Annotated in this window: 43 protein-coding genes and 19 pseudogenes (1 of these 62 running past the window's edge); 34 read left to right on the forward strand and 28 right to left on the reverse strand. The window is 68.5% G+C overall.

Annotated features, from left to right (window positions below; translation table 11 throughout):
* Nucleotides 1–312: 312 nt before the first annotated feature.
* The 4 genes from ACF1FZ_RS29715 to ACF1FZ_RS29730 form a co-directional block, all read right to left on the reverse strand.
* Entirely contained in the window at nt 313–522 is a 210-nt protein-coding gene (locus tag ACF1FZ_RS29715; RefSeq protein ID WP_391776494.1) for a hypothetical protein, read from the reverse strand.
* Nucleotides 523–748: 226 nt separating this feature from the next.
* On the reverse strand, nt 749–1456 hold the full coding sequence (locus ACF1FZ_RS29720) for a restriction endonuclease (RefSeq protein ID WP_391776495.1): 708 nt from the start codon (nt 1454–1456) through the stop codon (nt 749–751).
* Nucleotides 1457–2252: 796 nt separating this feature from the next.
* Nucleotides 2253–3061, reverse strand: a protein-coding gene (locus ACF1FZ_RS29725; protein ID WP_391776496.1) for an IS5 family transposase whose coding sequence is annotated in 2 segments (ribosomal slippage) — nt 2253–2714 and nt 2717–3061 — 807 coding nt in all. Because the reading frame shifts where the segments join, the coding sequence is not laid out codon by codon here.
* 96 nt (nt 3062–3157) lie between these two features.
* Entirely contained in the window at nt 3158–4072 is a 915-nt protein-coding gene (locus tag ACF1FZ_RS29730; protein WP_391776575.1) for a transposase family protein, read from the reverse strand.
* Nucleotides 4073–4181: 109 nt separating this feature from the next.
* Here ACF1FZ_RS29730 and ACF1FZ_RS29735 point away from each other — a divergent pair.
* Nucleotides 4182–4997: pseudogene (locus ACF1FZ_RS29735) on the forward strand (IS5 family transposase).
* A gap of 232 nt (nt 4998–5229) precedes the next feature.
* On the opposite strand, the gene ACF1FZ_RS29740 reads toward ACF1FZ_RS29735, so the two are convergent.
* Complete coding sequence (locus ACF1FZ_RS29740; protein ID WP_391776497.1) at nt 5230–5520, reverse strand: hypothetical protein; 291 nt, start codon at nt 5518–5520, stop codon at nt 5230–5232.
* Between the two features lie 202 nt (nt 5521–5722).
* Between ACF1FZ_RS29740 and ACF1FZ_RS29745 the strand changes: the two genes are divergently transcribed.
* From ACF1FZ_RS29745 to ACF1FZ_RS29755, 3 genes and pseudogenes are all read left to right on the forward strand, one after another.
* Nucleotides 5723–6091, forward strand: a complete 369-nt coding sequence (locus tag ACF1FZ_RS29745; protein WP_391776498.1) for an amidohydrolase family protein — start codon at nt 5723–5725, stop codon at nt 6089–6091.
* 227 nt (nt 6092–6318) lie between these two features.
* Complete coding sequence (locus tag ACF1FZ_RS29750) at nt 6319–7254, forward strand: NAD(P)H-binding protein (protein WP_391776499.1); 936 nt, start codon at nt 6319–6321, stop codon at nt 7252–7254.
* Nucleotides 7255–7297: 43 nt separating this feature from the next.
* A pseudogene (locus ACF1FZ_RS29755) lies at nt 7298–8055 on the forward strand (IS6 family transposase).
* A gap of 414 nt (nt 8056–8469) precedes the next feature.
* On the opposite strand, the gene ACF1FZ_RS29760 reads toward ACF1FZ_RS29755, so the two are convergent.
* Together ACF1FZ_RS29760 and ACF1FZ_RS29765 are read right to left on the reverse strand one after the other, a co-directional pair.
* Entirely contained in the window at nt 8470–9939 is a 1470-nt protein-coding gene (locus ACF1FZ_RS29760) for a SulP family inorganic anion transporter (protein ID WP_391776500.1), read from the reverse strand.
* An 8-nt stretch (nt 9940–9947) separates the two neighbouring features.
* Entirely contained in the window at nt 9948–10529 is a 582-nt protein-coding gene (locus ACF1FZ_RS29765; protein ID WP_391776501.1) for a carbonic anhydrase, read from the reverse strand.
* 43 nt (nt 10530–10572) lie between these two features.
* Here ACF1FZ_RS29765 and ACF1FZ_RS29770 point away from each other — a divergent pair, with 43 nt between their 5' ends.
* From ACF1FZ_RS29770 to ACF1FZ_RS29795, 6 genes are all read left to right on the forward strand, one after another.
* Nucleotides 10573–10740, forward strand: coding sequence for a hypothetical protein (locus tag ACF1FZ_RS29770; protein WP_391776502.1), 168 nt, complete (start codon nt 10573–10575; stop codon nt 10738–10740).
* 899 nt (nt 10741–11639) lie between these two features.
* The gene (locus ACF1FZ_RS29775) at nt 11640–11792 is read left to right on the forward strand and encodes a hypothetical protein (RefSeq protein WP_391776503.1); all 153 of its coding nucleotides are present in this window, start codon (nt 11640–11642) and stop codon (nt 11790–11792) included.
* 92 nt (nt 11793–11884) lie between these two features.
* Nucleotides 11885–13111 (forward strand): hypothetical protein, encoded by a 1227-nt coding sequence (locus tag ACF1FZ_RS29780; protein ID WP_391776504.1) that lies wholly within the window; start codon nt 11885–11887, stop codon nt 13109–13111.
* 96 nt (nt 13112–13207) lie between these two features.
* The gene (locus ACF1FZ_RS29785) at nt 13208–13783 is read left to right on the forward strand and encodes a hypothetical protein (protein ID WP_391776505.1); all 576 of its coding nucleotides are present in this window, start codon (nt 13208–13210) and stop codon (nt 13781–13783) included.
* Nucleotides 13780–15000 carry an MFS transporter gene (locus ACF1FZ_RS29790; RefSeq protein WP_391776506.1) on the forward strand — a complete coding sequence of 407 codons (1221 nt, stop codon included), beginning with the start codon at nt 13780–13782 and terminating at the stop codon, nt 14998–15000. Before ACF1FZ_RS29785 ends, ACF1FZ_RS29790 begins: the two co-directional genes overlap by 4 nt.
* Nucleotides 15001–15107: 107 nt before the next feature.
* Nucleotides 15108–16811: a flavin-containing monooxygenase gene (locus ACF1FZ_RS29795; protein ID WP_391776507.1), complete on the forward strand. Its 1704-nt coding sequence runs from the start codon at nt 15108–15110 to the stop codon at nt 16809–16811.
* Nucleotides 16812–16894: 83 nt separating this feature from the next.
* On the opposite strand, the pseudogene ACF1FZ_RS29800 reads toward ACF1FZ_RS29795, so the two are convergent.
* Nucleotides 16895–17793, reverse strand: a pseudogene (locus ACF1FZ_RS29800) (IS3 family transposase); the annotation flags it as partial.
* 317 nt (nt 17794–18110) lie between these two features.
* Here ACF1FZ_RS29800 and ACF1FZ_RS29805 point away from each other — a divergent pair.
* Together ACF1FZ_RS29805 and ACF1FZ_RS29810 are read left to right on the forward strand one after the other, a co-directional pair.
* Nucleotides 18111–19340 (forward strand): hypothetical protein, encoded by a 1230-nt coding sequence (locus ACF1FZ_RS29805; protein ID WP_391776508.1) that lies wholly within the window; start codon nt 18111–18113, stop codon nt 19338–19340.
* A gap of 687 nt (nt 19341–20027) precedes the next feature.
* A complete protein-coding gene (locus ACF1FZ_RS29810) occupies nt 20028–23144 on the forward strand; it encodes a fibronectin type III domain-containing protein (RefSeq protein ID WP_391776509.1) in 3117 nt (1038 codons plus the stop codon).
* A 122-nt stretch (nt 23145–23266) separates the two neighbouring features.
* Here ACF1FZ_RS29810 and ACF1FZ_RS29815 read toward each other — a convergent pair.
* The 3 pseudogenes from ACF1FZ_RS29815 to ACF1FZ_RS29825 all read right to left on the reverse strand — a co-directional run.
* Nucleotides 23267–23449: pseudogene (locus ACF1FZ_RS29815) on the reverse strand (polysaccharide deacetylase family protein); the annotation flags it as partial.
* Nucleotides 23446–24048, reverse strand: a pseudogene (locus ACF1FZ_RS29820) (Tn3 family transposase); the annotation flags it as partial. The pseudogenes ACF1FZ_RS29815 and ACF1FZ_RS29820, both read right to left, overlap by 4 nt.
* 53 nt (nt 24049–24101) lie before the next feature.
* A pseudogene (locus ACF1FZ_RS29825) lies at nt 24102–25019 on the reverse strand (transposase family protein).
* A 180-nt stretch (nt 25020–25199) separates the two neighbouring features.
* On the opposite strand from ACF1FZ_RS29825, the gene ACF1FZ_RS29830 reads away from it, so the two are divergent.
* The gene (locus tag ACF1FZ_RS29830; protein WP_391776510.1) at nt 25200–25733 is read left to right on the forward strand and encodes a GNAT family N-acetyltransferase; all 534 of its coding nucleotides are present in this window, start codon (nt 25200–25202) and stop codon (nt 25731–25733) included.
* Between the two features lie 226 nt (nt 25734–25959).
* Here the strand turns inward: ACF1FZ_RS29830 and ACF1FZ_RS29835 are convergent.
* A pseudogene (locus ACF1FZ_RS29835) lies at nt 25960–26226 on the reverse strand (hypothetical protein); the annotation flags it as partial.
* Nucleotides 26227–26327: 101 nt separating this feature from the next.
* Here ACF1FZ_RS29835 and ACF1FZ_RS29840 point away from each other — a divergent pair.
* Together ACF1FZ_RS29840 and ACF1FZ_RS29845 are read left to right on the forward strand one after the other, a co-directional pair.
* Nucleotides 26328–26708, forward strand: coding sequence for a transposase (locus ACF1FZ_RS29840; protein WP_391776511.1), 381 nt, complete (start codon nt 26328–26330; stop codon nt 26706–26708).
* Complete coding sequence (locus ACF1FZ_RS29845; RefSeq protein WP_391776512.1) at nt 26705–27439, forward strand: IS3 family transposase; 735 nt, start codon at nt 26705–26707, stop codon at nt 27437–27439. Before ACF1FZ_RS29840 ends, ACF1FZ_RS29845 begins: the two co-directional genes overlap by 4 nt.
* Before the next feature lie 107 nt (nt 27440–27546).
* Here ACF1FZ_RS29845 and ACF1FZ_RS29850 read toward each other — a convergent pair whose 3' ends face one another.
* From ACF1FZ_RS29850 to ACF1FZ_RS29860, 3 genes and pseudogenes are all read right to left on the reverse strand, one after another.
* Nucleotides 27547–29223 (reverse strand): hypothetical protein, encoded by a 1677-nt coding sequence (locus tag ACF1FZ_RS29850; RefSeq protein ID WP_391776513.1) that lies wholly within the window; start codon nt 29221–29223, stop codon nt 27547–27549.
* 266 nt (nt 29224–29489) lie between these two features.
* Nucleotides 29490–29885 (reverse strand): hypothetical protein, encoded by a 396-nt coding sequence (locus ACF1FZ_RS29855; protein WP_391776579.1) that lies wholly within the window; start codon nt 29883–29885, stop codon nt 29490–29492.
* Nucleotides 29886–30079: 194 nt separating this feature from the next.
* Nucleotides 30080–30301: pseudogene (locus tag ACF1FZ_RS29860) on the reverse strand (transposase family protein); the annotation flags it as partial.
* Between the two features lie 109 nt (nt 30302–30410).
* On the opposite strand from ACF1FZ_RS29860, the gene ACF1FZ_RS29865 reads away from it, so the two are divergent.
* The 4 genes and pseudogenes from ACF1FZ_RS29865 to ACF1FZ_RS29880 all read left to right on the forward strand — a co-directional run.
* Entirely contained in the window at nt 30411–30608 is a 198-nt protein-coding gene (locus ACF1FZ_RS29865; RefSeq protein WP_250291662.1) for a hypothetical protein, read from the forward strand.
* A gap of 62 nt (nt 30609–30670) precedes the next feature.
* A pseudogene (locus ACF1FZ_RS29870) lies at nt 30671–30925 on the forward strand (transposase family protein); the annotation flags it as partial.
* A 196-nt stretch (nt 30926–31121) separates the two neighbouring features.
* A complete protein-coding gene (locus ACF1FZ_RS29875) occupies nt 31122–31523 on the forward strand; it encodes a hypothetical protein (RefSeq protein ID WP_391776514.1) in 402 nt (133 codons plus the stop codon).
* A gap of 342 nt (nt 31524–31865) precedes the next feature.
* A pseudogene (locus ACF1FZ_RS29880) lies at nt 31866–32015 on the forward strand (IS3 family transposase); the annotation flags it as partial.
* Between the two features lie 87 nt (nt 32016–32102).
* Here ACF1FZ_RS29880 and ACF1FZ_RS29885 read toward each other — a convergent pair.
* Entirely contained in the window at nt 32103–32492 is a 390-nt protein-coding gene (locus ACF1FZ_RS29885) for an IS30 family transposase (RefSeq protein WP_391776576.1), read from the reverse strand.
* Between the two features lie 14 nt (nt 32493–32506).
* Between ACF1FZ_RS29885 and ACF1FZ_RS29890 the strand changes: the two are divergent.
* Nucleotides 32507–32692, forward strand: a pseudogene (locus ACF1FZ_RS29890) (hypothetical protein); the annotation flags it as partial.
* Between the two features lie 171 nt (nt 32693–32863).
* Here ACF1FZ_RS29890 and ACF1FZ_RS29895 read toward each other — a convergent pair.
* The 4 genes from ACF1FZ_RS29895 to kdpF are packed head-to-tail and all read right to left on the reverse strand — an operon-like array spanning nt 32864 to nt 37444.
* Nucleotides 32864–33538: a potassium-transporting ATPase subunit C gene (locus ACF1FZ_RS29895; protein WP_391776515.1), complete on the reverse strand. Its 675-nt coding sequence runs from the start codon at nt 33536–33538 to the stop codon at nt 32864–32866.
* A gap of 6 nt (nt 33539–33544) precedes the next feature.
* Entirely contained in the window at nt 33545–35686 is a 2142-nt protein-coding gene (kdpB, locus tag ACF1FZ_RS29900; RefSeq protein ID WP_391776516.1) for a potassium-transporting ATPase subunit KdpB, read from the reverse strand.
* A complete protein-coding gene (gene kdpA, locus ACF1FZ_RS29905; protein ID WP_391776517.1) occupies nt 35683–37347 on the reverse strand; it encodes a potassium-transporting ATPase subunit KdpA in 1665 nt (554 codons plus the stop codon). Before kdpA ends, kdpB begins: the two co-directional genes overlap by 4 nt.
* 7 nt (nt 37348–37354) lie before the next feature.
* Nucleotides 37355–37444 carry a K(+)-transporting ATPase subunit F gene (kdpF, locus tag ACF1FZ_RS29910; RefSeq protein ID WP_391776518.1) on the reverse strand — a complete coding sequence of 30 codons (90 nt, stop codon included), beginning with the start codon at nt 37442–37444 and terminating at the stop codon, nt 37355–37357.
* Between the two features lie 330 nt (nt 37445–37774).
* On the opposite strand from kdpF, the pseudogene ACF1FZ_RS29915 reads away from it, so the two are divergent.
* Nucleotides 37775–38159: pseudogene (locus ACF1FZ_RS29915) on the forward strand (transposase); the annotation flags it as partial.
* Nucleotides 38160–38204: 45 nt separating this feature from the next.
* Here ACF1FZ_RS29915 and ACF1FZ_RS29920 read toward each other — a convergent pair.
* On the reverse strand, nt 38205–40184 hold the full coding sequence (locus tag ACF1FZ_RS29920; RefSeq protein ID WP_391776519.1) for an RICIN domain-containing protein: 1980 nt from the start codon (nt 40182–40184) through the stop codon (nt 38205–38207).
* A 222-nt stretch (nt 40185–40406) separates the two neighbouring features.
* Nucleotides 40407–41411, reverse strand: a complete 1005-nt coding sequence (locus tag ACF1FZ_RS29925; RefSeq protein WP_391776520.1) for a LacI family DNA-binding transcriptional regulator — start codon at nt 41409–41411, stop codon at nt 40407–40409.
* Between the two features lie 308 nt (nt 41412–41719).
* Between ACF1FZ_RS29925 and ACF1FZ_RS29930 the strand changes: the two genes are divergently transcribed.
* On the forward strand, nt 41720–43633 hold the full coding sequence (locus ACF1FZ_RS29930) for a beta-galactosidase family protein (protein ID WP_391776521.1): 1914 nt from the start codon (nt 41720–41722) through the stop codon (nt 43631–43633).
* Nucleotides 43634–43651: 18 nt separating this feature from the next.
* The gene (locus tag ACF1FZ_RS29935) at nt 43652–47701 is read left to right on the forward strand and encodes an endo-alpha-N-acetylgalactosaminidase family protein (RefSeq protein WP_391776522.1); all 4050 of its coding nucleotides are present in this window, start codon (nt 43652–43654) and stop codon (nt 47699–47701) included.
* A 145-nt stretch (nt 47702–47846) separates the two neighbouring features.
* Here ACF1FZ_RS29935 and ACF1FZ_RS29940 read toward each other — a convergent pair whose 3' ends face one another.
* Both ACF1FZ_RS29940 and ACF1FZ_RS29945 read right to left on the reverse strand, forming a co-directional pair.
* Entirely contained in the window at nt 47847–48005 is a 159-nt protein-coding gene (locus tag ACF1FZ_RS29940; protein WP_391776523.1) for a hypothetical protein, read from the reverse strand.
* A 146-nt stretch (nt 48006–48151) separates the two neighbouring features.
* A pseudogene (locus ACF1FZ_RS29945) lies at nt 48152–48349 on the reverse strand (TetR family transcriptional regulator); the annotation flags it as partial.
* Between ACF1FZ_RS29945 and ACF1FZ_RS29950 the strand changes: the two are divergent.
* From ACF1FZ_RS29950 to ACF1FZ_RS29990, 9 genes and pseudogenes are all read left to right on the forward strand, one after another.
* A pseudogene (locus tag ACF1FZ_RS29950) lies at nt 48277–48852 on the forward strand (beta-galactosidase domain 3-containing protein); the annotation flags it as partial. The pseudogenes ACF1FZ_RS29945 and ACF1FZ_RS29950 overlap by 73 nt on opposite strands.
* Nucleotides 48853–48883: 31 nt before the next feature.
* Nucleotides 48884–49009, forward strand: a pseudogene (locus ACF1FZ_RS29955) (ribonuclease BN); the annotation flags it as partial.
* 39 nt (nt 49010–49048) lie between these two features.
* On the forward strand, nt 49049–49597 hold the full coding sequence (locus ACF1FZ_RS29960) for a phosphatase PAP2 family protein (protein WP_391776524.1): 549 nt from the start codon (nt 49049–49051) through the stop codon (nt 49595–49597).
* A gap of 351 nt (nt 49598–49948) precedes the next feature.
* Nucleotides 49949–50264, forward strand: a pseudogene (locus ACF1FZ_RS29965) (phage holin family protein).
* On the forward strand, nt 50261–50713 hold the full coding sequence (locus ACF1FZ_RS29970) for a DUF3618 domain-containing protein (protein WP_391776525.1): 453 nt from the start codon (nt 50261–50263) through the stop codon (nt 50711–50713). Before ACF1FZ_RS29965 ends, ACF1FZ_RS29970 begins: the two are co-directional and overlap by 4 nt.
* Nucleotides 50710–50940, forward strand: coding sequence for a DUF4235 domain-containing protein (locus ACF1FZ_RS29975; protein WP_391776526.1), 231 nt, complete (start codon nt 50710–50712; stop codon nt 50938–50940). Before ACF1FZ_RS29970 ends, ACF1FZ_RS29975 begins: the two co-directional genes overlap by 4 nt.
* 425 nt (nt 50941–51365) lie before the next feature.
* Entirely contained in the window at nt 51366–51869 is a 504-nt protein-coding gene (locus ACF1FZ_RS29980; RefSeq protein WP_391776527.1) for a hypothetical protein, read from the forward strand.
* A gap of 720 nt (nt 51870–52589) precedes the next feature.
* Nucleotides 52590–53738, forward strand: a complete 1149-nt coding sequence (locus ACF1FZ_RS29985) for a cytochrome P450 (protein WP_391776528.1) — start codon at nt 52590–52592, stop codon at nt 53736–53738.
* Between the two features lie 431 nt (nt 53739–54169).
* Nucleotides 54170–54718 (forward strand): GNAT family N-acetyltransferase, encoded by a 549-nt coding sequence (locus tag ACF1FZ_RS29990; protein WP_391776529.1) that lies wholly within the window; start codon nt 54170–54172, stop codon nt 54716–54718.
* Nucleotides 54719–54819: 101 nt separating this feature from the next.
* Here ACF1FZ_RS29990 and ACF1FZ_RS29995 read toward each other — a convergent pair.
* Nucleotides 54820–54936, reverse strand: a pseudogene (locus tag ACF1FZ_RS29995) (cupin); the annotation flags it as partial.
* Here ACF1FZ_RS29995 and ACF1FZ_RS30000 point away from each other — a divergent pair.
* Nucleotides 54925–55059: pseudogene (locus tag ACF1FZ_RS30000) on the forward strand (AraC family transcriptional regulator); the annotation flags it as partial. The pseudogenes ACF1FZ_RS29995 and ACF1FZ_RS30000 overlap by 12 nt on opposite strands.
* A 36-nt stretch (nt 55060–55095) precedes the next feature.
* Here the strand turns inward: ACF1FZ_RS30000 and ACF1FZ_RS30005 are convergent.
* Nucleotides 55096–55503 (reverse strand): annotated as a pseudogene (locus ACF1FZ_RS30005) (site-specific integrase); the annotation flags it as partial.
* Nucleotides 55504–55837: 334 nt separating this feature from the next.
* On the opposite strand from ACF1FZ_RS30005, the gene ACF1FZ_RS30010 reads away from it, so the two are divergent.
* A complete protein-coding gene (locus ACF1FZ_RS30010; RefSeq protein ID WP_391776530.1) occupies nt 55838–56812 on the forward strand; it encodes a glycosyl hydrolase in 975 nt (324 codons plus the stop codon).
* Between the two features lie 107 nt (nt 56813–56919).
* On the opposite strand, the gene ACF1FZ_RS30015 is transcribed toward ACF1FZ_RS30010, so the two are convergent.
* Nucleotides 56920–57600 (reverse strand): alpha/beta fold hydrolase, encoded by a 681-nt coding sequence (locus ACF1FZ_RS30015; protein ID WP_391776531.1) that lies wholly within the window; start codon nt 57598–57600, stop codon nt 56920–56922.
* A protein-coding gene (locus ACF1FZ_RS30020; protein ID WP_391776532.1) for a hypothetical protein crosses the window boundary here: on the reverse strand, nt 57597–57671 show its 3' end. The gene runs 531 nt beyond the window's last position; only the last 75 of its 606 coding nucleotides appear in the window; the start codon falls outside the window, past its right edge — the gene reads right to left on this strand; its stop codon occupies nt 57597–57599. Before ACF1FZ_RS30020 ends, ACF1FZ_RS30015 begins: the two co-directional genes overlap by 4 nt.

Raw genomic sequence — 57671 nt, forward strand, 5'->3', positions numbered from 1 at the left:
GACCCGCAGACTCACCGCAGAATCCACCCCCACATGGCGCGGAGCATGAACCACCCGCAACCACGCAATCCGGGATGAAACAACGGGACGAAACACCCTCTCAGCACGAACGACACCCGCGGGCTCCTCGCCGACGCCACAACGACGACCCCCAACGCGGTACTCCAGCCCTGAAAGCCCATCGGTGTAACTGAGCGGCGGACCGCTGGACGGACAGCTGCCGGACGTCACCGGCCTCACCGCCGACGAACGCACGGCCGGCGCCTACCTGATCACCCCGCACAGCACCTACGGCCCTGGCGGACGAGCCTCCTACGGGCCGACCTTCAGCCGCCCGGACGGCCCATGGGTCTGGGAGGGCGACATACCCTGGCCGAACTCAGTCGGCGCGATCAGGACCCCGAGGGCCAGGACGATGACAACCGTGAACCTCTCGTCCATCCGACTCCGCGCTTCGGTCCGCCGGCGCAGCCGCATCACCACAATGAAAGCGAGCAGGACCGCCACGTTGATCGTCAGCACCGAGGCCTCTCCCTCACTCGTAGGTACCTCTCTTGGTTCTCTGGTGTAGCCCGGGCGTGGGGCTCTCGGTGCCTGGTTACATACGGTTGGCGGCAAGGGGTCTGTCTCTGGCCGGATCCGTAGCGCCTCCAATCGTCTGAGCTGGCCGGCTCGACCGGCCTGCTCGTCCGCACGCTGGAGCGGACCGACCGCCCGGATCTCGGGCAGGCGGTGCGTAGCCGGCCTGTCAGGACAGCGTGGTCGGTCTGCGGGGCGGTGGTACCGCGCGCAGGAGTTCCCACAAGGGGCGGGATCCGGCGGCCCAGATGGCCAGGGTGTGGCGGTCAACGAGGTGCAGACGCTGGGACCGGGCGAACTCGGTCGCGGGTTTGGTGAAGCGGCCGTTGGTGACCAGGACGATGACGTCGCCCTTGTGGACGGGGCGCCCGGTGCCATTGAGGACGTGCAGGTCGGGTGTCCCGACCGCTGCTCCGGCAAAACCCGCACGGCGGTGTTTGCACTGGATGACCCAGCGTCGGCCGAAGGGGTCGGTGGCCTTCACATCCGCCCCGTTGTCGCCAGCGCCACCGACCTGGACCGCATCCGCGCAGCCGTCACGGAGCATCAGGTCACGTATCGCGTGCTCGAACTGCCGGTGCTGCAGCCCGTCCAGGGCAGCCATCGAGTACCTCAGGGCTCTCACCTGCGTGTGCCGCAGGGCTTCCGCCTGCGCGCGAGAGCGGAACCAGACGAAGCCACCGGCTCCCGCCAGAAGCAGAGCAAGCAAGGGAACCCAGGGGTGGGCGGCGAGCCAGTGCACCAACTGGGAGAACAGCCAGCCAATAACGACAACACTGACAAGGATCTCACCGCCGGTGTAGACCTGCTTCCGCTTACGCGACCGGACAGAACTGCGCCGGGGCCGCGGCCGCGAGGCGGGGCGTCGGGCGGTCATCGGGCACTCCGGTCCCACGGAATCGGGTAGGTCACCGTCGACCGCGACTGCGGACCGGTCGCCGCCTTCGGCGCCTGCGGGAACCGGATCGGGTACGACACCGTCGGCTGAGGCCTTGGCTTCGACGGCGTCTTCTGTGTCTTGGGGAACATCACCGGGTACACCGCGGTCGAAGCCGGCCGAGGCGTGGCCCCGGAGCCGCCGGCCGAGTTCGCCGGATTTCCCAGCACGACCACCGCCACCCCGACCATGACCACGATCGACATCTCCCGACGCCCACCTGCGGCCCACCGCGAATATCCCTGGACCTTCGTTCCGTCCCTGCGTACGTACGGCCTCACCCATGGCATGACGAATCCCCTCCCCCACCACACCGCGCCCCCTTGCGCAGCCGATCCATCAAAGCAGCCATCACTGACAACACGTCACCAAAAGAACACTTCCGGTCACGGCTGGAATCAGACAGAAGACCCCCGCCCCTGCGGTAGCGGCCCGTGCGCCCACCGGGCATGAGAAAGCCCCGGCTGGTCGGGGGAGGCCAGCCGGGGCAGTAGGGGTGTGGGGGCGAAGGGCGGTCGCCTCTCGGCGGAGGGCTCCATGGGGCTTCAGCCGAACGATCTTCCCCATGGGCTACAGGTGAGGCCCAGGGACACTGTCCCCTCCATACCCACACGCAGAAGAACGCGCCACCACGCAGGGATGTTCCAGGCCTCTTCGCTGACAGGCAGTGAGTCGGACCACACCCTAGGACAGGGCTGGCTATCAGGGCTTCCAGAACGATGACGTAGAAGTCATCTCATTTGGCGAGTCGGCGGTAGCAGCTGAGGGTGCAGGCGATGCTGGTGAAGGCCAGGAAGTGGTCGGCCTTGCGTTCGTAGCGGCGGTGGAGTCGTCGGCAGCCGGCGAGCCAGGACATGGTGCGTTCGATGGTCCAGCGGTGTCGGCCGAGTCGCTGTGAGGTCTCGACGCCTTTGCGGGCGATGCGGTGCCGGATTCCGCGCCCGGATAGCCATTGCCGCAGGTGGCGGTAGTCGTAGCCCTTGTCGGCGTGGAGCTTGCCGGGCCTGCGTCGGCGGAGGCCCCGGCGGGAGCGGATGGGCGGTATGCCCGTCACGAGCGGGATCAGGGCTTGGCTGTCGTGAACGTTAGCGCCGGAGATTGCGACGGATATGGGCAGACCGGTCCGCTCGGTGATCAGGTGGATCTTCGACCCGTACTTGCCCCGGTCAACAGGATTCGGACCCGTCAGGTCCCCCTTTTCAAGGCCCGCATGTTCACCGAGCCGATCGCGCACCGCGACCAGTCCAGCTCGCCACGAGCCCCGAGTTCGTCGAGGACCAGGCGATGCAGCTTGCCCCACACCCTGGCCTTCGACCACTCCGAGAACCGCCGGTGGGCAGTCGCTCCGGACGGGCCGAACGACGCGGAAGGCAACTGCTGCCAGGTGCAGCCCGACGTGACCACGAAGACGATCGCGGCCAGCACCTCCCGGTCACCGTGCCACCGCCGGCCACCACCCTGCGGCCGCGACGGCGCCTCCGGCACCACCCGCTGGAACAACTCCCACAACTCGTCCGGAACCAGCCGCTCAACGATCCCCACCATGACTCACAGACTACCGAGTCACCCAAATGAGATGACTTCTTACGAGTTGGTGCGTGATAGCGGGTGAGGCGTGTTTGACCTGTTCGGGGCCTGTTCTCAGGTGTTGGTGGTGCGGTCGGAGACGAGGCCGGCGATGGCGCGGTAGGTGTCGGGGAGGCGGTCGCGGCGGTGGGTCCAGCGCGTCAGTTGCTTCCAGCGTTTGTGGTCGGCGAGGGCGTGTTCGACGGTGATGCGGTCGGAGGAGTGGCCGTGGCGGTCGCGTTCCCACTGTTCGACTCTGCCGGGCAGTGCTCCCGGCCGGGGTTTTCTGGGCGGCGTGATCGCTTGCCCGCGGTGGTCGCGGCTCAGGCCCAGGTAGCCGTCGTCCAGGAGGACCTCGACGTCGGGAAAGTGCTGGAAGCAGATGGCGATGCCTTCGTTGCGGGCGGCCGTGGCGTCGTGCATACGTCCGGGCCGCAGGGCGTCGGTCCATAGTGTGCGTCCTTGCCAGTCGGCGATCACGGTGGCCTTCATCGTGTTCTGCTTCTTCTTGCCGGAGACGAACACGCGCCGGCCACCACGTCCGGCCGGTGGCCGGCGGACCTGGATCTCGGTGGCGTCCAGCCGCAGCTCGATGCCTTCGGCCTGGGCGTAGGCGAACACGTCCGGCAGCGTCCGCAGCCGCAGGCCGGGGCGGTCGGGGACCGCGCACCCCCGCTCGGCCAGGAGCGTGCGTACTTCTGCGATCGCGCGGGTGACGGTGGATCGGTCGACGCCGAACAACAGCCCGAGCACCGAGTGCGGCAGGTCGTGGCGCAGATGGATCAGCGTGGCTACCAGCCGGTCGACGAACACCAACTGGTGGCGGGCACCGGCACCCGCGGCCCGCTTCCTGGCCCCGCCTCGTGCAGCATGGCGGCGGCCCTCGAGACCGGCTTGCCACGGCACGGCCAACTCCTCGACCAGGCGAGCGAGATGACGCCGAGAGATCCCCGTGAACAGTCGATGCGCCAGCACCGCCCGATTGACCATGATCGCCACAACCGGATCATGCCACCTGCCAGGCACGACGCCTCACCCGCTATCACGCACCAACTCGTTAGACCGTGTCCTACATGGTCAGTTGGCAGTTGTGCTGGGTATGGGGAGTGGACGGTGGGGATGGATCGTTCCGGACGGACTCTGGGAGATAGCGGAGCCGTTGCTGCCGCCGGCGCGAGTTCGCCCGCAAGGCGGCGGGGTCGCGAACATCGATGATGAGGCCGTCTTCGCGGCGATCATCTACGTGCTGGTCAGCGGGTGCGCTTGGCGAGCCTTACCGCCGTGCTTCGGGGCGTCGAAGTCGACCGTGCACCGTCGCTTCGTCATCTGGTCGAGAGCCGGGGTGTGGGGCCGCCTGCATCAGAAGATTCTCCAGCTGCTGGACGAACAGAACCTGATCGATCTGTCCCGTGCGGTCCTGGACTCCGCCCACGTCCGGGCTAAAAGAAGGGGCGAACTTGCAGGTCCGAGCCCCGTGGACCGGGGCAAGCCAGGTTCCAAGATGCACGTCCTGTCCGACGCGGACGGACTGCCCCTACGCGTCGGGCTCTCCGCGGCCAACACCCACGACAGCCAGGCCCTGAAGCCGATGCTGTCCCATTTCCACATGGGACACGGATCCCACGCGACGGAATCCAAGCCCTGCCGGCTTCACGCAGACAAGGCGTACGACATCCCCCACCTGTGGCAATGACTCTGGGGCAAGCACATCGGAGTCCGTATCGCCCGCAAAGGCATCGACTCCAGCGAGCGGCTCGGCAGGCGCAGATGGGTCATCGAACGAACCATGTCCTGGCTGACCGGCTACCGCCGACTCAACCACCGCTACGAGCGGAAACCGGGCAACTACCTGGCCTTTCTCGGACTAGCAGCCGCTCTCTGCTGCTACAAACGGTTCCTCAAACTGACCATGTAGGACACGGTCTTAGGAACCTCCGTATGAAGTGCCCCCTGCCAGCCCGTGCGCCCAAACCCACCAAACCCGGCCCGGGTCGTCCGCCCGGCGTGAAAAACCGACGCCGGGCCCCCGTTCAGGACGTCGGCCTGGTCCTCAAGACCTGAGAAGCGCACTCACGCTCCACTCATCACAAGAAGGGCACCAAGCCCAGACGCGTCACGGGACGAGTGGCAGGCTGGGTGTTCCCGGATCAGGCGCGGAGCAGTGAGGCGTGGATGCGGGCAATGGCCCGCAGCACCTCGTCGCGGTTCTTGGCCTGCTGCATCCATGCGGGCAGGCGGGCCACTACGGTCATCTTCCGGCCGTGGTCGTGCCAGGGAATGCCTTCACGCAACGGCGCCTGCACGAATCGCCTGATCAGGTCCAGGTGCTCCAGGTTGTAGGCCCATACCCACCCGTGCCTGGTCTCGGTCTGCAGCCACAGACGGACACCGAAATAGGGGTCTCTGGCCGACCCATAGGGGTCCCGAAGCAAGGTCAAACCTCCACGGCGCGATTCCTTCGCCGTCCCGCAGTTTCGACAGATGAGACGTCTTGGCACGAAGGTGCCCTGGTCGCGTACTCCGACAGGATCCGATGCTGTCCCGACATGCGCCACTTTGTCACAGTCGGGACAGCGCACGAGGACAGACTCCAGGAAGTCGTACTTCATGCTGCGTGGGTCCCGGAACCGATGGTGGTGTGTGGAGATCGGACTCATCAGACCAGTATGCGAGCCAAGCCCCGAAGGCTCCTACGGGATAAATCTCAAGCTCAGCGGACAAGCGGGAGGCGGAGAACCGGTCCCCGCGCAGACCATCCGGGAGGACCTACGCCGGTTCTACTTCGACACGGCGCTGTCCAGCAGCTCGGCCCTGCCCAGTCTGCTCGCCTTCGCTCACCCCGGCCGTGTCCTCTACGGCACCGACTGGCCTCTGTGTCCCTCATCCGCCGTGACGGACTTCACCGCCCGTCTCGACACCTTCCTGTCAGACACCGACTGGACACTTGTCAACCGCGCCAATGCCGAGAAGTTGTTTCCCCGCCTGGCACTCAAGTCTGCCCGGCGCTGAACGCTTCTCGTCAGCTGAGCGGCTGCACATCGTCGAGGGCGTTCCTGCGATGTCCACCGACTACGTCCACCTGGCCGACGACGTGCAGCCAAGATGCTGCTTGTTCTCGGGGCCGCAGGCCGGCCGTCGGCTCGGTGGAACGCCAACCAGCCTCTCAGTCCGAGCAGGGGTGGCGGCGGCACGCGGCGTTCTTGCAGCCGGGACGAGGCGGTGGAAGGGTTCGACGGGTGAAGATTCTTGTTGTCGGCGCGAGCGGACTGCTCGGGCAGCACACAGTGACTCAACTCCAGCGGCGAGGCCACATGACGACCGCCCTGGCACGCACCGACCGGCCCGGAATCGACCATGCCCTCGACGTCTCCGCCGCCTCGGTCGGCGACTGGCGCGAGGTGCTGGCGGGCCACGACGGCGTGGTGTTCGCGGCCGGCCTGGACGATCGCCGGCCGTTGCGCAGGCCCGCCTACCCCACGCTGCGCCGGGCCAACGTCGAGCCGGTCGTCGCGTTGCTGACGGCGGCCCGGCAGGAGGGACTCACGCGGGCGGCCGTTATCGGCTCGTACTTCACCTGCATCCACCGTCGCCACCCGACGTGGCACCTCGCGATCCGGCACCCTTACATCCGCAGCCGCATCGAGCAAGCACGGGAAGGACGGGCAGCAGCCGGGCCGAACCTGCCAGTTGCAGTGTTGGAGGTGCCGTTCGTCTTCGGCGCGGCCATCGGCAGGCGCCCGGACTGGTGCCGCCCGCTGGAGTCATGGGCGCGGTCGCGGTGGCCCCTGTACGCGCCGGACGGCAGCACCGCCGTGACCAGCGCGCGGCACGTCGCCGAGGTGGCGGTCGCGGCGCTGGAGCACGCCTCGGGAGAGGACCTCCCGGTGGTGGAGGACAACCTCTCCTGGCAGGACATGATTGCTCGTGTCGCATCAGCCGTGCACAGGGCGCGCCCCGTACGCCGCCTGCCTTCTGCCCTATTAAGGACGGCCCTGCACCTGGCAGGCAGCCTCGAATCCCTCACCGGCCATCAGTCGGGCCTCACGCTCGCTCACCTCCCCGACCTCCTGCTGCGCGACCTCCACCTCGACCCCGGCCCCGCAGCCGGACTCGGTCTTCCTGGCCGGCCGAAGCTGCTCGACACCGCCATCACCGAGAGTCTGGGGCGCTGAACTCGCCCCGGACGGCATTGTCACGTTGGCTGGCCGGCGTGGGATGATCTTGTGGCTGGTCGTGCTGGGGAGGGGTTCGCCCGTGTCGTCCGCGCCGCCGTCGTACAAGGGGCACCGGTACCCGGTCGAGGTCATCTCCCACTGCGTGTGGCTGTACTTCCGCTTCCCGCTCAGCTTCCGTGATGTCGAGGAGCTGATGCTCGAACGCGGTGTTGTCGTCTCCCACGAGACGATCCGGCGCTGGTGTGCGAAGTTCGGACAAGGCTACGCCAATGGCCTGCGCCGGAGGCGGCCCCGGCCCGGCGACAAGTGGCACCTGGACGAGGTCTTCCTCAAGATCAACGGGAAGCAGAAGTACCTGTGGCGGGCCGTGGGCTCCGACGGCACCGTCCTGGACATCCTGGTCCAGAACCGGCGGGACACCGCTGCGGCCAGGCGGTTCTTCCGCAGGCTGATGAAGAAGACCCGTACGGTGCCACGGGTGGTCGTCACCGACAAGCTCCGCTCCTACGGCACGGCCCACCGCGAGGTCATGCTCCCGTCGAGCACCGGGCCCGCAAGGGCCTGAACAACCGGGCCGAGAACAGCCACCAGCCCACCCGGCAACGCGAACGCGCGATGAAGGGCTTCCGTAGTACCGGCGGAGCCCAGTGATTCCTGTCCGGGTTCAGCGGCATCTCGCCCCACTTCCGGCCCCGCCGCCACCTGATGACCGCCACCGACTACCGAGCCGAGATGACCGTCCACTTCGCTATCTGGGACCAGATCACCGGCGTGGCCAGCCGACCTGCCGCGGCCTGAACACAGGCCCGGACCGCAAGCGCACCACGTCCCGACGCGCCATCAGCCGGTCACAAACCCAACAACGTGACAACGCCTATGAACGTCCTGATGAACAGGGCCCGCCGACATCGGGGATCTCCCGACTGAAACGGGTGGCCACCGTCAGATACCGGTGCCGATCTGTGTGATCGGCAGGGAAGCGTGGTGACCCGTGGCTGCCGGGGTTCGGCCGGCTACAACCTCAAAACCGTCCACCGGCACCGCATGGACTGGTGGACGGTAGTCCGGCACCCAGTCTCGGGTCGGGCTTCTGCACCTGTGGGCACCAGAGCCCGATGTCCTCACGTGCGGTGCGCCTGATCCTCTCCGGGCCGCCGGACCGCCGGGCTGACGGCAGCCTGACGGCCGGGGACCGGTCTGTCGTTCGTCGGCTCAGGCTGCGGTGGTGAGTTTCACCGGCTCGATGCCGGTCGCGCTGTGCCGTTCGGCCCAGCTCTCCAGCGCTGTGCGGCAGGCGTGGTCGAGGTGGTGCAGTCCTGTCAGGTCGAGTTCGACCGGGCGATCCTGCGGGAGGGACTCCAGTGTGTCGAGGATCTTCGGCAGGCGGAGGAACGTGGCGTTGCCTGCCAGGTGTGCCTTGATGGGGCCGGCGCTCTTGTCGATGACTTCCAGTTTGACGTGCGAGGCCTCCCAGGCGGTCTTGGCGACTGCCAGGGCCAGACCGATCAGGACGCCCTCGAACATGTTCACCACGACGATGGCGAGGGCCGTGACCACCAGGATCGCCGCCTCGCCCCTGTGCTCCCGCCACAACGCGGCGACCTGGCGGAACGGGATCAGTTTCCAGCCCGCGTGCACGAGGATGCCGGCGAGCGCGGGCAGGGGGATCAGCGCCAGGGCGAACGGGAGCGCGGCGGCGAACAGCAGCAGCCACACACCGTGCAGAACTCGCGACGCCTTGGTCTTCGCACCGGCGTTGACGTTGGCCGAACTGCGGACGATCACTGCGGTCATGGGCAGGGCGCCGAGCAGTCCGCAGACCGTGTTGCCCGTGCCCTGGGCGACCATCTCCTTGTCGTACTCGGTGCGCGGACCGTCGTGCAGCCGGTCCACAGCTGCCGCGCTGAACAGGCTCTCCGCCGAGGCGATCAGCGCGAACGCGATGATCGTGCCCCAGATGGCGGGACTGACCAGTTCACCGAAGGCCTCGGCGCCGGGCGGCTGGACGACACCGAGCAGGCCCTCCACCTCGACGGTGGCGACCGGCAGTCCGAGGCCGAGCGTGGTGGCCGTCGCCAGCACCACCGCGGCGAGGGCCCCGGGCACGGACTGCACCCGCTTCGGCAGTTTTCTCCACAGCACGATGACGGTGATGGTGCCCGCGCCTATGGCGAGGGAAGCCAGGGCCTCGGTGCTCCCGAGCGCGTCGGCGAACGCGCGGGGCAGGCCCGTGATCTTCCCGATGCCGGTCTCCGGAGCCTTCAGGCCCGCCGCGGCGTAGATCTGCCCGGCGATGATCACCAGGCCGATGCCGCAGAGCATGCCCTCGACGACGGAGACGGATATCGCCCTGAACCAGCGGCCGATTCGGAAGAACCCCATGGCGAGCTGAAGCAGCCCGGCGATCAGCACGATCACGCCGAGCGTGCCCACCCCGAACTCGCTGACCGCCTCGAAGACGATCACGGTCAGGCCGGCGGCCGGTCCTGACACCTGGAGACTGCTGCCACGCATGAGGCCGGTGACGAGGCCGCCGACGATGCCGGTGACGAGCCCCAGTTCGGCCGGGACGCCGGAGGCGACCGCCACCCCCACGCACAGGGGCACCGCGACGAGGAAGACGACGACGGAGGCGAGGAAGTCCTGACGTAAATGAGGGAACCTGGACAGCACGGTGATCACCTGTCCCCTCAGAGCGTCTCGAACGTGTCGGTGTCCGCGTGGTGTTCGCGTACGAGTCCGGTGTGGACCTCGTAGTACCAGCCGTGCAGGCGGACTTCACCGGCTTGCAGGCGCTGTTCGACGCAGGAGTAGGAGCGCAGCCGCAGGAGCTGCGTCAGGACGTGGTTCTGCACGGCCTCGGCGACCGTCGGGTCGGCGGGATCGGAGCACGCGGGTTCTTTCGCGGCGTGCGCGAGCCAGTCCCGTACGGCGGGAACCGAGTCCAGGTCGTCACCGCGCACCACGGCACCGACCGCGCCGCAGTGGGAGTGGCCGCACACCACGATGTCCTTGACGCCGAGGACTTCGACGGCGTACTCGATCGTCGCCGCCTCGCCGGTGGGGGTGGCGGAGGCGTACGGGGGAATGATGTTGCCGGCGGTGCGCAGCTCGAACAACTCGCCGGGCCGGGCGCCCGTGATCAGAGCCGGTACGACCCGGGAGTCGGAGCAGGTGATGAACAGGACCTCGGGAGACTGACCCGCGGCGAGGCCCGCGAACTCCTCGGGGCGCTGTCCGAAGGTACGTGCGTTGTCGATGAGGGGCTGCATGGTGTGGTGATTCCTCCTGGCGCGTCGTAAAGGCGCGTCGGACTTGCATGACAGAGATGTGGGGGCCGTTCCGCTCGGTCAGCAGCGGAACATCTGGGGTGCGGCCCCGGAGGGGGCTGCGGATCTGCTCGACGCGCGGCCGTGTACGGCGCTGGGCGCGGCGTGGTCGAGTCCGGCCACCGGCCCCCGGTTCGAGGTCTTCAGCGAGTGACCGGCTGGCCCGGGTGTGCGTGTCCGTGTGGGACGGTCACGAGCCTGGGGTGACCCGATCAGGTCACCGCAGGTCGAACGGGCCGAAGGAGTCAAAGCCTCACTAAGCGGCTCCAGGGCGGGAGGGATGGTCCCGGCCTGGCTGCCGTTGGCGGGACGGCCAGAGGTGTGAGAGTGCGTGAGGGAAGCCGTAGCCGCGAGGAGCGGAGACGCGGGCGGCGAGACGGCACAGAACGCCGACACGCTCCGGGTCGTCGTGGCTTGCAGCACGCTCTTCCCTTCTGGCAGGTTCACGCCCGTGGCTCGAACCAAGAGATCGTTAACTATTGGTCAAGAACACCATAGGAAAGTAAAGCTGCGTGCAAGGTTAACTGCACGTGACGGCTAGGAAAGAGCCCGGAAAGTGAGGGCTGTTTGGCCGGATCCGCATCCGTGGGCCGGAGTCGCCTCGCCGGCCGCCTCATCGCGTCGACCGCGTCGCCGTCGGCCGCTTCGCGGGTGCCGCCACCGCGTGTATGCGAGAAAGCGCCTCCTTCGCCGACCTCTGCGACATGCTTCGGGGGCCCTGTACCGGATTTACGGCGTGGCCCTTGAGTCGTACGCCTTGTCTCCGGGGGGCTCCGGCGCGCCGTCACGGTAGAGCCGTTCTGTGATGGGCCCGGTTCGTGGTGCTTCTTTTCGCGTGGCCGCGAGAGTCGTCCACGCGTATGCGGCTCCTGTCGAGTTCGCGGGCCGCGCTCAGCTCGCGATTGTGCGAGGTGTGCAATTCAGGTCAAACGGCAAGCCGACTCTTGACGTGACGTTGACCATCTCTTTACGTTCGATGTCGATGGGTGACCATCTTGAAAGCGTCTCTTGACGGGCATTTGCCTTTTCTCTTCAATTCCAGGAGGTCTCACCATGGATCAGCTCATCAAGCGCATGGCGGAGGAGTCCGTGTGGCGCAAGTGGGTCGCCGCCAACTCCGCCCAGGCCGCCAAGGACGGCTGTATCAGCGCCACCACCAAGAGCGGCTGTATCAGCGCCACCACCAAGAGCGGTTGCATCTCCTGACCCGCTGATGCTCCATGCTGTCGGCGCGGCCGTGGCCGCGTCGACAGCTCTCGCTCGCTCCGCCCGCCGTCGACCCGCCCCGGAGAACTCCCGTGAAGCACTTGCCGACTGCCGATGTCCTGGAGAAGGTGCACGACATCCCGATCTACCGTGCCTCCGTCGAGCGTGGTCACTTCCCGATCCTGGAGAAGCCGGAGATAGCCCACGGTTTTCCCGACAACTGGATGACTTCCGAACTGGCCCGCGCCCTGGAGGCGGGAGAGGCCGAGTTCGTGCTCTCCACCGGTACCAACCACGCCCGCATGCAGCTCATCCGGCCGCCCTACTTCCTGCTCCGCTCGTACTACCGCTTGTGGAGCGAGCACCCGGATCTCGGTACCTCGTGGCACGACGGCGCCCGACGGGTCTCGCTGACCACCGTCCTCGCCACCGAGCACGTGGCCCGGGTGAATACCCGCAAGCCCGGCACCACTCCCGGTGAACGCTGGCTCGACGACCGCACCTTGTACCTGAACCGCCGCCTCGACCCGGCCGACTGGAACCGCGACGAGGTCGAGCACATGCTCACCGAGATTCGTCAGGTGGCCACCGCCCACCCCGATGGCGCCTATCTGCTCGACTGCTCCGGCTACCACTTGGCGCACCTGGTCCGCAAAGTTTCCGCATGGGGACTGTGGGACGGCTTTCCCCCTCCCGCCGGCATCGTCCACGCCTACGAGTACACGCCGTTGAACGTCCGTGCCCACCTGCGCGCCCACTTCGTCTGCCCGGTGGTCGACCTCTTCGGCAGCACCGAACTCGGCTACCTCTTCTACAGCGACGCCGAAGGCCGCTACCAGCCCTATCTTCAGGACATGAGCGTGGAGCTGATCCCCGTGGAACCGGGCAGCGGCATCCACAGCCTCATCGTCACCAGCGTCCGCAACCCCTACATGCCGCTGGTCCGATACCGGTCCGGTGACTGCGTCCGTACACGCGACGGCAGTGCCGATCCGGAGAGGATCGTCTCCTTCTGCGGGCGGGAGAAGGAACTGCTGCCCACACTTGAAGGGCTCGTCTCCCAGGCCGACCTGGACGCCCGCATCGCCGGGGTCTGCAACCGTGTCTTCCTGCACCAGCTTCACCTGGTCGACGAAGACCAGTGCCGCCTGGCGTACACGACCTTCGACGACGCGCCGCTCACGGCCGGCGAGACGACGGAGCTGGCCGCCTCCGTCAGAGCCTTGACCGGGCGGGGCTGTCGGGTGGAGCACCGTACCGCCATCCCCGTCGGGCGCTCCGGGAAGTACGCCTGGCTGACTACGCACGACCCTTCCTGAGCAACCCCGTTGCCTGTTGCCCCCGTGCGGGCCGTCCCTGCGTACGGGACCGTCCGATGCACCCGAAGAAGCCCCCGAAGGAGCCCGAGGAGCCTTATGCCCACGTCCACCACCCACGCACCTTCGGACAGCGCCGCCGATCGGGCGCCCACCGCCGAGGAGCTGCTCGGCCCGGCTCTGCACGAGGAGGTGGTACGTCACTTCACGGCCGAGCCGGACGCTCCGTCCGCGGCGGTCGTGCGACACCAGGTCCGCGAGTGCATGCGCTACCTCTACCTCGTCTCCCGCCACCCCGACCGGCTCGGCGGCCTCTTCCTCCCCGTGGAGCAGGACATCGACGAGATATGGCACTACCTCATCCTGCAGACGCGCGAGTACCGCGACCTGTGCGAACAGCGGCTGCCAGGCGGTCACTTCATCCACCACCGCAGCATCTCCTACGGTGCCTACCAGGAAGCGCCCGGACGGGAGACCGCCGCCGAGGAGGCCCTGCGCTGGATCCCCCTCTACACGGCCACGTTCGGCACCTTCGACGCTGACGCTCTGCCGCACTGGACGATCGTGCGGTTCCTGCACGACGAACTGCACATGTCGCTGACCGAGATCGCCGACCTGGGTGACGAGGCGGAGGCCCCCGACGGTCCGACGGTCTCCGTGCGGGATCACGCGTGACCCGAACGGCGCCCTCGGTCGCGGCGGCGGGTTTCTCCCCCGAACAGCGCCGCGCCCTGACGGTGCTCGGCATCTCGCAGACGCTCGGCGGCGCGGGCATGGCGGCCGGCATCACGGTCGGCGCGCTGCTCGCCCAGGACCTGCTCGGCTCGACCGGTCTGGCCGGACTCCCGGCCGCGCTGTACACCGCCGGCGCGGCCTTCGGAGCGGCGGGTCTCGGGCGCGTCGGCCAGCGCTTCGGACGCCGTCCGGGACTGGCGCTCGGCAACGGCATCGCCGCGCTGGGCAGCGCGGGCGTGGTCGCGGGAGCCGCGACGCGCTGGCCCGTCCTGCTCCTGGCCGCCCTCTTCGTGTACGGAGCGGGTACGGTCACCGGGCTCCTGGCACGCTACGCGGGCACCGACCTCGCTCCGCCCGAACGACGCGGCCGGGCCGCCGGAACCGTCCTGTTCGCCATGACCCTGGGAGCGGTCGTGGGCCCGAATCTGACCGGACCCACCGGCGATCTCGCCGACACCTGGGGCCTGCCGCGACTGACGGGTCCCTTCCTGCTGGCAACGGTCGCGTACGTGGCCGCCGCGCTCGTCCTGGTGGTGTGGCTTTGCCCGGACCCGCTGCCCCCGACCCCGTCCCGGGCACCCGGGGCCGCCCGGACAGGGCGTCCCACCCCTGGCGTCATCACCGGTGCCACCGTGATGATCACCGCGCAGCTCGTGATGATCGCCGTGATGACCATGACGCCCGTCCACATGGCAGACCACGGTCACACGACACAGGCGGTGGGCCTGGTCATCGCCCTGCACGTGGGCGCGATGTTCCTGCCGTCACCACTGAGCGGCCTGCTCGCGGACCGGATCGGTGGGCGGCGGGTCGCCACCGCGGCCGGAGCCGTCCTGCTGAGCGCGGGTCTGCTCGCGAGCCTCGCCCCGCCGACCTCCGTCCCCCTCCTGGCCTGTGCGCTGGTCCTCCTCGGAGCCGGCTGGAACATGGCCCTGCTCGGCGGCACGGCCATGCTCGCGGACGCCGCGCCCGCCGAGAACCGGGCGGCGGTGCAGGGTCTCGCGGACGTGGGGACGTCCGTGGCGGGCGCGACCGGCGGCATGGCCTCCGGGCTGGTGATGGGCGGCGGCGGATACCCGGTCCTGGCGGCAGCCGCCGGGGCCCTCGCTCTCGCGGTCATCCCGGCCGTGGCGATGAGCGGCAGCCGCTCCGCCTGACGGGCGATCGGGCGGTACGCACACGGGAGGACGCCCCGGCACCCGCCACGACAGCCTCCTCGCTCCCTCACCCTTCGTCCGTGATCCGACAGAATAGGAGCCGTCAGATGAGACGTCCGACAAGGCCTCCGGCGAACACCCCGACGGGATTCGTCGACCAGCCGCCCGCGGTCGACCGGGTCGACGCCGTGATCGTCGGGGCCGGGCTCTCCGGTCTCTACCAGCTCCATCGGCTGCGGGAAATCGGTTTGACGACGCTGGTCTTCGAGGCCGGCGACGACATCGGCGGGACGTGGTACTGGAACCGCTACCCGGGCGCCCGCTGCGACATCGAGAGCATGTCGTACTCCTACTCCTTCTCCCCGGAACTCGACCAGGAGTGGGAGTGGAGCGAACGGTACGCCACCCAGCCGGAGATCCTGCGGTACGTCCGCCACGTCGCCGACCGGTTCGACCTGCGCGAGGACATCGTCCTGCGCACTCGCGTCACACGCGCCGTGTACGACGGGCACGATCATCGCTGGCGGTTGTCCACGGACACCGGACGGACCGTCACCGCCCGCTTCGTAATCCTGACAACCGGCTGCATGTCGGTCCCCAAAGACCCCGCGATACCCGGCGTCGACGGCTTCACCGGCACCCTCCACCACACCGCGCGGTGGCCGCACGAGGACGTCTCCTTCGCCGGGAAGCGGGTCGCCGTGATCGGCACCGGATGCTCGGGCGTCCAAGCCGTTCCCGTCATCGCCGCCGATGCGGCCTCACTGACCGTCTTTCAGCGGACCCCGGCCTACGTCCTGCCTGCCCGCAACCGCCCGCTGCGGGCCACGGAACGCTCGGCACTCAAGGCCCGTTACCCCGAGTTCCGGGAGGCCCAACGGCGGTCGCGGGGCGGGACCGTCTTCGCGCCCCCGACCCGCTCGGCGTTGGAGGTCGACGAGGCGGATCGCACAGCCGCCTATGAGGCGGCCTGGGACGAGGGCTTCCTCAACGGGATGCTACGCACCTACACCGACATCCTCACCGACGAGAAGGCCAACGAGACCGTGGCGGAGTTCGTCCGGTCCAAGATCCGGTCGATCGTGACCGACCCCGCGACGGCGGAACTGCTCTCCCCGCGTACGTTCCCGTTCGCGACCAAGCGCCCCTGCCTGGGAACCGACTACTACGAGACGTACAACCTGCCGCACGTGTCGCTCGTGGACCTGCGCACGACCCCGATCGAGCGGATCACCCCCCGGGGCATCCGGACCTCGGACAGGGAGCACGACCTCGACGCGATCGTCTTCGCCACCGGATTCGACGCCCTCACCGGCTCCCAGCTCGCCATCGACATCGTGGGCAAGGGAGGCACGACGCTCCGGGAGCGGTGGGCCGAAGGTCCCCGAAACCACCTCGGGCTCATCTCAGCCGGCTTCCCCAACCTCTTCACCGTCCTCGGCCCGCTCAGCCCCTCCGTGCTCACCAACATCACGGTGTCCCTCGAACAACAGGTCGAGTGGATCACCAGCTGCATCGATCACCTGCTCAGGAACGGTCTCACCGAGATCGACGTCACCCCGTCCGCCGAGGCCGACTGGGGGACACGGGTGGCGGAAATCGCCGCCCGTACGCTCTACCCGGCGGTGGACTCCTGGTACACCGGGGCGAACGTCCCGGGCAAACCACGCGTGTTCCTCGCCTACGCGGGCGGGCTCGACCGGTACCGGGAGGAGTGCGACGCCGTGGCCCGCGGCGGTTACACCGGCTTCGTCCTCTCTTCCCCCGCAGGAGGACCCATCACCCGACCGGCTCGCCCTATGACGAGATGAGCGCAGACGATTTGCGGGCAGCGATATTCGGCATCCTCGCCAACTGAAGTGAGGGCTTCCGCCTTGATCGTGGACACCGGTTGTCATGCAGCGATGGCCAGCGTAATGGATCTCTGTTCGAAGGCGACCGGCGCGAGGTAGCCGATGGTGGAGTGCCTGCGCTGGTGGTTGTAGAAGCCGAGCCAGCGGAAGACTGCGAGGCGGGTGGCTCGTGCGGTCGGCCAGCCTCGCCGGCCGGGAAGGATCTCCCGTTTGAGCGAGGCGAAGAAGGACTCCGTGGCGGCGTTGTCCGCGGAGGTGCCGACCGCTCCCATGGACCGGCGGATCCCGGCCTGGTGGCAGACGTCGGCGAATGTCTTCGACCCGTATTGAGCTCCGTGATCGCTGTGGAAGATGACGCCGTCCCCCCTGCCGCCGCGCGTGCGGAGGGCCGCGTTGAGCGCGTCGGTGACAAGCTCGGCCCGCATGTGATCGGCCATCGACCAGCCCAGCAGGCGACGGGAGAACACGTCGATGACGGTGGCCAGGTACAGAAACTTCCCGCCGGCGATCGGCAGATAGGTGATGTCGCCGACCCAGTCCCGGTCGGGGCGGACGCGGTGAAGTCGCGCCGCAGCAGATCGGGCACCGCCTGGGCGGCGGGAGCCGGGATCGTAGTGCTGTGCCGCCGTCTCAACCTCCGTCCCTGGATACCGTGTTGGCGCATGAGCTGCTCCACGCGCTTGCGGTTCACCATCGCACCGCCCTCGCGGAGCTCGGCGGTGGTCCGCTTGGCGCCGTACGTCTTCCCGGACTCTGTGTGGATCTTGCGTATCCGCCGGGTGAGCGCGGCGTCGGCGGCCTTCTTCGCGGCCCGCGCCGGGGCGGTCTCCAACCACCGGTAGAACCCGGACCTCGACAGGTTCAGCACGGTGCACAGCCGCTTCACGCCGAAGGCGTCGCGATGGCCGGCAACGAACTCGAAGCGGCTCACCAGTTCGTCCGGTGCTGTCACGTTGGCTGACCGGGATGCTGGCGGCGGCAATAGCGGACTTGGGCTCCATGGAATACCTCCTGCAGAAAGGGGTTCAGCGGCCGGTCGGCGCGCTGTTGGCAGTCGCCAGTGAAGCGGGAACCGGACCTGTGGATAAGCCCGCCGTGGGGACCCGTCATGGGGGTAGCGTCTGGGCTCTCGCTGCGGGCGAAGGGGGACTCGTGGACGACTTACGTCCATCACCAGCGCAGATTCCAGACCGCTTGCTGCACGACCCGGCTTTCGCCCATGCCGCCCGGACCCGTGACTTCACGACGGTCTTCTCCATGGCCCGCGAGCACGGGGTCAGTTTCTACCGGAACGGTGAAGCCGCCGGCATGAAGCCAGAGCGGGTCGCCAAGGTCGCCCGCGGCGAAGCGACGGTGACCACGCTGGACGCGATCGAGCGCATCGCGGACGCGCTTCGGATTCCCGGTGCCTTTCTGGGGCTTGCTGCGCGACCCTGGGAGCACAGCTCCCCGAGAACGCACCCGGAGGCCGACGATGGAGATGACCCGATGAACCGCCGCCAAGTCCTGCGCGGCACCCTCGCAGCCAGCCTCACTACCACCGCCCTCACCGCGTTGACCGAGACCTCCCAGTCGCTGGATCTCGCTCTGACCGCGGATATGGCCCCGGCTGATCTGTCCGACCTCGAGGCAGCTGCCGAGGCGTACGGCTACGGATACCACGGGCAGGCCCCGACCCGGTTCCTCACCGGCCTCGCCAGCGACTTCGCCGAGCTCCGGCCCCATCTCGACAGCCCGCAGCCGGTCGCCGCCCGCATCCGGGTGTGCCGGACCGCCGGGCAGATGGCGGGGATGATCGCGATCGTGCTGCATGACCTGGGAACCCGCAAAGAGGCCAGAAAGTGGTTCGCCACCGCCTCCAAGGCGGCCCAGGAATCCGGCGATCGCCAACTGCACGCCTGGGTCCTGGCCCGCGAAGCGATGGTGCCAATCAACTACGGCGCCCCGCAGGCTGCGGCTCTGCTGGCCGAGCAGGCACGACAGGTCGCCGGAAACCGGCCGACGGCGGCCGCAACCCTGGCGGCTGCGGTCGCCGCCCGCGCCTACGCCCTGGCCCACCAGCCAGACCAGGCCCGCGAGGCCGTCACCGCCGCCGACACCCTCATAGAACGCCTCGATGCCGGAACCCGGGCCGACACATGGCTCACCCACAGCGAGCAGAAACACCACGTCCATCTGTCCCACGCGCTCACCGCGCTCGGCGACACCCGGCGTGCCCGCGCAAGCCAGCAAAGAGCGCTCAAGCTGTCATCACAGACCAGCACCATGACCCGCTCGCTTCTCAGCATCGACGCGGCCACCTGTACTCACCGGGACGGTGATACCGAGGAGGCCTGCCGACGAGTCGTCTCAGTGCTGACCGCTCTTCCCGACGCCTTCCGCAGTGGACTCGTGCACCACCGCGCAACGGACCTCTACCACTCGATCCCCGTCCGGCATCACGACGAGCGTGCCGTGCGCGAGCTGCGCGATGTACTGGCCGCCTGATCCGTTCCCGTGACCGGTAGTTGCCCAGGCATAGGTGCGCGCGCGGCACCCCGTGATCGGCAGAACTTGCACGAATCGCCCCTATCGGTCAGGTGTGAGCGTTCGACGTATTCGGGGCGAGCGGCAGGCGGCGGTTGGTCTTCTCGGTGGCGCGGCTCATGCCGCCATCCCATCACGGCCCGTCCCGGCGCGGGGCGGCCTGGCGGGCCCGGACCCGGGGGAGGGTGCGGAGGGGGTTCCGAGACCTGGCGGGGGAAGGGCTTGCCCCCCGTGCGAGCTACGTCCGAAGTGGCTCTGCATGGTGACGACCGCGGCTCGTGGCGTCTGTAGCGTTTTCTCCGGCCGCTGTGCTCGAGGGGCGGTCGCTGTCGGACGTGCCGTTCCCCTGCCGACCGACAGGGTGCTCCGTATCGGCGGTTCCGGGATCGCCGCCGCGGCCGGGTGGCACCCGCGCGGCGGGGCCGGTGCCCTACGGCGGCGGACCTCGGCGCCGGCCGGATCGGCCAGCCGCCACGACACGGAGGGGGGCGACGCCCGGCCGGGCGTGCGGGAGGACGGCAGCGGAAGCAGTTCGTGGGGCGGCGGCTATGCCAATTCACCTTGAGGGAGCTCATGAGAACGAACGAAGTCCGGCATCGCAGACCCGGGACGGAACTCCGCCCGCGAAGATCCCGAACGCTCCGCGGCATGATCACGATGTTGGCGTGCGGCGTACTGATGGCGGCATTCATCAGCCAACCGCGGGAGGCGAGCGCCGCTCCGCAGGACATCACGAACCTCAGCATGGCCACCTGGAACATGCAGGGAGGTACCGACTCGATTACCAGCAAATGGTCGACAGGCGTCACCGCGCTGACGAACGGCAGACCGTCTTCTCCCATGCTCGCGCACAACATCGTGGCACTACAGGAGGCGGGTTCCCGCCCAGTGGGGCGGGGCAATTCCACCGTCGCCCAGTCCGGTAACTCACAGGTGACCGAGACCCTCTGGGAGCTCCCCTCATCAGACACATACCGCTACGTGTACTTCATGGAGACGGACCCGAACGGGCACCGCGTGAACCTTGCGATAGTGACCGACCGCGTTCCACGGGAGGTGCGGATCGTTCCGTCAGGTCTCCCCGACGGCCGGGCGACGTTCGGGGTGAGGTACGGCACGACCTGGGTGTTCACCCTGCACGCGCTGTCCCGCAGCCACGGCAGTGACGTGCCGGGGCTGCTGAGGAACATCGAAGCCGCGGTGGGCGGGGACAGCTGGGTCGCGCTCGGCGACTTCAACCGGGATCCGGTCAACCTGACACAGGCGATGCCGCGCGACAGCACCGGCAACCGCATCGGTGTCGTGGCCGGAACCGGCCTCGCCACGCACGTGAGCGGCCGTGAACTGGACTACATGGTCACCTCCGGCGACCTGTCCGGCATCCTCGCTCCGGCGCGCCTGGACAACCCCGGCGGCGCGGACCACACACCCGTGGGTTTCAGGTCGGCGATGGCCGCCGCGGCGACCGAGTACCAGATCACCGCGACCGACGTGCCACCCGGCGTGGGCGCCACGGTACAGATACCGAGCCCGGCGGCGGACTCGATCCTCGACGACAATCTGCACGGCGCGGAGAACTGGCGCTTCCACAACTACGACCCGGAGGACAACAGCGCGCAGATCGCCAACGTCGATCCGGACATCGGCTGCATGATCTTCGTGGAGAGCGGTGCCATGCGGACGGCACCGTGCGTCGCGGCGCGCGATCAGGTGCCACCGGAGCAGAAGATGACCATCGTCGACGCGGATGTTCCCGGCGCCGGGCGGGACGTCGAGATCAGGTCCTCCTTCAAGCCGGACAAGTGCTTGTACTCGGTCCACACCATGAAGCAGCCGGCCGACTACTCGGGCTACAGTGTCTGGCGCACCTGCGGCACCTCCTCGAAGCGGGCGGCGGCCGACGAGGGGGGAGGCAGCCGCTGGATCCTCGCCCCGGTCCACCGGGTGATGGTCGTCGGCGATTCCATCACGCAGGGCCGGGAGGGCGACTTCACCTGGCGCTACCGGCTGTGGCAGTGGCTGCGGAGCCAGAAGGTCGCCGTTGACTTCGTCGGGCCGTACTCCGGCACGTTCACCCCCGACCAGCCGGCCCCGCCCACACCCCCGCGGCTTCCGGAGGAGGCGCCGCCCAGTCAGGGCCTCCGCACGTCGGGCGGCTACGCCCCCGACGTCAGCGAACCCCAGAACCCCGGGTCCGGACCGCCGACCGACATCGCCTTCGACAGCGACCACTACGCACACTGGGGCCGCCAGGCCGCGCAGGTCAAGCAGGACATCCGGAAGCAGGTCGCGACCTACCGACCCGACCTGATCCTGCTCGCGATCGGTTTCAACGACATGGGCTGGTTCGTCAGCGACGAACACGGCACGTTGAGCGACGTCGGGCAGATCGTCGCGCAGGCCCGCGACGCCCATCCGAGTGTCGACTTCGCACTGGCGAACGTACCGCAGCGCACGAAGATCGGCGGCCGGGACGACCTCATCGCCAAGACCGACCACTACAACAGCCTCCTTCCGCAGTCCATAGCGACCTGGCAAGCGGACGACCCGATCTCCAACATCAATCTCGTCGACTGGGCGGCCCGATACTCCTGCTCTCCGACGAACTGCCCCTCCGGATATGACGGCCTGCACCCCAACGAACACGGGGAATACGAACTCGCCGCGGCCTTCGCACAGGTCCTGCACCAGGATTACGCCTTCGGCGCCAGGGACATGGACGTGCCCACCACCGTGCCCGCCCGACTCACTCCGGCTTTTCCCACGAACGTACGAGCGGTGTCCAACGCGCGCGGCGTCACGGTGACCTGGGACCCGGTGTACGGAGCCGTCGACTACGACGTACGTTCGCGGATCGCCGGTCAGACGACGTGGAGCCAGGGGAGGGCCTTCAGCAACCGGACCGACACCACCTGGACCGTCGACGGCATCGACTGGGAATACCAGGTGCGGGCCAACATGGGCTGCCGCTGGAACACGGACCCCCATGATCCACTCGGCTGCACCGAGACCACCTCGGGATGGTCCGCCACGGTCGGCGCCACCGCCCACCCCCAGACCGCACCGCCCCCGACCAACATCGCCAGCCGGCCCAGCGCCACCGGTATCGACGTCGCCTGGACCCCGCCGACGGGACCGTACACCGATACCATCGACCGCTACGAGATCGTCCTGTACGACAAGGACACTCCCGGCGCCTTCCTCACCAGCACCGGGGCGCGCGGCACGGTCGCGCACGTCGACGGCCTCAAACCCGGGCACCACTACCTCGTCGCGGTGGCGACCTGGAACGCGGCCGGCGGCGGCCTGCCCGGCCTGGCCCGCCCGGTCACCGTCGGCGCCGGCACCCCGCCCGCGCCGACGGACCTGCGGGTCACCTCCACCGACGCGACGACTGTCCAGTTGAACTGGAAGGGGTCGAACGCGGCCGCCGGCTACCGCGTGTGGGTCCGCAATATCAACGGCGACGACCACGACGGCGGTACCTCCAAGGCAGACGAGGACATCGTCGAGGGCACGAGCAAGGGGATCGGGTTCCTGTTCCCCGGCGTGTGGAACTACGAGTTCTGCGTGACCGCTGTCAACGGCGTCTACGAGTCCGGCAAGTCGAACTGCGTGGTGGCGCCCCGACCGGCGGGCAGCCGCGCGTCGGGCACCGTGCAGGCCGCCCCGCCGAGCGCGAGCGACCGGGCCCGGCAGGACATGCGGACGTTGCTAGACCTTCCGAAGCAGGTCAGCACATCCGGCGCGGCACCTGGTAGATGAACCGGCCGCGGCAGGCCCGGACCGCTCGCGACCGGGCGACGGGCCTGCCGTGGAACCCGGTGAAGACCTTTCCTCGTCTCGACAGACGCCGTGGCGGAACCGCTCAGCGCTCCCGAAAGCTTGAAGGTGTGGCCGTGGGCGTGCAGCCACGGCAGGAGCGAACACAGCGCCTCGACGGTCTGGGCGCGGTCGCCGCCGCCGTCGTGGAAGAGCAGGGTCGGGCCGTTGGGCAGCTCGTCCTTCACGGTGCGCAGGATGGCCCCGACACCCGGCGCCTCGAAGTCGATATTCCAGCCCAGGAGGCGGTGAAGCTGTAGCGGCCGAGCAGGTTCAAGTTCTTGTGCTTGAGCGGGGAGAGCCGGGCGATGTCCTCGTCCCGGATCTCGTGGCCCTCGGCGCGGAGCTGGGCAACGGCAGCGCCGATGTAGCGGGTCGTCCAGAGCACGATGGCGTTGAGGACCAGGCCGAGCGCGCCGAGTTGGTCCTCCATGCCGTCGCGGTACGCCTGGTGGATGGTGCCGCGCTTGCCGTGGCACACGTCGCGCGCCAGCTTGTGGCGGGACTCCTGCACGGTGAGCTGGCGGTTCATCTGCCGGCGGTAGGTGTCGTCGACCGGGTCGACCATCCGCATCAGGTGCTCCGTCTTGGCGATCCGCCCGTACTCAGCGAACGCCTGCCCCAACGGAGTCGGGTGACCCTCGCGGCCGAACATCCGCAGCAGGTCGTAGGCGCGGACCTGGTTGGTGACCAGGGAGCCCGCGATCCGAAGCATGTCCGGCCACCACGTCTCGATCTTCTTCAGGTTCACCCGGTTCCGGGCGAGGGGCTCCAGTACTCCGTACGCCCCCGTCTCCACGCCGGGCATCGCCGCCCGCCAGAACCGCTGGTCGTCCAGGTCTTTAATGAGTCGGTGCGTGATAGCGGGTGGGGTGTGCTGGTTCGTTTGAGGACCGTTGCTCAGGCTTGGGCGGTGCGGTCGGAGCCGGGGTCGGCGATGGCGCGGTAGGTGTCGGGCAGGCGGTCGCGGCGGTGGGTCCAGCGCGTCAGTTGCTTCCGGCGTTTGTGGCCGGCGAGGGCGTGTTGGACGGTGATGCGGTCGGATGAGTGGTCGTGGCGGTCGCGTTCCCACTGTTCGATTCTGCCGGGCAGTGCTCCCGGCCGGGGTTTTCTGGGCGGTGGGATCGCTTGCCCGCGGTGGTCGTGGCTCAGGCCGAGGTAGCCGTCGTCCAGGAGGACCTCGACGTCGGGGAAATGCTGGAAGCAGATGGCGATGCCTTCGTTACGGGCGGCGGTAGCGTCGTGCATACGTCCGGTCCGCAGGTCATCGGTCCATAACGTGCGGCCCTAGCCGGTCGGCGATCACGGTGGCCTTCATCGTGTTCTGTTTCTTCTTGCCGGAGACGAACGCGCGCCGGCCACCACGTCCGGCCGGTGGCCGGCGGACCTGGATCTCGGTGGCGTCCAGCCGCAGCTCGATGTTCTCGGCCTGGGCGTAGGCGGACACGTCGGTCAGTGTCCGAAGGCGCAGGCCGGGGCGGTCGGGGACCGCGCACCCCCGCTCGGCCAGGAGCGTGTGTACTTCTGCGATCGCGCGGGTGATGGTGGAGCGGTCGACGCCGAACAGCAGCCCCAGCACCGAGTGCGGCAGGTCGTGGCGCAGGTGGATCAGCGTGGCCACACCAACCGGTCGACGAACACCAGCTGGTGACGGGCACCAGCACCCGCGGCCCGCTTCCTGGCCCCGCCTCGCGCGGCATGGCGGCGGCCCTCGAGACCGGCTTGCCACGGCACCGCCAACTCCTCAACCGGACGCGCGAGATGACGCCGAGAGATTCCCGTGAACAGCCGATGCGCCAGCACCGACCGATTGGCCATGATCGCCACAACCGGATCATGCCACCTGCCAGGCACGACACCCCGCCCGCTATCACGCACCAACTCGTTAGGGAGTCGAGAGCAGCAGGCCTACTCTCCAGGTCTTGTACTGCGGTGCAGGTCAAGGCGTGTGATTGCGCTCATCTAGGGTGGCGGGAAGACAGGAAGGACCAAGCGGTGATGAGCGTGGTGCTGAGCTCGACCGATCTGACGCTGCGGCCGTGGGAGCCGGGTGACGCCGATGCGCTGGCGGCGCTGGCCGACGATGAGGAAGTACGTCGCTGGACGACGCACCGAGTGGCCGGGTCGCAGGACGCGGTGCACTGGATTGCGACGCAGAAGGCGGGCTGGGAGTCCGGGAAGCGCCTCAGTTTCGCCATCCTTTTGACGACTGGACGGGCCGTGGGGCACATCGTTCTCAAGCGGTCCGAGGGCGAGACGTGCGGCGAGCTCGGCTATTGGACGGGGGCTTCGTCACGGGGCCTCGGCGTCGCTTCCAGGGCCGTGGAGTTGTTGACGGCCTGGGCCTTCGACACCAGGACGGGAGCGGGCCTCAGCCGTCTGGAATTGGTTCACAATGCCGCCAACCCCGCCTCCTGCCGGGTCGCGCAAAAGACGGGCTACTCCCTGGAGAGCGTCCTGCCGCCTCGTGCACCGCGCGAGGCGGAGGGGCATCTCCACGCGCGCGAACGCGGGGCCGTTCCTCGGTCGTGACAGGCCGGTCGCCGAGATACCACCCGGACATGGTCCTGACGCGGCTTGTCTCTCACCGCACTCGCACTCGCAGTGCGTACGGCCGCCCTGTGCCATCTGTCCGCAGCCCGTGGTTGAGGTCAGGCGGCTGCTGCGTCCACGAACAGCCGTCACCTGCGCACGCGGAAGGCCCGGTCGCCCCGAGTACGGGAGAGGGTGACCGGCCCGGTGCGCATCGCCGACCGGCTCAGGGCAGTCGGTGGTCCGCGTTCAGCACGGTCCCGCGTTCGGGGCGGTAGAGGTCGAAGCCCCGTGTGTCGCACTGCAGGCCGCCGACGATGCAGTGGTCGACCAGGGCCTTGGGAATGTGCTCCTCCCACGCGTTGAAGAAGTCGTAGGGGAAGGAGTAGCCGCAGCTGCTGGCCAGGCGGACCTGGGACATGTCGCCGTTGACCGGCCACGCCATCTTGAACTCGATCATCGGCAGGGCGACGGGGCGGGTGGCCGGGCACAGGCGTTGTCACGTTGTTGGGTGCGTGACTGTCCGATGAAGCTTCCCCTTGATCGTGGACACCTGGAGACTGGGACTCGAGGTTCCAGAGGAAGTAGCACCGGGTGGGAAGCAAGTACATGAAGCGGTACACCGAGAAGTTCAGGCGGGACGCGATCGCACTCGTCGACTCCTCGGGCAAGTCGGTCACCGCCGTAGCCCGGGAACTTGGCGTCAGCTCCGAGTCCCTGCGCGGTTGGTACCGCCGGGCGAAGGCGGACCGAGGAGAGGGCGGCTCCGGCGAGCTCACCAGCGCCGAGCGCGAGGAGCTCAAGCGACTGCCCGTCCCGCCACCGTCGCCACACTTCACGCTTTTGCTCGTCCGACAGCCCCGGACGCCCGGTTCTCGCCACCCAGCAACACCTCCAGCAGCAGTTCTACCTGGGATGTTGCACCGACCCATTGACCTCACCACGGCCTTCTTCGTGAAGGAGAACGACCGGTGAGCGAGCTGTACCGGTTGATCCACGCGGAGAAGGCCACGTACCCGATCGTCCCGCTGTGCCGGGGGCCGAAGGCGGCCCGCTCCTCCTGCTATGCCTGGTGGGAGGGTGAGGCCGCCCGTCGTGCCGGGCAGGCCGCCCACGACGTGCTCGCGCACGAGATCACCGTGCTGCACATCGCTTCCCGGCGCACCTACGGTCTCCCGCGCATCCACGCCGAACTGCGCCGCCCGGGCCGGCGGGTGAACCGCAAGCGTGTCGCCCGCGTGATGCGTGAGCGCGACATCCGCGGCGTCATCCGGTGCAGGCGACGTTCGCTGACCCGGCCGGATGCGAAGGCGAAGCCGGCCCCGGACCTGATCGGCCGCGATTTCCACGCCGAGCGCCTCGGGGCCAAGCTGGTCGGCGGCATCACCTGCCTGCCCACCGCCGGGGGCTGGCTCTACCTCGCCTGCGGGCTGGACCTGGCCACCCGCGAGGTCGCCGGCTATGCCATGGCCGATCATCACCGCGCCGAGCTCGTCGTCGATGCTCTGGACATGGCTCACGGCCGGGGCGGACTCGAGCCCGGCTGCGTGGTTCACAGCGATCGCGGCAGTGCACACACGTCAGCCCAGTGCCGGGAAAGAATACGGAAGTCGGGGTTGCGGCAGAGCTGTGGACGCACCGGATCACGCCTTCTGGAAACTGATCCTGTTCTGACGGGGAACGGTCACCTGCAACGGGGGCATTAGCGCAGGTCAGCGGATAGTGTCGGTTGACCGCCAGTCAGATCCCCACGGTTCCTCGCGAACCGTGGGGATCTGTCGTTTCCGGCGTGCCCGGTGTGCCGGGCGTCCGCCTACAGCAGCGGCTTGGTGCAGGCCGTGGTGGTGCCGTCGCTGATGCAGGCCCGTACCGACTGCCCGGTCGTCGCCTTCATCACCTTCTCGGCCGCGACCTTCGTGTACGTCCCGCCGGGCACCCTGTCCTCCAGCCACACCGTCGTACCCGTGGCCGTCGTGTGCGCCCAGGCGTAGTAGTCGGAGACCGACCAGGACGGACGCGAGCCGCTGAGCGTGACCTGCTGTCCGCCGGGGAGCCGGGCCGTGGACCAGTCCGTGGCGACCGATGCCCACTTCGTGACCGTCGAGGGCGTGACGCCCTCGCAGATCTCGCCGGGAGCGCAGGGGCCCATCGCGCCTTCCTTGTCGTTCGTGAAGAGGTTGTCGTCCTGGCGGGTGGCGAACGCCCACGTCTTTCCGTCCACGACCAGTCCCGCGATCTCCTTGCTGGACAGCGGGTCGAGGGCGGTCATCTTCGTCCGGCCCGTCGCCGTGAGCCGGGTGCCCGGTATCGGTACCGGACGCTGGACGCGGGAGTCGACGCCGGAGTCGCTGTGGGTCATCAGGGTGGCGAAGACGCCCGGGCGGCCGGTGGGAAGCTCGGCCTCGCCCCAGTAGTACATGTGGTGGGGGTCCCAGGCGGGACGGCCCTGCCAGACCTTCAGCCGGCCGCCCTGGTAGACGCTCGCGTCCTCGACCAGGCGCGGTTCGTAGTTCGGCATCCACTCCGTGACGGTCGACGAGTCGATGCCCGTGCAAGGAAGCGTGGCGCACGGTGCCTGGGTCGGGGCGGTCGTCGTGGCATCCGGGTCCTGAGTGCACGCGGTGCCGCTGCTGTCGCTCACGCAGGCCCGAAGCTGGGGCAGCCACGAGTACGCGTGGGTCGAGCCGGAGGTGGTGCGCGAGGCGCCTTCCGGCGTGAACTCGGTGTAGACCTCACCCCAGCGGCCGGCGCCCTGCCACGCCTCCAGCCAGAACCTTCCGCCGGAGCCGGTCAGCTGGCCCTCGGCCCAGCCGAGATAGCTTCCCTGCTTCAGACGCCCGTCGACCATCTGGACGGAGGCTCCGGAGGGAAGCGCCACACGCTCGTACTCGGAGCGGTACACAGACGACCAGTCCGATGCGGGGATCGTGGTCGGATCCGCGTCGGAACACCAGCCCGCGCAGGGGCCGTTGGGCACCACAGTGGACACGGTGTCGTTGACGCACCCTGTCTGCCTGCCGTCCGTGACGCACGCGGCGTTGGCGTAAGCGACCCCGTACCGGGTCGTATTGAACAGGAACATGCCGGTGGTGCCGGTCGTGTCGCGGTACGAGCGGGGGTGCTCCATCGTCGACCTGGTGTTGATGCCGTCGCCGAGGTTCTCCTCGGTCCGCAGCCAGCCGCGTCCCTGTGTCGTTCCGGTGAGGGTCACCTCGGCCCAGGAGTAGACCGTCGCGGACGTGTCCCAGGCGGGCTTACCCGTGTACATCCTCAGCCGAGAACCGGAGGCGAGGACGACCTCCTTGAGCAGCTTCGGCGCACCGCCCGTATGCCATGCCGTGACGCTCCCGGGCTCGGAGCCCTCACACGGCAGGAGCGGACACGGCGCCGGCTGCGCGGCCGCCGCCTTCGTCGAAGCCGGGGCTCCGGCGGCCGTCGCCGTCGGAGCCGTCATCAGTGCGGAAGCGGTGACCGCCACAGCGACGGGCACGCTCCAGGCCCATAACCGACTCCACTGCCCTCTGCTCGTCATGCCCCGTACATCCCCGTTTAACATGCTGCCTCCTCCGCTGAACACCTCAGTCGGGCCCTGACGCAGTGATGCAATGCGCCACAGCTCTTCCGCCCGTCTCCGCGGGGTCTTCGCGGTGGGGCGGATGGCTCGTTATCCGCCATCCGCGGACGGGAGCGCGGGGGGCAGACATGCGTGAAACGCCCGCCACAGCGGGGGCTGACCCGGGACGACCAGGAGGTGCTTCACGTCTGCCCGTCCCGTGGCAGCGGTACGGGCGCGCCGGGTACGGGCGCGGCAGGCGGCGGGGTCGCCGGCTCGTCCTGCGCCACCAGGTCCGCGCCGCCCCACACGAAGCGCGCCGTGGTCACCGCGTCGTCCCCCGGGCCACCGCCTCCGGTGGTCAGCTGGTGCACGGCGATGCCGTCGAGCTCCCGGTACGTGCACCACTCATGGTCCGAGGGGAGCATGAGGTCGAGGTCGAGCGAACACAACAACTCGAAGACCTGGCCCCGGTTGGTGGAGTCGACCCCGACGAAAACCTCGTCCAGCAGGATCAGCCGGGGCGCTCTCGGTACCGCCTGGTAGTGCGCGGCGAACAGGGACAGGTGCGATGGCCTTTTCCCCGCCCGACAGCGCACCGTGCAGCTTCTTCGTGAGCAACTGCCAGCCCGGTGGTGGCGTCGGCGCCCAGGGTGATGTGCCCCCCGGTCTTCGCCAGCCGCGTCTGCTCCCGCTCACTGGTGAGCGCCCTGCCCCTGAAGTGCTTGAGCAGGAACGGCCCGACGTCGTGGACACGGATCTCACCGGCGGCCTGCTGGTCGATCAGCAGGCGGCTGATCAAGCGGCAGGCCGTCGTGGTGCCGATGCCGAACCCGGCCGCAAGCTGGGCATAGGCGTGTCCCATCCGCAGATGGGCGAGGGTGAGCAGGGACTGACGGCCGGCGCTCAGGCGCCGCCCCCGGGGGCCGATCGCGCGGCGGTGGCGCCGCAGTTGCTGCGTGAGGAAGCGAAGGGCGGAACTGGACACGTCGACGCCCGACGGGTAAACAAGCACGTGAAGCCTCTGGTGGAGACGGTTCTCTTGGTCGAAAACCCATCTACCAGTGGCTTCACCACGTTGCCAGCCCAGCCGCCGAGCTTGCAATCACGTGAGGGAGGGCTCGATGAGCAAGAAAGAAGCAGCCAGCATGTCCCCGTCCCGCGCCGGCGTTGTGGTGACGCTGATCGGCATCGCCCTCATCTTGGTCGGAGCAGCGATGTACGTTCTTCCCGGCCCCGGCCTCCCCTTCCTGCTTCTGGGCCTCGCCGTTGCCGTAGCAGGAGCAGCCCTCTGGTTCACGGACCGCAAGGCCTCGAGCTGAACCCCTGGCGGCCATTGAACCCCTGCCAACCTGATTGCAGAGCTTGGCGGCTGGGCTGATACATGACCTGCCGGGCGGACAAGGGTGACCGGAGTGCCGGTGACGCGGTCTGCACCCCGTACCGGGGGCGACGGGAGATCACCTTCACCGATCAGCAGGCGGTGAACCGGTCCCACACCAAGATCCGCGCCCTCGCCGAACAGGTTGTGACCACCCTCAAGTCCTGGCGGCTCCTCCGCAAGCTGCGGTGCTCGACCACCCGGATCACCAGCCTCGTCCAAGCCGTCCTCACCCTTCATCTGACCAGCTCAGGGTGAGGATGGAAAGGCTCACTGACACGAAGACGGCACATCGCAGGTCCAGGCCCAGCCTTCCTCAACGCAAGGCCGTATGGGCGACATATCGAACACGGGGGCGATAACCCGAAAGATTATATCTTGACTTTTCAATATCAACTTGATAAATTCACATTTCGCTCTGCTCTTTCACGCAAAGACCAGGATGGGAATGGCCGTGCATTCACGATCCCTCGCTCTTGGATTCGCCTCCGCCGCCTTCGTGGGCGCCATGCTCTCCGCGCCCGGAGCCTCAGCCGCCGGCAACGGGGCGTCCGACGAAGCCTGGCCCCCCGGCAACTGCCCGCAGGGCAAGGTCTGCGTCTGGGCCCACTGGGCCTTCCCTGAGCCCGCGCCCGTGGAGACCCCATCAGTGGCCGTCGCCGAGGAGTGGTCCGGGGACGCCCCCGCGCTCACCTACTACAACCACACGCCCCGCAACGCAGACCTGAAGTACTACTACATTTGGCCGGACGGGTCGAAGTCGACGTCCACGCTGTGCGTCCCCAGTAACTCCGGAAACATCTTCTACGTACCCGTGAATGTCACCGCAGTGACGTGGCACAATGGTTCCTGCTGACTCTCAGGGGGTATTTAATGTAGACGAAAAGTCACTTATGACCTAATAGGTTCCTCGCCAGGTCGGGGCGATATCATACGTTACACTGCGATGTGCCGCCGCCTTGCTGAAATTGAGTTCATTTGAATTCAATGCCCCCTCTGTTCTCGACAGGGTGCAGGGGGACCACTCGGACGGCGAGAAAAAGGACCACTGTTTCGGCAACGAGATGGGGACCAGCCGGCCTGATCGGATGTGACATTGAACCGTTCCGGGTTCGGTGAAGACTCGATTCCATGTAGGGATTGAGCCATGGCACGCCCCTCCTCTTATCCCGTTGAGCTGCGCAAAAGAACGGTCCGTATGGTCGCTGAGGTCCGCGGTGACTACCCGAACCAATCGGCCGCGCTGAAGGCGGTCGCACAGAGGCTGGGCATCGGTTCGGCTGAGACGTTGCGGAACTGGGTGAAGCAGGACGAGGTCGACTCCGGTCGGCTGCCGGGCACGACCACCGAGGAGTCCACCCAGCTCAGGGCGTTGAAGAAGGAGAACACCGAGCTGAAGCGGGCGAACGGCATCGTGAAGGCCGCGGCGGCACCCTCAAGTGATCAACGCATCACCGCTGTTCAGGAGGTCAGCGTGGACCTCTGCTGGAGTGCGGTACCCATGGGTCTTGCGTGGACGATGGTTGAGCTCGTGGACGATGGCGTCCAGGTCGGCCTGGCTGAACGTGCGGGGGCCCGCGCCCTTGGGAAAGTACTGCCGAGGCAGTCGGTCGGTGTTCTCGTTGGTGCCGCGCTGCCACGGGCTGCGCGGCTTGCAGAGGTATACCGGAATCCCGGTCTCGGCGGTGATGGCCTGGTGCTCGGCCATCTCCCGGCCCCGGTCCCAGGTGAGAGTCCGCCGTAGCTGCGGCGGGATGCCGAGGAAGCTGCGGGTGAGGTGCGGAGTGACCCGCTCGGACCGGATCTTGCTACGACAATGCCGCAGCTGAGAGCTTCTTCGCCGTCCTCAAGGAAGAGATCGGCATCCGTGTCTGGCCAGACCGGGCCACCGCCCGAGCGGCGATCTTCACCCACATCGAGACCTTCTACAACCGCCGCCGGCTACGCAAGCACCCCCTATGGGGCTGCCTCACCCCGCTCGAGATCCGGCACCGACACCAGCAAGGTCACTCCCTGACAGCGTAAGAAACGAGTGTCCAAGGTCATGGGGGAACTTCATCCACCACCAGCACCCGGGTCATCGGTTCGCCGCCTTCCTGTTGTGCGCGTGGGCCGTCGCGTCACACGCCGGGGCGGGAGCCCCCGGCCCGATCACGTTCCTCGGGGTACGGACTCCCACCCGCTCTCGTAACACGCTCACTTTTCGGTGAGTTCCTTGAGCGCGATGTTGAGCTGGAGGACGTTGACCCGGGGCTCCCCCATGAAGCCAAGGATCCGGCCGTCAGTGTGGTCCTTGACCAGCTTGTCGACCTGGATGACGTCCAAGCCGTTCTTCTCTGCGACACGGTGCACCTGGATCCGTGCGTATTCAGGGGAGATGTGTGGATCCAGACCGGAGCCGGAGGAGGTGACGGCCTCGGCCGGCACGTCCGACGGGCTCGGCGTGTACCCCTTGGCCTTGTTGTCCGCGATGACGGCCTTCTTCGCGTCCGTCACCCACTTGATCAGCTCTTCGTTGTCGCCGGAACGGTTGGTCGCACCTGAGAGGATGAGTTGGTACTGCTTGTTCACGCTGTTGCTGCCCAGGCCGTTGGAGGGGCGCGGCTGGAACCACCTCGGGTCCGGGCGCGCTGCCTCCTCCGGGTCGTCCGGGTTGATCTTCGGCAGGTTGTACGTCTGACCGATGAGTTCGGACCCGACTGTCTTGCCCTCGCTCGTGATCTCGGAGCCGTTGGCCTTGCCGCTGAAGAGTGCCTGTGCCACACCGGTGACGGCGAGCGGGTAGACCACGCCGCAGACGACCGTGAGGACGACCAGGGCTCGCAGAGCAGCGCCGGCGAGGCGGGCGGTGCTTCGAAGGGAGTTGTTCATGGCAGGTCAGCCGATTCCGGGGATGAGGGAGAGGAGCAGGTCGATGACTTTGATGCCGACGAACGGGGTGATCAGGCCGCCGAGCCCGTAGATCCCGAGGTTGCGGCGGAGCATCTTGTCGGCGCTGGTCGGCCGGTAACGCACGCCCTTCAAAGCGAGCGGCACCAGGACGATGATGATCAGCGCGTTAAAGACCACCGCTGAGAGGATCGCGGACTCGGGCGAGGCCAGGTCCATGACGTTGAGCTTGTCCAGCCCCGGGTAAGCAACGGCGAACATGGCCGGAATGATCGCGAAGTACTTGGCGACGTCGTTGGCGATGGAGAACGTGGTCAGGGCGCCGCGGGTGATGAGGAGTTGCTTGCCGATCCCGACGATCTCGATGAGCTTGGTGGGGTTGGAGTCCAGGTCCACCATGTTCCCGGCCTCCTTGGCGGCCGAGGTGCCGGTGTTCATGGCCACCCCGACGTCCGCCTGGGCGAGCGCGGGAGCGTCGTTCGTACCGTCGCCCGTCATCGCGACGAGCTTGCCGCCGGCCTGCTCGCGCTTGATGAGCGCCATCTTGTCCTCGGGGGTGGCCTCGGCCAGGAAGTCGTCGACTCCTGCCTCGTCGGCGATGGCTCTGGCGGTCAGCGGGTTGTCACCCGTGATCATCACCGTTTTGATCCCCATGCGCCGGAGCTCGTCGAACCGCTCCCGCATTCCCTCTTTGACGACGTCCTTGAGATGAATGACACCCAGGACGCGCGCGCCGTGCTCGTCCTCCAGAGCCACCAGCAACGGCGTGCCACCAGCCTGGGAAATGTGGTCGGTGAGCCCCTGAGCGTCCGGTGAGACACTGCCGCCCCGCTCCTTGACCCAGGCCGCCACCGACCCGGTCGCGCCCTTGCGCACTTTGCGCCCCTCCACGTCCACGCCGGACATGCGGGTCTGTGCGGTGAAGGGCACCCACTCTGCGTGCGTCAGCTCGCCGTGGTCGCGCTCGCGCAGCCCGTACGTCTCCTTGGCCAGGACGACGATCGAGCGGCCCTCGGGCGTTTCGTCGGCCAGTGAAGAGAGCTGGGCGGCATCCGCCAGATCGGCGTCGGTGACGCCCTTGACCGGCAGGAACTCGGCTGCCTGACGGTTGCCGAGGGTAATGGTGCCCGTCTTGTCGAGCAGCAGGGTGGAGACGTCACCGGCGGCCTCGACGGCTCGTCCCGACATCGCCAGCACATTACGCTGAACGAGCCGGTCCATGCCCGCGATGCCGATGGCGGAGAGCAGCGCCCCGATGGTGGTGGGGATCAGGCAGACCAGCAGGGCGGTCAGCACGATCATGGACTGCTCGGCGCCCGCGTACGTCGCGAACGGCTGCAGGGTGACCACTGCGAGCAGGAAGACAATGGTCAACGAGGCCAGCAGGATGTTCAGTGCGATCTCGCTGGGCGTCTTCTGCCGGGCCGCGCCCTCCACCAGGTTGATCATCCGGTCGATGAAGGTCTCGCCCGGTTTCGTCGTGATCTTGATGACGACGCGGTCGGAGAGGACCTTCGTCCCGCCGGTTACGGCGCTGCGGTCGCCACCGGACTCGCGGATGACCGGCGCGGATTCGCCGGTGATCGCGGACTCGTCGACACTCGCGACACCCTCGACGACATCCCCGTCGCCAGGGATGATGTCGCCGGCCTCACAGACGACGAGGTCGCCTATACGCAGGTCCGTGCCCGGCACCCGCTCCTCGTTCTTGCCGATGGCCCGTCGTGCCACCGTGTCGGTCTTGGCCTTACGCAGAGTTTCCGCCTGCGCCTTACCGCGGCCCTCGGCGACCGCCTCCGCCAAGTTGGCGAAGAGCGTGGTCAGCCACAGCCACGCGGTGATCGCCCAGCCGAACCAGTCAGCCGGGTCCAGGCAGGCGAACACCGTGGTCAGCACGGAGCCGATCAGAACGACGAACATGACGGGAGATTTGATCATCACCCGCGGATCGAGCTTCCTGACCGCGTCCGGGAATGACCTGAGCAACTGCTCGGGGTCGAACCTGCCCACGCCCGCACGACCCTCGTTGTTGCTGTGACCCGTGGGCACGCCCGCATGTGGGGCGGAGGCCGGGATGGGGGTGGACACGGAGCCGAGCTCCCCTTCGTTCTTCTTGAGGTCGTTCGTCACGACGCCAGCCCTTCGGCGAGCGGACCCAGCGCGAGGGCCGGGAAGTAGGTCAGACCGGCGATGATCATGATGGTGCCGACCAGCAGCCCGGCGAAGAGCGGCTTCTCGGTGCGCAGGGTGCCCGCGGTCTCCGGCACCGGCGTCTGCTCCGCGAGCGAGCCCGCGAGTGCCAGCACGAACACCATCGGAAGGAAGCGGCCCAGCAGCATCGCGATACCGATGGTGCTGTTGAACCACTGGGTGTCCGCGCTGAGGCCCGCGAAGGCGGAGCCGTTGTTGTTGGCGCCCGAGGTGTAGGCGTACAGGATCTCGGAGAAGCCGTGCGCACCGGAGTTGGTCATCGAGTTGCCCGGGGTGTCCAAGGCCATCGCCGCTGCGGTGAAGCACAGGACTAGAGCCGGGGTGATGAGGATGTAGCACGCTGCGAACTTGATCTGGCGGGTACCGATCTTCTTGCCCAGGTACTCCGGGGTGCGGCCGACCATCAGTCCGGCGATGAACACCGCGATGATCGCCATGATCAGCATGCCGTAGAGCCCGGAGCCGACCCCGCCGGGCGCGATCTCGCCGAGCTGCATGCCCAGCAGATTGATACCGCCGCCGAGACCGGTGTTCGAGGAGTGGAAGGAGTTGACCGCACCGGTCGACGTGAGAGTCGTGGCAACCGAGAAGAGCGCCGAGGCGCTGATACCGAAACGAGTCTCCTTGCCCTCCATGGCCCCGCCGGCGATGTCGAAGGCGGGACCGTGATGCGCGAACTCGGTCCACATCATCAGCGCGGTGAAGCCGATCCAGATCGTCACCATTGTGCCGAGGATGGCGTAGCCCTGCTTCAGGCTGCCGGCCATGCGGCCGAACGTGCGGGTCAGCGCGAAGGGGATCACGAGAATCAGGAAGATCTCGAACAAATTCGAGAGTGGGTTCGGGTTCTCGAAGGGGTGAGCGGAGTTGGCGTTGAAGTAGCCACCGCCGTTGGTGCCCAGCTCTTTGATGACTTCCTGCGAAGCCACCGCCCCGCCGTTCCATTGCTGAGTGCCACCCATGAACTGCCCGACCTCGTGAATGCCGGAGAAGTTCTGGATGACGCCACAGGCGACCAGGACGATCGCTCCGATCACGGCGCCGGGGACCAGGATGCGGACGGTGCCGCGCACGAGGTCCGACCAGAAGTTGCCGAGATCACCGGTGCGCGAACGGGCGAAGCCCCGTACGAGCGCCACCGCGACGGCCATGCCGACCGCCGCCGAGACGAAGTTCTGCACCGCCAGGCCGCCGGTCTGCACGACGTGGCCCATGGCCTGCTCGCCGGAGTACGACTGCCAGTTGGTGTTCGCCACGAACGAAGCCGCAGTGTTGAACGCCTGGTCGGGATCGATCGAGGAGAATCCGAGCGACCCGGGCAGGGATCCCTGGAGGCGTTGCAACAAATAGAGGAAAAGGACGCTCACACCAGAGAAAGCGAGGACACCGCGCAGGTATGCGAGCCAGCGCATCTCGGCGGCGGGGTTGGCGCCCATCGCCTTGTATATCCATTTCTCCACCCGTAGATGTCGAGGGGAGGTGTAGACGCCGGCCATGTAGTCGCCAAGCGGCCGGTATGCCAGGCCGAGCGCCACGGCGAGCGCGAGCATCTGGAGCACGCCAGCGAGAACGGGACTCATATCGGGCTCAGAACCTGTCCGGGTGTACGAGGGCGAGGATCAGATATCCCAAGAGGCTGACGGCCACGACGAGGCCGACGATGTTTTCGGCGGTCACAGCTTTGCCACCCCCCTGGCGATGAGGGCCACCAGCGCGAAGACCGCGATCGTGGTGACGACGAAGGCCACGTCGGCCATCGTGCGCTCCTAGAAGAGTGCGAACGGATCGGACAGGACGAGGAAACCCCGTCTTTCGACCCTCAAGGCGTTCGTTGACGTGGTCCTTACGGCCATGGACGCACCCTTGACGGCTCTCTTACGCCTGTCCGCAGCTCAGGGCAGCAAGGCGTGCCCGTATCCATACGCACGCGTGACGGTCGGCACAGTGCTGCCGAACGGCTGGAGCGTCTGCGATGGCTCCTCGGTCATTGCGCACGTGCAGGGGGGCCTGTTCGAGCAGACACTCGGCTGGACCTGTCCGAAGATCCGCACCCCGAAGCCGCCGGCCGCTGGACCTGGCTGATCCCCGCGGTCTTCACCCGGCTCCGGCTCGCCCGTCCACTGACAGCCGACCTCCGACGGCCGTGGGAAAACCGACCCCGTCCGACGGGCTGGCCCCTGCCCGCGTCCGCCGCGACTTCCGGCGTCTCCGCCCGAAGACCGACTGCCCAGCCCGAGCACCGAAAGCCTCCCGCCCCGGACCCGGCCGGCCACCCGGAAGCGAGAACACCCGGCCCACCCCACGCCACGACGTGCACACGGTCGGCAGACCAGGCTTCGCGAAACCACGAACGAAGAAGTCAACGGGCCCGCGTCCACGCCGCACGGGTTGAAGATCAAGTGAGGGGCCCGGCCGACAGCGGCCGGGCCCCGCCGGTTCAGGGTCGCGGGACGAAGGTCCACGTCTGGGTCGCGGTGGAGCCCGCTGGCTGCTGGGAGATCAGCCCTCCGTCGGCATCGGAGGCCAGGGTCAGCAGCAGGCCGCTGGACTTGGCGGCCAGGGTGTAGCCGCCGTTCTTCCACGTGGTGGTCCAACGCTGGTTCGCCGCCCCGTTGCACGGCCACTGGATGATGGCCGCCCCCGCCTGCGCGGAGTTGTCGCGGACGTCCGCGCACAGACCCGAGTTCACGTTCCGCAGGGTGTGGGTGCCGTCCGTGTTGCGGGTGACCGCCCACTTCTGGTTGTTGCCGCCGTGCCACTTCCAGCCGTGCAACCGGGTCCCCTGCGTGGTGGAGTTGGCGGGCACGTCGATGGCCTGGCCGCCCGCGGAGATCTGGTGCACCCCGTTCGCCGGCCCCGTGGGAGCGGTGCAGACCGTCGTCGCCTGGTGGGCGCCGCGGTCGGGGACGCAACCGGCCGTGACCGGGTTGCCGAAGTAGTCGCGTCCGCCGGGTGAGGCCAGGGGTCTGCCGTTGGCGAGCGCGGACGAACCGGTCCGGATCCGGTAACCGTCCGCATCGGCACGCGAGGTCGCGGTGCCCGGTGCGGCGAGTTTCGGATCGGCGGTCGCCTTGCTCGGATCGGCCGGCTCACCGGCCGGGTGGCTGCCGTAGAAGACGTTCGAGTCGAAGGCCAGGCTGTCCGCGTTGACGTAGGAGGCCTCGGACGTGGCCACATGGAAGACGTTGTTGCTGAACACCGCGCTCGCGGCACCCGAACCGTTGGCGTTGTTGATGATGTCCACCGGACGGGAGAGGTAGAAGGTGTTGTTGTAAATCTGTGTGTTGCTGGTCCTGGCGCAGACGATGTCGAAGAGTTGTCCGCCGTCGTTCTGGCTGATGTTGTAGCGCACGATGTTGTCGGCGGTGGTGGAGCCGGAGCCGTTGCACAGGAGGATGAAGCCACCCTCGTTGTCGTGGCTGTAGTTGTACTGGTAGACGGTGCCGATGTTGGCCTCGTCGATGTCCAGGCCCTGGCCGTCGCACTCGCTCTTGCCGCCGCTGACCTCGTTGTACTGGTACAGGGCGCGGTGGGTGTTCCAGCCCCAGACGCCGGCCGCGCAGTGGGCCGGTTCGCGCTCGCGGAAGCCGTCGACCTTGTTGTGCTCGACGAGCGCGCCCTCGGTGTGGTGCGGCACGATCGCGTCGCCGCCGATGTCGGTCACGGTGTTGCCGCGGACGACGACCCGGGTCTGTGGTGTCCAGGGGCCGCAGGTCGTACCGCAGTTGGGATTGTTGAGCTCCGGTCGCTGCATCCAGCGTGTCCAGAAGTGGATGCCGTAGCGGTCGACGGTCCGCACCGTGTTGTTCTCGACCACCACGTCGTCGAACCGGGTCGGCGTCGTGTGACCGAGGACCTCGAAGAAGATGCCCGCGCTCGCGTCGTCGTCCTTCCTGGTCTGATTGCCGTTCACGTCGTGCACGTCCAGCCCGCGGAGCCGGTAGTACGTCCCCGTTCCGGAGTCGGTGCGGGTGATGTGGACGCCGCGCCTGGTCGCCGCGGTGTCCCCCTTGTTGGAGATGTCGAGGCCGGCGATCTCCCAGTATTCCTGGTCCGTGAGCCGGACCACGTCCGTCACCTGGCCGGCACCTGCCAGTTTCGGCTTGGCGCCACTGCCGTAGGCGTCGATCCGGATCGGGTTCTCCGGAGATCCTGAGCCCTTGGGGAAGAGTTGCTGCCCGGTGCAGGTGGAGCCGCGCTTGAGGAGGATCGAGTCACCGGGCTGGAAAGTGCGGGCGTTGACCGTTGCCAGGGTGTTCCAGGGCTTGGACAGACTGCCGTCACCACCGGCGGCGGCACCGCAGTCCACGTGGAAGGACTGGACCTGTGCCGACGCATGGACGGGAGGCGCGAACCACACCGAGGTGAGGGGGAGGGACAGGACGGACAGGAGCAGAGTCAGTGTTCGTAATCGCACGGTGTCTCCCTGCGAGGTCGTCGGACGGAACCGGGAGGTGCTGTGTGCTCGTACATACAGGTAGGACATGACAAGAGACGTCTGATGTCTTGACCACCAGGACGGTAGGAGACGTGTCAGGACACCGTCAAGGGTGTGCACGCCACGCCTTTGCCCCGTGCCGCCGGTCCGGTGGTGCGCGGTCCGGCCATTCCCCGGGGGCGTCAGGCCCGCCCGGCCGGGTCAGGTCCGCCGGCCGCTCCGGGAACGGACCGGCGCGGTACTGTCCCGCACCACCAGCGAGGGCTCGACGGATACGGGACCGGACGCGGACTCCGGCTCCGTGACCAGCCGCAGCAGGTGGGACACCGCCAGCGCGCCCATCTCGGCGAACGGCTGGGCGACCGTGGTCAGCGAGGGGAAGCAGTACTCGGCCAGCGCGATGTCGTCCACGCCGACCACGGAGACGTCCTGCGGCACCTTCCGGCCGAGTTCGTGAAGGGCGCGGACGACACCGAAGGCCATCTCGTCACTCGCCACGAACACCGCGGTGACGTCCGGGATCCTGCCCAGGACCAGCCCGTTGCGATAACCGGAAGCAGGCGTCCAGTCGCCCTCCAGCACCGGTGGCACGGTCAGGCCGGCGGCCTCCAGGGTGGTACGCCAGCCGGTGCACCGGGTGGCGGCGTCCAGCCATTCCCGCGGGCCGGCGACGTGCCACACGCTCTCGTGCCCCAGTTCGATCAGGTGCTCCGTCGCCAGTCGCGCCACCAGTGCCTGGTCGACGGCGACGATCTCGGTGGCGGCGGTGCGCGACCCGTCGACGGTGACGGTCGGCACGGAACGGGTGAGCTGTTCGATCCTCGCATTGACGCGGATCAGCGGTACGCAGAGGACGATTCCCTCGACGGCCTGGTCCGCGAGGCGGGACAGCGCCTCCTCGATCGCGCCGGTGTCCAGCGAGGAGGCGGTCGCCGTGCTCACCGCGTACCCGGCCTCGCTCGCCGACGTCTCGATGCCGGACATGAGGCTCGAGCGGGAGGAGTGGCCGCTCCGCAGAGTCAGCACGCCGATCGTTCTGCTGCGCCCCGAGGACAGCATCCGTGCCGCGTTGTTCCGGCGGTATCCCAGCTGCTCGACCGCGGCGAGCACCCTGGCCCGGGTCTTCGGCTGCACGTGGGGATGGCCGGTGAGCGTCCGGGAGACCGTCTGCGCCGAGACCCCCGCGAGCCGGGCGACATCGGCCATGCTCGGTTGCCGTACCTCGGTGCCCGTAGCGGCCCGCCTCCCCGTGAGCGCCTCACCGGCCCTCGGTGTTCCCGCTGCCATCACCCTTCTCCACAAGCCGTGGCGGCGGCACCGTCCGCCCCCGACCGTGCCGCAGTCTACCCACGCCGACACTGTTGGCATCGATAACAACACCTGTCATAGTTTCCAGCGTCGCGCTTCACGGGGGAGCCATGCCGTACTTGGAGCGTCGTGCCCGAACCTGTCCCGATCGCGGCACACGTGGCCTTGCCGAACGCGGCGGAGCGGGTCCGACGGAGGGGTTGCCCATGGCATCGATAACACAAAAGAATCCCCAGAACATGGCGGGCAGGAGCCGGACACCGGGGAACGGGACCGCCGCCGACTGGGAGGCCGACGGGCTTCTTCCGTCCGACGGGCCGATCCCGCCTCCGGGGGCCGCGCCGGGCCCTCTCCTGACCCATCCGCACGGCCGCCTGCTGCGGGCCGGGCGCCCGCACCGGATCCTGGCGGGGAGCCTGCACTACTTCCGCGTTCACCCGGCCCAGTGGGCGGACCGGCTGGAGCGGATCGCCGCCATGGGCCTCAACACCGTGGACACCTACGTCCCGTGGAACTTCCACGAGCCGTACCCGGGCCTGTTCCGCTTCACCGCCGGACACGACGTCGAGCATTTCCTGCGCACCGCCCAGGAGACCGGCCTGGACGTCATAGTGCGGCCCGGACCGTACATCTGCGCCGAATGGGACAACGGCGGTCTGCCCGTCTGGCTGACGGGCAGACCGGGTATGCGCGTGCGCTCCTCCCATCCGCCCTACCTGGCCGAGGTCGGACGCTGGTTCGACGAGCTGATCCCGCGCATCGCGGCCCTCCAGGCCGGCCGGGGCGGACCGGTGGTCGCCGTCCAGATCGAGAACGAGTACGGCAGTTACGGCGACGACCGCACCTACGTCCGCCACGTGCGGGACGCCCTCGTCGCGCGCGGGATCACCGAGCTGCTCTACACGGCAGACGGGCCCACCGGACTGATGCAGGACGGCGGCAGCCTGCCCGGCCACCTCGCCGCCGCCACCTTCGGCGCACGTGCGGACAAGGCCGCCGGCCTGCTGCGAGCACGCCGCCGCGAGGAACCGTTCCTGTGCGCCGAGTTCTGGAACGGCTGGTTCGACCACTGGGGCGAGAAGCACCACGTCCGGTCGGTGGAGAGTGCCGCCGGCACCCTCTCCGACATTCTCGCTGCCGACGGCTCGGTCAGCATCTACATGGCCCACGGCGGCACGAACTTCGGACTGTGGGCCGGAGCCAACCACCACGGCCACACGTTCCAGCCGACCACGACCAGCTACGACTCCGACGCGCCGATCGCCGAACACGGAACGCTCACCGCGAAGTTCCACGCCTTCCGGGACCTGCTGCACACGGCCGCCGGAGCACCGCGACGCCCGCTGCCCGCCGACCCGCCCCTGCTGTCCCCCCGTACGGTCCCCGTGACCCCGGAAGCCGGACTGCTGGGGGCACTCCGCGCGCTCTCCGACCCCGTGGACTCCCCCCACCCGCTGAGCTTCGAGGAACTGGGCCAGGCTTCGGGTCTCCTCCTCCACCGGGCCACGCCGCACCTGCCCGGAAGCGGGCACCGGCTCACCGTCCACGGACTGCGCGACCGCGCCCAGGTCTTCCTCGACGGCTCCCCGCTCGGTGTCCTCGACCGGGAGACCGACTCCCTCGACCTGCCGGGCCGCGGTGAACGGATCCGTCTGGAACTGCTGGTGGAGAATCAGGGGCGGGTGAACTACGGTCCCCGGCTCGGCGAGCACAAGGGCATTCTCGGCGGGGTCACGGTCGGCCCACGTCTGGTGCACGGCTGGACGATGCACCGGCTGCCGCTCGACACCTGGACCGAACAGGACCTGGCGCGGGCGGTGTCGGCCGCGCCGCCGGACGGCACCGCCGGTTTCGCGACGGCACGGTTCACGGTCACGCAGCCGGCCGACGGTTTTCTCGCCTTCCCCGGGTTCGCCAAGGGTTTCGTGTGGGTCAACGGCACCCTGCTCGGCCGGTACTGGGAGATCGGCCCCCAGCGCACGCTCTACCTGCCCGCACCGCTGATGGTACCGGGCGAGAACCTCCTCACCCTGCTGGAACTCGAACGGCTGGGCGACCGGGTGGAAGTGCTCGGCCGGCCCGACCTCGGGCCGGCCGAGGAGTACGTCGAAACCTTCTGATGAGCGAGAGGCGGAACCATGGCATTACCGTCACCCCGCCCGCCCCGACGCAGACGTGTTCTGCGCCCCCGCGCGGCCGCCGCGGCACTGGTCCTTGGCCTGGGGGTGACGGGGGGCGCCGTCGTGCCCGCCGGCGCCGCACCCCCCACGCCCTCCGCGGCCGATGCGGTGACCGGCTCCGCGGCGACACCGGTGCGGCTGAGCCGGGGCGCCCTGACCGTCACCGTGGCCGAGGAGTTCCCCCAGGTCATTTCCTACCGACTGGGCACACGCACCCTCGACGGCCGGGCGACCGCCCTGGACAGCTTCACCGTCAACGGCACCGCGCACCGTGCGACCACCACCATGAAGGCGGGAGGCAGCAGAGCCACCTACACCTCCACCTTCGCGGACCTGCCCGGCCTCACCCTCGTGTCCACCCTCACTGCGACCGAGGAGGCCACTGTCGTCTTCGCCGTGGAGAAGATCTCCGGCGAAACCGCCCGGACGGTGCGCACCCTCGAGATACCCGGGCACTCCCTCGTCTCTGCCGACTCCTCCGAGCCGGGGGCCAACCTGGCCCGCACCAAGATCTCCGCGGACTCGACGACGACCGCCGACCGCTTCATCCGCCTCACCGGTGACACGGCCACGGACGAAGGTCCCGTCGGCACGCCCTACGCGTTCGTGGGCAACGCACAGCTGTCCGCGGGCATCGTCACCAACGCGACCGAGGACTCACCGCAGAACGACAACACCAACTGGAACACCCGTCTGAACTCGCGGATCGTCGACGCCGGGGACGACCGCCGCCGTGCGGAACTCTCCGTCGGCACCTACACCCACGCGCCCCAGGGAGCCACCGACCCCCGCGTCGCCACCTACGAACTGCCCCGGGCGACCGTGGTCCTCGCCGCCGACGCCAACGACGACGGCACGGTGGACTGGCAGGACGGGGCCATCGCCCACCGCGCACACATGCGGCGCCCGCTCGGTGCGGACCGGGTGCCCGAACGTGTGGTGCAGCGCATCCCCTTCAACTTCGCGAGCCAGGCCACCAACCCGTTCCTCAAGACGCTCGATCACACCAAGCGCGTCTCCATGGCCACCGACAACCTCGGGCAGTGGGTGCTGGAGAAGGGGTACGCCTCCGAGGGCCACGACTCCGCCCACCCCGACTACGGCGGCAACGAGAACGTCCGCGCGGGCGGGCTGGAGGACCTCGGCCGGCTCACCGGATCCGGCGCCCGCTACAACGCCGACTTCGCCGTCCACGTCAACGCCACCGAGGCGTACCCGCAGGCGAAGAGCTTCAGCCAGGAACTGGTCGAGGGCCGGCCCAACGGGTGGGACTGGCTCAACCAGGCCTACCACATCGACCAGCGCAAGGACCTCGGCACCGGCGCCGTGCTCGACCGGTTCGAACAACTCCGCAAGGAGGCGCCGGGAATCAAGACGGTCTACATCGACGTCCACTACTCCAGCGGCTGGCTGGCCGACGGACTGGCCGCAGGGCTGCGCGAGATGGGCTTCGAGGTCGCCACCGAGTGGTCGTACAAGTTCGAGGGCGCCTCGCTGTGGTCCCACTGGGCTGCGGACAAGAACTACGGCGGTCTCACCAACAAGGGCATCAACTCCGACATCGTCCGCTTCATCGCCCACTCCGACCGGGACGTGTGGAACGTCGACCCGCTGCTCGGTGGCGCCAGCGTCGTCGAGTTCGAAGGCTGGACCGGCGAGGACGACTGGAACGCCTTCTACCGCAACATCTGGACCGGCAACCTGCCGGCCAAGTTCCTCCAGCACTACCGGCTGATGGACTGGGAGCCCAAGCGCTCCGCGACCCTCACCGGCGGGGTGAGCGTCAGGAGCACGGACGGCGAGCGGCAGATCTCCATGGGCGACGCGGTCGTGCTCGAGGGGGACACCTACCTGCTGCCGTGGGGCGAGCCCCGCGGCAGCGGCCGTACGTCCTCGCCGAGCGACGCCGACAAGATGTACTTCTTCAGCGGATCCGGCGGCACGCACACCTTCGATCTGACCGAACAGTTCGCGAAGACCCGGGACTTCACCCTGTACGAGCTCACCGACCAGGGTCGGGTGAAGACCGCCGCGGTCAGGGCCGAGGACGGGAGGGTCACGCTGACCGGTGAGAAGAACCGGCCCTACGTCCTGGTGCCGAAGGGCGGCAAGGCGCCCCACGGGGACCCGGGCTACGGCGAGTTCACCGGGCTGGCCGACCCAGGCTTCAACGGCGGCGGCCTCGGCGACTGGAACCCGAAGGGCGACGTCTCGCTGACCCGTGCCGACAACGGCGACGCCGTCGTGCGCCTCGGCCCTGCTCCCTCCGGCATCTCCCAGCGGGTCTCGGGCCTCTCCCCGGGGCGGCGGTACACCCTCGCCGCCGATGTCGAGATCGGCCCCGGCGAACGCCGGGACACCACGCTCCGCGTACGCGGCACCCGCACCGGGGCGGCGAGGACCTTCGACGTCACCCCGGCACGGAACCTGGTCGCGGCCGATGAGAAGCGCGACACCTACGCGCAGCGGGCCGCCGTCGCCTTCACCGCGCCACCGGGCGGCGGCGTGACCGTCGAGCTGAGTGCCGCCGCGGGCGAGGCGCCGGTGGTCCTGGACGACGTACGGGTCATGGCGGACACCACCTCACCGTTCCCGCGCGCGGAGAAGGGCACCGTCGTCGCGCACGACGACTTCGAGAGCAACCAGCCGGGCTGGGGCCCGTTCGTCAAGGGCGACGCCGGCGGCGTCACCGATCCGCGCACGAGCATCAGCGACCTGCACGAGCCCTACAGTCAGAAGGAGTGGAAGAACACGTACTCCCCGTACGACTCCGGCACCCTGAGAGGCAAGGCCGTCGACGACGTGCTCGCCGGGCGGCACTCGCTGAAGTCCCACGCGGAGAACACCGGACTGGTCCACCGCACGGTGCCCGCCACGGTGCCGTTCCAGGAGGGGCACCGCTACGCCGTCTCGTTCACGTACCAGACCAACATCGCCGGCCAGTGGGCCTGGGTGACCGGCGCGGACCGCGTCGGGGACGGGAAAGCCGTCTCCCGCGAGATCCGCCACGACGTCCTGGAACCCGCCCTGGACACCCGGGTCCACTCCCATGAGTTCGTCGCGGGGTGCGGCGACACCTGGGTCGGACTGCGCAAGCTCGGCAGTGCCGCCGGTTCGGACCTGGTCGTCGACGACTTCACCGTGACCGATCTGGGTGCGGACCTGGCGGGCGCCACCTGCGCGAACGTCACCGTACCGCCCGGCGTCGAGCTGGGTCCGGGGGTGCCCGGCGCGTTCGTCACGACCTTCACCAACAACGAGATGGCCGGTGCCGTCAACGTCGGCGTACGACTGCGCGGACTGCCCGAGGGCTGGAGGGCGGAGGTCGCGGAGAAGGACGGAAACCTCCTCGGGACCGTGGAACCGGGCGGCAGCGCCCGCACGGCCTGGCTGCTGACCCCTCCGGCGGACGCGGCCGGCACCACCCCGGCGTGGCAGGTCACCGCCACGTACGCCCATGAGGGCGCGACCAAGGAGGTGACCGAGGACGTCCGCGCCACCGTGACCACCGAGCCCTTCCTCCCGCCGGGTTCGACGACCGCCACCGCCGACTCGGAGAACCGCTCCTCGGGACCGGGCGAGGGACCGGTGTCCAACGTGCTCGACGGCGACCCGGCCACCATCTGGCACACCGACTACACCGGCTCCGCCGCGCCGTACCCGCACTGGGTGACGCTGGAGTCCGACGACGGCCCGGCCGATGTGGACGGCATCGGCTACCTGAACCGGCAGAGCGGCGGCCGGAACGGTCATGTCGCCGGCTACGAGGTGGCCGTCTCGGACGACGGCACGCACTGGACCACCGTGGCGAAGGGCACCCTGAAGGACACCTCGCAGACGCAGCGGATCACCTTCGACCGCGTCCGCGCCTCCTCCGTGAGGTTCACGGCGCTGAACGCGCTCAACGGGCAGCCGTTCGCGGCCGCCGCGGAAATGCGGGTGTACGGCACGGCGCTGAGCCCTCCGACGGGCCACCCGCCGGGAGAACGGCCCGCCGACCGTCCTTGAGCGAGCACGCTCCAGGAGAGCGGTGGCCGTCGTCCCGCCCCACGACGACGGCCACCGCGCACGCGTCTGCGGACGGGCGCCGGGCCGCACCGGACACGGCGGATGCTCCGAGAGGGCGGGCAGGGGCCGGGGTGGGCGGTCCGTTTCAGCACGCGGCAGCGAAGCGAACGTCGCTGACATACGTGGCATGGGGATACTCGCCAGCAGCGTCGAGTGCGATACGCACCGCATCCCAGGCCCCGTCGTCACCGGAGTCGGTACGCAGGATCAGCGACGTTAGATCATCGGGCTGACGCAGAGGCATGAACGCGATCCTCTCACCCGGCGCTGACATCGACCCCGGCAGGCTCAGGGCACCCGCACCGCGTCGACGCGACCTCCCGGACCTTGACCGGCTGATCGGCGTCACCAGACACCCTTGTCGGGACAAAACGCTCTTTACCAAACTGGTCAAGTACGCACGATGGCGTCCAGGGCCGGCGCGATGACGGCGAAGGCCCGGTCGGTCAGAGCGGCAGGATCTTCAGCGCCGTCACTGTCGCTCCACCGTTGCAGCACGGCGTTGAACGCGGTCAATGCCATTCCGGCGGCCATCTGCGGATACAGCTCACGGTCACGGGCGAGCCCTTGGCGGCTCGCCAACTCCGACGTCGAAGGTCACCGTCGCCGGACGCGACACCAAGGTCCTCGTCGCCGACTACGCCTTCGGCCCGCACCGCATGCCCTACTCCACCTCCCAGGTGCTCACCCACCTGTCCGCCGGACGCGGTCTTCTCGTCCTCGACGGCACCGGGGGCGAGACGGTGCTGCGCTACGCGGCGCAGCCGAAGGCCACCACCCTGGACGGTGATCCGGTGGAGGTCACCTGGGACGCGGCCCGCAAGGACCTGCGGCTCAACTACACGCACGGCGGCACCCGCACGCTCCGGATCACCGGCGACGGCAGGGAGCTGACCGTGCTGATCACGGACCGCGACGGCGTGGCGACCACCTGGCATCTCGACGCAGGCGCCAGTGACGTCCTCGTCACCGGCCCGGAACTGGCCCGCACCGCCCACCTCACCGGGACCCGGCTCGACCTGACCGGGGACACCCGCCGGGCCGGACCGCTGCGGGTGTTCGCACCGGCCGGGGCCGACGTCCTGACCTGGAACGCAAGCAGCTCACGGTCGCCCACGACGGGAGTTCGACGCGGAGATGGCCCGCCGGCGCGCGATCGCCGGCGGCCACCCCAAAAACGAGGAGCCCTACGTTCAGCCGCGCGACACCCGTAAGCGGGGCGATGACGAACGGCGCCGCATGGAGTGATTACTGTCTGAACGGCTGCTCCCGGGGAAGCTGATCAGCATGAGGATCATGGAGGCCCTACGCGCGGGCGAGAACCGGCTGACCAAACGTATGGCGTCCTGGGATTCCGTCTGGGCACGCGGCATACTGCCGCCGGTGGAGGACGCCGCCGAACACACGAAACTCTGGTGGGCCACCGCTGTTCTCATGGCGGCCGGGGGCGGGTGGAGGGGCCGCCGGGCCGCGGCGGCCGGCATCGCCAGCATGGCGGTCGGGCAGGTACTGGCCAACGGAGTCGCCAAGCAGCTCGTCGAGCGCCGCCGGCCCCCGAAGGAATGGTTCCCCCACCAGGAGGTGGAGGAGCGGCCGGACAGCTCCTCCTTCCCCTCCGGGCACACCGCGGCGGCCGTCGCCTTCACCGCCGCCGTAGCCCCGACATGGCCGTGGGCGGGTGCCGTCTGCGCGGTACCGACGGTTCTGGTGGCGATCGAGCGTGTCCACGATGGCGCCCACTATCCCTCCGACGTCGCGGCGGGAGCGGCTATCGGGCTGGCCGCGGCCGCACTGGTACGAACCACCCCCCGCCTGCTCATACGCCACCTGGGGTAAAGAGGCGGCGCGGGGCGGATGTTCGGCCGGTCGCGGGGTGGTGGCACCTCTAACTGATCGCCACCAAGGGGCAGGCCATCGCCACCAACGAGCACTACGAGACGCACCGTTCCTGCCTGAAGGAATCGACTTGGTCAAGCGCAGCGCCGACGCCCCCATCCAGGACACCACCGGGACCAACCAGGACGGCTGAGCGGCACGGCGCCGCCCGTGCGGCGTCGATGCCGCCATCACGGCCAGCGAAGTGGGCAGTCGTGGGAGGACAAGGTGAAGGCAGAAAGAACCGATGACTCGATGGACGCGCTGGTGACCCGCGCGTAGCGGCAGATTTCGGAGCTGGTGCGCGAGGAGATGAAACTGGCCCGGGCGCAGATGACCGCGAAGGGCAAGCGGTTCGGGGCAGGCGGTGGCCTGTTCGGCGGCGTCGGCCTGGCCGGCGTCCTAGCCGCGCAGGCCCTGACAGGGGTCGTAATCGCCGCCGTGGCGCTGCTACTCCAGGTCGTGGGCCTCGGAGCCGGCCGTCACCGCTGTGCCGGCCGCTGTGGCCGCCGTCATGGCGATGGCGGGAAAGAAAAAGATCGCCAAGGCCGGGCCGCCCGTGCCTGAACAGACCGCCGACAGTGTCAAGGCCGATGTGGCCGGGATCAAGGAGGAGACCCAGCGATGAGCGACAAGCCCCACGGCAGCGAGTCCGCGCCCACCCCCGAGGAGCTGCGCCAGCAGGTCGAGCACACCCGTGACGAGCTGGGCCGGACCGTCGAGGCGCTGGCCGCCAAGGCCGACATCAAGGCCCGGGCACAGGAGCAGGCAGCCGCCGTCAAGGAGCAGGCCGCGCACCTCGCCGGCCAGGTCCGAGGCAAGGCGGAACAGGCCGAGCAGCTGGTGAAGGACAAGACCCCCGACCCGGTCCTCGACAAGGCAGCCGCAGCCGTAGTGCAGGTCCGTGATACGGCGTTCCGCGCCGGACAGTTCGCGGCGGACAAGACTCCCGGCCCTGTACGCGAGAAGGCCGGCCAGGCCGCGAGCATGGCTCGGACGAAGCGCACCCCGCTGCTCGCCGCGACCGCCGCGCTCGCCGCCTTGCTGCTCATCCGACGCAGTCGGCGGTGCCGGTGAAGGCGTCGAAGGTCGCCTACAAGCCGATCGGCCTGGTCCCGGGCGCGGCCAGCGGAATACTCGCCGGGGCGGCGTTCAGACAGACGTGGAAGATGATCGGGCACGACGCCCTCGACGTCACCCACCAGGACCGCTCAGGGCAGGAGATTCTCCTCGCCGCCGCACTTCAGGGCGCGGTCTTCGCCGTGTTCAAAGCCGCCTCGACCGGGCCGGCGCCACCGCTGTGAGGCGTGTAACGGGCACACGGCCCGGCTGACGTAGCCGAGAACCGGCGCCGGTGGTAGAGCTCGGCGCCGACGGCCGTCCCTGTGGAACGCGAGCTGGAAGGAATCTGTGTCTGCGCACCCAGGACTCCACGGCCTCATCGCTGCCGCCCTTGCCGCGGCGTCCTCGTGGCAGCCCGACGGTGGACAAGCCGCGGCGCAGAAAGGGGGCACGGCGCCGGCGCCGCGAGGAGACCCTGGCGCCGGACACCGCACCGCCTCACCAACGCCCACACCGCTCACGCACGGGTGTCAGATCTGCACGCTGCGCTCCTCGACCCCACGCGGTCGACAACGCCACCTATGTCAAATCGTAGGCAAGAGACGCCCCTCCCGGGTCTTCGCCGGGGAGAGGTATCCGCGGTTCATGTCTGGGTACACGCGCTCTCATGCACGGACAACATGCGCGTCCTACGAGCACTCTGTTTTGCCCGGCCTCTGACGCCCGGGCACCCGCGCTCGAGCGCGACGGCGCCAAGCACTCGCGCCGTGGCAGGTTCACCGGCCGCCTAAGGCGCCGGATCCTCGCCTACCGGTCGATCGAGTTCCTCTCCTCGAGCATCCCGGGCGACACCGGCCCCAGCGAGGAATGCCTGCTCCTGGTCCACGTCCGCAAGGTCGTCGGCCAGGTCCACTACCGGATCTGCACCCACTGCGCCGAGGGCGTCATCACCAACGTGGCTCTTGAGGAGCGCTTCCGCAGCGCCGGCCTGGGCACCCGCGCGCTGTCCCATCTGCGCTCCCGCCACCCCGGCGTGAGCTGGCGCAGCACCCTGAATCTGCGTGCCACACGCGATCTCCTGCGCCGCATGCGCGTCCCCATAACGACTGCGGCCGGGCTGTGCCCGCACACCCGGCAGCCCCTGTCACCTCCGGTGCCGACCACTCTGTAACCGCCGGTCAAGTCGGCGTCCGGCGGTTCCCGCCTGTGATCTTTACCAGGGGGTTCGGGCGCAGATGGTTTTTCCACCACCCGGGGCCGGCTCGATGTGCAGGTTGGTTATGAGCTGAGCGCCGCTTCCGTCAAAGCCAGCTCGCCTGAGGATGACACCCGCCGACGTTCTCGAACCGCCTGGCAACCTCACTGGCCCAAGACCCAGCCGCTGCCGGTTCGGACGAGACAGGACAGGGTGGTAGTACGGCTGACACGCCCTTGGCGCACCACCATCTTTGGCTGGTTCTGGCAGTTCGCCAGGTTTTGCCATGGAAGTAGCATTGTGCGCCCTAGCGGCGGACTGCTGGGGTGCCGTATCACGCGGCACGATTCAGAAGAGCACCGACTGACAAGGAGGACCACGATGTCGTGGGTGACCAGCAGCCTTCGGGCGCTCAGCGGTGAGATGCGTGCACGGTGGCACGGGTACTTCGTCGGCTACGGGCAGCAGGACTGACGCTCGGCAGCCGGACCGGGCACAACCCGACCGCGTAAGGAGAGCAGGCCGGATGTCATGGGTCATCAGGAGCCTTCGGGCGCTCAGCGGTGAGACGCGTGCGCGCCGCAATCAGTACGGCGACAGGTACGGGCGCAACGGCTGAGGTCCTCTCCGTGAAGGGACGGGGCGTGCGGCCCGGAGGCCGCACGTCCCGTCCCCCGTCAGATGGGCGGACGACCCATGCTCCTGGACAGGAAGAGTCTGTGGCCGCAACTGCGGCGGTGGGAGAAGCAGGCCGCAGGTCGCGATGGTCCGTTCAGGCTCCGCTTCGGCACCCTCTTCGTGGCCGAAGCCGGCGCGGCCCGAGACATCCTGGCCGACTCGGCCGGCGACTATCTTTCCCAGTCCGGGTTCTTCCGCCTGGGGCCGGAATCCCTGCCCCAGGCGGTCCGGAGCGAAGCCTCCCGCGAGCTGCTCAGGGTCCTGGCCCGACACGACCTCGCGTCGTCGTTCGACCTCGCCTCCGCCCTCGGTGAGGTGAGTGACGGCCGCGGCCGCCTGCGGCACCAGCGCTGGGGCGTCGAACTGGTCCGACGGTACTTCGCTCCCGTCATCGCGCACCCGCGTCACACCGAAATCAACGCGCTCGTCGATGCCTACGTGACGTCGAGCGTCGTCGCCGACGACATCGTCGGCCATGTGCTGAGGCGCTCGCACCGTACGGTGCCTGCCATCCGGACCGGGCTCGCCGAACAGCTCGGCCGCCTGCCGGCGCGGGAAGGCGGCGCACAGGACCTGGTCGACCTCGTACTCGGTCTGCCCGGTGAACTGTCCCCTGGCGATCGCGCGCAGTTGCTGCAGCGCCTTGTCTTGTCCACGGTCGGCTTTACCGGTGTAACTCTCGAATGGGTGGTGATGCTCGGCATCAGGCACGGCTACGACACCCCGGCAGTGTGGCAGGAGCAGGTCCATCGGCTGGTCAAGGAGGCGCTGCGCCTGTATCCAACCGCCTGGCGCCTGATCAGAGTGGCCGCCGCCGACCACGACGTAGCCGGCGCCCGGGTCCACAAAGGCGAGCACGTCCTGATCGGCACGCACGCGATCCACCGGTCGGCGGCCGTATGGGACAGCCCGCTGGACTTCTGTCCCTCTCGCTGGGAGCAGCCAACCGACGACCAGCGGCGCTCCTACCTCCCCTTCGGCAAAGGCGAGGGCATGTGCCCGGCGAACGGCTTCGCCGTCAAGGCTCTCGAACACCTTAGCCACCTCATCCTCCACGGCCACCGAGGACACGTGCGACTGCGTACCCGCAGGCCCCACGTCCGCACGCTCCTGGCCCCACCTGCCGGCTGGACCCGACTCACCCCCGCCCCGGCACCCGATCGCTGAACCGGCCCCCTCCGCTCACGCTCGGCACAGAGGTGCGCTTCCGCCGGGAAGGAGGCGTCGATGACGCAGGGCTCATGGAGAACGAACCGCCCCACTGCTGGCCGGCTGACTGCGCGGTCACCGCACCGCCGCCCGTACCAAGGGCATCGGCGTCTCCGGTCACGAAGGCGCGGGCGGCGGCCAGGTCCATGCCGGAGGAGCCGCCGATGGCGAAGCATCTGTGACAAGCCGCGTGCCTCACTGGTGACAACCAGACCGCTTAGGTTCTGTCTCCTCGATCAGGAGGGGTGTTCAGGGGCCACTGGTTTTGCCCCCGTCGGCGCTTGTGCTCCGTGCCAGCGCACCAGCAGCCGCGGCATCGAAATTTCCTGTCGTCTGCTCCTGTACTCGGGCTAGGGTCGGTGCGATTCACGCTCTTGATCGGAGACAGCATGCTCAGCACGTCCCTCGGCGACCACGCGGAGCTCCGTGCGCTGGAGCCATGGCAGGCAGCGGAGCTTGCCGCGTTTACCGATCGAGTACGTGCGCACTTGACCCCTTGGCTGCCCTGGGCCCATACGGTCGTCGACACAGAGAGTGCTCGGCAGTTTCTCCAGCGGTATGCCGAGAGCCAAGCCGTGGATGGCGGACGGATCTACGGGATCTGGCTGGATGACGTCCTCGTCGGCGGTACCCTCTTCCGCGTCTTCAATCCTCAGCAAGGGGCCTGTGAGCTGGGGGCTTGGCTGGCACCCGAAGCGCAGGGGCGTGGTCTGGTGACCCGCGCAGCGAGCGCAATGATCGACTGGGCAGTCAGCGTGCGCGGGATCTCCCGGGTCGAATGGCTGGTCTCGCCGGACAACGAGGCGAGCATCGCTGTTGCCAAGAGGCTGGGCATGACGCGGGAGGGCGTCTTGCGCAGCGTCTTTCCCATGGACGGCGTGCGCCACGACCTTGAGGTGTGGGCGCTGCTCGCCGACGAGTGGGCAGGCAGCGAGTAGCTCAGCCGGGGGCGGGACGTGCCTCTCCTGCTCGGCGACTCGTTGTTCTTCCCGGTGACAGGCCGACGCCAGGGGCAGTGGCGTGTCCGAGGCGTGTCCGGTCAGGTGCTGAGTGCGTGTCCGGTCGTTGAGTCGACGTGCTCTGGTATCTCGTCGTGGCGATCGCCCACAGTCGGTGTTCCGGTGGGCTCGAACATGAGGATTGCGGCGCCGGGCGGTTCGAGGTGGTCGCGCGACGCAGCGGGCTCGGCACCACTGCCAATCTGCGCGCGCTGATGCGCCGCGCGACCGGCATCACACCGTCGGCATACAAGCGCCGGTTCGGGCCGGAGGCGAACTGACGGCAGGTATCCCCCTTGCGACGAACCACGTGTGCTTCATCGTCTGCTGTCGCCGGGGGCGAGAAGGCTGGTCAGCTCCGGGATCGCCTCGGGGAGGGCTTGAAGTAGCGACGGACGTTCTCCGGCTTCTTGTGCCGCGACTTCGCCATCAGCACCAGCAGGGAGGCGCCTTGCTCGCCGAGGTGGGTGAGGACGGAGTGGCGGTACTCGTGCAGGTCCCAGCCGGTTCCCGGCCCCGCGCACGGCGGTGTGCTCGTCGAGGAGGGCGCGGGCCTGCCCGTACGACAGCCGCGCCAGGCCTGTGTCAGGGCACACGTCGCGAGGGCTGACGACCTTCCCCGGGCCGGGGCGGCGGCGGATGACGAATACCGGGCCGCGGGTCCGGCCGCGCAGCAGGCGGGGCAGGAGCCGGGCGGTACCGGCGTCCCAGTAGACGGTCTCCAGTTCGGCGGCACCGGAAGGGAAGGTGCCCTGTTCCGCACAACACCCGGCCCGGTCTGGGCACGCGGGTCAGCGGCGCGGCACGGCGCCATGGGGGCGGGCCATGGCGGTGCGCAGTTCGAGCGAGGACGCGGAGCGCACATAAAGGACAAGCGTCGAAAAATGCGCCATGTTTAGGAAACGTTAAGTAAATTATGTTGTCTGCTGGCAATTAGAGGCGACGTGAACCGTTGACGAGAACTGCAGATTCCGCCACCTTCATGACGTCGAGCATTTCCGCTCCGTCACGAAAGCAGGGATGCCAGTGAGAAAAACCCGACGCTTTGCCACTTCCGCCTTGACTGCCGCAACCGTATTCACGGCAGCATTCCTTTGGCCGGCGGCGGAGTCCGCGCAGGCGTTTCCCGCGACGCCCAAGCAGAACGTAGTGAACTATCTGCGCTCCATCTCCGGAGCCAGCATCGTTTCCGGACAGCACAACAAGGAGCCCGCTTCGGCTCCGGGGCAGTACACGCAACAGGTCAAGGACGTCACCGGGCAGTATCCGGGCCTGTGGGGCGGCGATCTGATGTTCAACGCTGCGGATGTGGCCAATCGCCAACGTGTGGTCGACCAGGCGAAGACCGAGTGGGCCAACGGGTCGCTGGTATCTCTGACCTGGCACGCCTGTCCACCGACCGGCGGAAGCACCTGTGCGTTCGAGGGCGGTGTGAAGTCGAACATATCGAACGCGCAGTTCTCGCAGATCCTCACCAACGGCAGCACACTGAACAACACCTGGAAGCAGCGTCTCGACGAGGTCGCCCCCTACCTCCAGCAGCTGAAGAACGCGGGAGTCCCCGTGCTCTTCCGGCCGTTCCACGAGATGAACGAATCGTGGAACTGGTGGGGCAACCGGCCGGGTGCCAACGGAAGTGCTCGACTCTTCCAGATCACGCGTGACTATCTCGCGGGAACGAAGGGGCTGGACAACCTCATCTGGGTGTGGAACGTGCAGGACAACCCTGCCGGCGGGTGGAGCAGTTACTACCCCGGAAATCAGTACGCCGATGTCGTGTCGCTCGACGTCTGGTACAAGAACCACCCAAGTTCCGGCGATTACCAGCAGATGAGGAACATCGCCGGGACAAAGCCCATGGCCATCGGGGAAATCGGTAAGATGCCGACCGCCGCGATGCTGCAGAGCCAGCAGCAATGGGCATGGTTCATGATGTGGTCCGAGCATCTGCGGGGGAACAACACCAACGCCGAGATCCAAGCGGCGTACTTCCATCCCCGCGTTCTGAACCAGGGCGAGGTCAGCCTCCCCTGATGCCCTTGTCGCCATCGCCGGGGCGAACTCGCGGCTCCTGATCCGGGTCGGGCCGAAGGGGCCCGGCGGCTCTTCGTCTTCGCCCTGAGGAAAGCGTTCGGGCGTGATCACAGCCATCCGGACAGCCCGCGGAGAAACCCGACGGGATCGTCACGGTGGACGGTGTGTCCCGCACCGTCCACCGTCCGCGTGTGCCACCCCCGGTTGCGCAGCGTCGCGGCAGGGGCCGGTGGAATCCGTTCGCTGGGGCCGGCGAGCAGCACCAGGGAGGGCACGGCCGGGGCGGCGGCGGGCAGGCCGGGCAAGTGCGCCAGGGCGTCGACGGAGCTTGGATCCCAGGTCGCCAGCGCCTGGTGCTCGGCGGTGATGTCCTCGTCATGCCAGAGCGGGTGCTCGGCCCGCAGTTCTTGCCAGGTGGCGTACTTGGCGGCGCGCAGGGCGGCCAGGTCCCGGGGCCGGTTCACCCATGCGGGGTCGCAGTGGATGGCTCGGGCACAGCGCAGTCGGGGTGTGGCGAGCAGCAGTGCGGCTGAGCCCAGTGAGTGGCCGATGGCGAGGTCGGGGGCCGGAGGCACGGTTTCGATCAGGTCGTCGGCCAGGATGGCGGGAGCGTAGGTGGCGCCGTGGTCACTTCCTCCATGACCGCGCAGGTCGACGGCGATGACCCGGTAGCCGCTGTCCGCGACAGCCGGTGCGACACGGTTCCACGTGCGTGAGTCTGTCATGATGCCGTGCACGAGCACGGCTGTGCGGGGGCCGGCCCCCCACTCTCTGGTCGCGAGCCTCATGAAGCGGCGGACAGGGGTACTCGCGCGCGGCAGAGCACCGCTCCTCCGCCGGTCACCTCACACGGGCTTCC

The organism is Streptomyces sp. NPDC014623, assembly GCF_043088245.1.
Lineage (GTDB): Bacteria > Actinomycetota > Actinomycetes > Streptomycetales > Streptomycetaceae > Streptomyces.

Excerpts from the sequence above, each read along its gene's own strand:
- ACF1FZ_RS29720 (WP_391776495.1), bottom strand. The coding sequence starts at position 1,456 with ATGACCGCCCGACGCCCCGCCTCGCGGCCGCGGCCCCGGCGCAGTTCT.
- ACF1FZ_RS29730 (WP_391776575.1), bottom strand. The coding sequence starts at position 4,072 with ATGGTCAATCGGGCGGTGCTGGCGCATCGACTGTTCACGGGGATCTCT.
- ACF1FZ_RS29765 (WP_391776501.1), bottom strand. The coding sequence starts at position 10,529 with ATGCAGCCCCTCATCGACAACGCACGTACCTTCGGACAGCGCCCCGAG.
- ACF1FZ_RS29775 (WP_391776503.1), top strand. The coding sequence starts at position 11,640 with ATGGATCAGCTCATCAAGCGCATGGCGGAGGAGTCCGTGTGGCGCAAG.
- ACF1FZ_RS29785 (WP_391776505.1), top strand. The coding sequence starts at position 13,208 with ATGCCCACGTCCACCACCCACGCACCTTCGGACAGCGCCGCCGATCGG.
- ACF1FZ_RS29795 (WP_391776507.1), top strand. The coding sequence starts at position 15,108 with ATGAGACGTCCGACAAGGCCTCCGGCGAACACCCCGACGGGATTCGTC.
- ACF1FZ_RS29805 (WP_391776508.1), top strand. The coding sequence starts at position 18,111 with ATGGCCCGCGAGCACGGGGTCAGTTTCTACCGGAACGGTGAAGCCGCC.
- ACF1FZ_RS29810 (WP_391776509.1), top strand. The coding sequence starts at position 20,028 with ATGATCACGATGTTGGCGTGCGGCGTACTGATGGCGGCATTCATCAGC.
- ACF1FZ_RS29830 (WP_391776510.1), top strand. The coding sequence starts at position 25,200 with ATGAGCGTGGTGCTGAGCTCGACCGATCTGACGCTGCGGCCGTGGGAG.
- ACF1FZ_RS29865 (WP_250291662.1), top strand. The coding sequence starts at position 30,411 with ATGAGCAAGAAAGAAGCAGCCAGCATGTCCCCGTCCCGCGCCGGCGTT.
- ACF1FZ_RS29895 (WP_391776515.1), bottom strand. The coding sequence starts at position 33,538 with ATGAACAACTCCCTTCGAAGCACCGCCCGCCTCGCCGGCGCTGCTCTG.
- kdpA (WP_391776517.1), bottom strand. The coding sequence starts at position 37,347 with ATGAGTCCCGTTCTCGCTGGCGTGCTCCAGATGCTCGCGCTCGCCGTG.
- ACF1FZ_RS29925 (WP_391776520.1), bottom strand. The coding sequence starts at position 41,411 with ATGGCCGATGTCGCCCGGCTCGCGGGGGTCTCGGCGCAGACGGTCTCC.
- ACF1FZ_RS29930 (WP_391776521.1), top strand. The coding sequence starts at position 41,720 with ATGGCATCGATAACACAAAAGAATCCCCAGAACATGGCGGGCAGGAGC.
- ACF1FZ_RS29935 (WP_391776522.1), top strand. The coding sequence starts at position 43,652 with ATGGCATTACCGTCACCCCGCCCGCCCCGACGCAGACGTGTTCTGCGC.
- ACF1FZ_RS29940 (WP_391776523.1), bottom strand. The coding sequence starts at position 48,005 with ATGCCTCTGCGTCAGCCCGATGATCTAACGTCGCTGATCCTGCGTACC.
- ACF1FZ_RS29960 (WP_391776524.1), top strand. The coding sequence starts at position 49,049 with ATGAGGATCATGGAGGCCCTACGCGCGGGCGAGAACCGGCTGACCAAA.
- ACF1FZ_RS29970 (WP_391776525.1), top strand. The coding sequence starts at position 50,261 with ATGAGCGACAAGCCCCACGGCAGCGAGTCCGCGCCCACCCCCGAGGAG.
- ACF1FZ_RS29980 (WP_391776527.1), top strand. The coding sequence starts at position 51,366 with ATGCACGGACAACATGCGCGTCCTACGAGCACTCTGTTTTGCCCGGCC.
- ACF1FZ_RS29985 (WP_391776528.1), top strand. The coding sequence starts at position 52,590 with ATGCTCCTGGACAGGAAGAGTCTGTGGCCGCAACTGCGGCGGTGGGAG.
- ACF1FZ_RS29990 (WP_391776529.1), top strand. The coding sequence starts at position 54,170 with ATGCTCAGCACGTCCCTCGGCGACCACGCGGAGCTCCGTGCGCTGGAG.
- ACF1FZ_RS30015 (WP_391776531.1), bottom strand. The coding sequence starts at position 57,600 with ATGAGGCTCGCGACCAGAGAGTGGGGGGCCGGCCCCCGCACAGCCGTG.